Below are 56,710 nucleotides of genomic sequence, written 5' to 3'. Positions count from 1 at the left end.
GGGCAGCGCCGGCACGGTCCTCGGCGCCATTCTGGCGCGCCAGGACGTCCGGGTGCTGCTCATCGACGCCGCGGTGCATCCGAAGTTCGCCGTGGGGGAGTCCACGACCCTGTACACCCTGAAGGGGTACCGGCAGCTCGCCGAGCGCTACGGCATTCCGGAGCTGGAGTACCTGACGTCGTACGAAGGGGGCCTGCACAACATCGGCCCGACGTCCGGGGTCAAGAAGCACTTCGGCTTCATGCTGCACAAGGAAGGTGAGGAGCCCGACCCCCTGGAGGTCAACCAGTTCAGCCCGCCCTCCAAGGCGCTGCAGACCGGGCACCTGTTCCGGCAGGACACCGACGCCTTCCTCTTCCACACCGCGATCAAGTACGGCTGTGCCGTACGACAGGGCTTCCGGGTCGCCGACCTGGAGCTGGGCGAGGACCAGGTCGCCGTGGCCGACGCGGCGGGGGAGCGCTTCACCGCCCGCTACCTCGTGGACGGCAGCGGCTTCCGCTCGCCGGTGGCCGACAAGCTCGGGCTGCGGGAGGGACCGGACGCCCTCAAGCACCACTCGCGGTCCCTGTTCACGCACATGATCGGGGTGAAGCCGACCGACGACGTCCTGCGGATGGAGCCGGAGGACCTGCCGCCGATCCCCTGGGTGCAGGGCACCATGCACCACATGTTCGAGCGGGGCTGGATCTGGTCCATCCCGTTCAACAACGAGCCCAGGTCGAAGAACCCGCTGGTGAGCGTCGGCCTGACCTACGACGAGCGGCTTTATCCGAAGCAGGAGGGGGTGACCCCGGAGGACGAGTTCCGCACCTTCGTCAAGCGGTTCCCCGCGGTCGAGCGGATCTTCGCCGACGCGGTGACGGTCCGCCCCTGGGTCTCGACCGGCCGGCTGCAGTACACCTCGAAGGAAACCGTCGGCCACCGCTGGTGCCTCATGTCGCACGCCGCGGGCTTCCTCGACCCGCTCTACTCGCGCGGCCTGACCAACACCACGGAGATCATCAACTCCTTCGCCTGGCGTCTGCTGGACGCCCTGCGCGAGGACGACTTCGACGTGGAGCGGTTCCGCTATGTCGACACCCTGCAGAAGGGTCTCATCCGCTACAACGACCAGCTGGTCAACGCCTCGTTCATCGCGTTCTCCGACTACGAGCTGTGGAACGCGGTCTACCGCGTGTGGGCGGCCGCCGAGGTGCCGATCAACCTCCGCTTCGACCGGTTCATCGAGCGCTACCGCAAGACGCGGGACGACCGTGTCTTCCGGGAGATGGAGGACGTGCCCTATCCGGGCCTGCTGCTTCCCGACCAGCCCGAGTACAAGGCGGTCTTCGATCAGATGGTCACCCTGTGCGACGCGGTCGACCGGGGGGAACTCCCCGCCGCCGTCGCCGGCCGACGGCTCATGGCGGTCATCGAGAACTCGCCCGGCATCCTGCGTGGCATCGGCATCGAGGACAAGAACCGCCGGTTCATGTTCCCGGGTATTCCGGAGCTGAAGGCCATGTCCGCATGGCTGCTCGACGAGGCTCCCGAGGAGATGCGCTATCTCGCCCCCGCGGAGTCGACGGCCGGCGCGAGCGGCGGGTCCGCCCCGCGCGAAGTGATCATCCCGGAATAGGCGGGGAGCGGGCGCGTCATGCCGGACAGAGAGCGCGAAGCGGACGGGGAGAGCCCGTCCGGCGGTCCCGCCGAGGACAAAGGGGAGAGCCAGGGGTACTTCGCAGCCCTGTCCCGAGGAGTTGTCGTCTGCGGGACGTGGTTTCTGACCACCGTGTACGAGGGGCTCAAGGCCGCGGGTCTGATGTGGGTGCACCCGCCGCCGCCCGAAATCCCCGCCGCGCAGCCGGAGTCGCCGGCACCACTGCTCGACGCCCCGCCCGACGGGCATCCGGAGCGGCTGAGCAGCCATGTGCCGCTGTCCCCCGACGAGATCGACATCTGGGCGCGTTTCTACACCGACCCCTGATCAGCGCCCCGGCGGCCCGTGCCGCCGGGGCGACCACCCTTCCCTCGCCCCCTCACCCCTCGCAACGGAGCACACGATGGCCAAGCGGCTGTTCACCTCGGAGTCGGTGACCGAAGGTCACCCGGACAAGATCGCCGACCAGATCAGTGACGGGATCCTCGACGCGCTGCTCAGCCGGGACCCGACCGCGCGTGTCGCGGTGGAGACGCTGATCACTACGGGTCAGGTCCATGTCGCCGGTGAGGTCACCACCTCGGCGTACGCGGACATCGCCGCGCTGGTGCGGCAGACCGTGCTGGAGATCGGCTACGACTCGTCGGCCAAGGGGTTCGACGGCGCGTCCTGCGGGGTCTCGGTGTCGATCGGAGGCCAGTCGCCGGACATCGCGCAGGGGGTGGACACGGCCTACGAGGCACGCGTGCAGGACCCCGGCGCGGGCGACGACGAGGCATTCGACCGGCAGGGCGCCGGCGACCAGGGCCTGATGTTCGGCTACGCCAGCGACGAGACGCCGAGCCTGATGCCCGTGCCGATCGAGCTGGCGCACCGGCTGTCCCGCCGGCTGACCCAGGTGCGCAAGGACGGCACCGTCCCGTATCTCAGGCCCGACGGCAAGACGCAGGTCACCATCGAGTACGACGGCGACCGCGCCGTACGTCTGGACACCGTCGTCGTCTCCACGCAGCACGCCGCGGACATCGACCTGGACACGCTGCTGACGCCCGATGTCCGTCAGCATGTCGTCGAGCCGGTGCTGTCCCAACTGGCCGATCAGGGGATCAAGTTGGAGACCGATTCCTACCGTCTCCTGGTCAACCCGACCGGACGGTTCGAGATCGGCGGCCCGATGGGCGACGCCGGCCTGACCGGCAGGAAGATCATCATCGACACGTACGGCGGCATGGCCCGCCACGGCGGCGGCGCCTTCTCGGGCAAGGACCCGTCGAAGGTGGACCGCAGCGCGGCGTACGCGATGCGCTGGGTCGCCAAGAACGTGGTCGCCGCCGGACTCGCGCGACGCTGCGAGGTGCAGGTCGCGTACGCCATCGGCAAGGCCAGGCCCGTCGGTCTGTTCGTCGAGACCTTCGGTACCGAGACGGTCCCGGGGGAGCGCATCCAGCAGGCGGTCACGGAGGTCTTCGACCTGCGCCCGGCCGCCATCGTCCGGGACCTCGACCTGCTGCGTCCGATCTACGCGCAGACGGCCGCCTACGGTCACTTCGGCCGTGAGCTGCCCGACTTCACCTGGGAGCGGACCGACCGCGCCGCCGCCCTGCGCGAGGCGGCGACGAGGTAGCGAGGCCGGCCCGTTCGCAGCCGCACGATCTTCAGGAGGAGTGATGAACGAGGAGCAGGAGGAACAACTGCTGGACCGTGAAGAGGTGTGGGAAGAGCTGTTGATGCCCGTGCTCGGGCTCGCCGGCGTGGAGGAGGAGCCGATCGAGCCCCATATCGTCCGCGGCATCGACTGAGTCCAACCGGCCACATCTCGCCCCCACCATGCCCAGCGCAGTCCCGCGGCCCGGCCGCGCGACTGCGCTGGGCGCGTTGGCGGGATATGCGGTTTGCCCGGGATTGATGGGGACTTTGCCGCCTGCTGGGACCGTCGACGGGTCGACCCGAGACTTCAGTGAGGCGAAAATGACCAAGCCCGGCAACGAAGAACTGCAGCCACCGCCACTGCGGAACGTCCGTTCCCTCACCGGTCTGCGGTTTCTGATGTCGATGACCGTGTTCATCTCTCATCTGGCGGTGCTGATGCCCGTCCCGCACGTCAACGACGTGCTCGGGCTCGCAGGTTCCGGCGGCACCTTCTTCCTGGTGCTGTCCGGGTTCGCGCTGACCTGGAGCTTCCGGGGCAATGACCGGCTGGGGTGGTTCCTCGGCCGCCGTATGGCGCGGATCTGGCCCACGCTGGTCATCGCGCTCGCGCTGCCCCTCGGCTTCGCGCTCGCCGACCCCGCCACCGACGCCGCGCACATGATCGGCGCCGCCGTGGCCGCGCTGTTCTTCGTGCAGGCGTGGATACCGCCGGTCGTGCTCGAGTCGACCAACCCCGTGACGTGGATGCTGTCGTGCGTCGTGTTCTTCTACGCGATCTTCCTGTGGGTGGGCCGGTTCGCGCTGCGGCGCACCCCCCGGCAGCTGCTGTGGCTGGCCGGCCTGACGCTGGCCTACGGCTGGGTGATCAGGATCGCCCTGTGGGCCGCCTACCCGCCCGGCGAGCCGCTCGCGCTGGAGGACGCGAGCGGTCTGACCTTCGGCATCTACTCCCCGCTGGGCCGCATCCACGAGTTCCTGTGCGGTGTCTGGATGGCGGCGGCGATGCGGCGGGGCCTGAAGTTCCGCTTCTCGGTCGGCCAGGTGTACGCGGCCATGGCGGTCGTGCTCGGCGTGATGCTGGCGATGAGCGGCACCTCGGTGCGCAGCGAGGTGCCGCACGACCCGCTGGACCTCGTCATGGCACCGATGTACGCCCTACTGCTGGCCGCCTACACACAGCGCGAAGTGGACGGCCACGGCTCGCTGTTCAGCAGGCCCGCCCTGGTGGCGCTCGGCAGGACGTCCATGGGCGTCTACCTGTTCCACTTCACGGTGCTCTTCACGGTCGCGGCGATGGTCTACCCCGACAAGGAGATGGTGGACTTCTTCCTCGACCCCGTCACACCGGTCAACGCCCATTGGCTGTGGGGCGCCGTCAGCCTCGCGGTCTCGCTCCTGGTGGGCTGGCTCGTGCACCGCTTCTACGAGGATCCGATCGAGCGCAGGCTACGGGCCTGGCTCGGGACCCGCGCCGAGAAGCGCAGGTCCGCCGAGGTACCCGCGGAGAAGGGCGAGCTGGTGAGCTGAGCCGTCGACGCAGCACGCCTCCGGCCGCTGCCCCGGCACTCGCGGGCAGCGGCCGGAGGCGTGCTGCGCGGCCGGCGCGTGGAGCGGCGTCGTCAGTCCGCGCCCGGGGTGATCAGGCCGGACTCGTAGGCCACGATCACCAGTTGGGCCCGGTCACGCGCGCCGAGCTTGCCCATGATGCGACTGACCTGGGTCTTCGTGGTCAGCGGGCTCACGCCCAGGGCATCGGCGATCTCCTTGTTGTTGAGGCCGCGTGCCACCAGGGTCAGCACCTGGCGCTCCCGGGCGGTCAGCATCGTCAGACCGGCGACGGGGGCGGAGCGCGGTGCCGCGTCGGGGGCGCGCAGCACCTGGGCGATGAGACGGGCGGTCGGGCCCGGGGAGAGCAGGGCGTCTCCGGCGGCCACCGTCCGGATGGCCTCCAGCAGTTCGGCGGGCTTGGTGTCCTTGACGAGGAACCCGGAGGCGCCGGCGCGCAGTGCCTCGATGATGTGGTGGTCGGTGTCGAACGTCGTCAGCGTCAGCACCTTCACGCCGGCCAGGTCCTCGTCGGCGGCCAGCAGCCGGGTCGCCTCGATCCCGTCGAGGTCCGGCATGCGGATGTCCATGACGACGAGGTCGGCCCGGGTGGAGCGTGCCAGTTCCACGGCCTCGTGGCCGGTGCCGGCCTGCCCGACGACCTCCATGTCCGGGGCCGAGTCGACCAGCATGGCGAAGGCGGCCCGTACGAGCGTCTGGTCGTCGGCGAGCAGGACACGGATGGGAGCGGTCTCGGTCACTGGGCACCGCCACCGGACGGATCGAGGCGAAAGGGTCTGCCGAACGTGGCCGTCACGGACGGGCGTGCGGAGGCCGCCGCCGGGGCCTGAGCCGGGGCCGGCTCGGCGGACGCGGCGGACAGCGGAGAGGTGGTGAAGGGCAGCACGGCCCGCACCTCGAAACCGTCGTCCCGGCGCGGCTCGACCTCCAGCATGCCGCCCACGCTGCGGGCCTGTTCCCGCATGCCCACGAGGCCGAAGCCGGGCGGATGCACCGAGGGCACGGCGGGTGCGGTGCCGCGGTTGGTGACCGACACGTGCAGGGACCCGGCCTGTTCGCGCACGGTGAGGCGGATCGCAGGGTTCGGGCCGCCGTGCCGTACCGCGTTGGTCAGGGCCTCCTGCACGATGCGGTAGGCGGCCGCGCCGACGGCGGCCGGCGGTTGGGTCTCGGCGACGTCCAGGCGCACCGTGGCTCCCGCGGCGCGGGCCGTGGCGACCAGGTCCGACAGGGCGTCGAGGCCGGGCAGCGGGCCGCGCGTGTCGTCCGGTCCCGACCTGAGGACCTGCAGGGTGGCGCGGAGTTCGACCCGCGCGGCACGGCACGCCTCGGCGATGTCCTCGAGCGTCTTGGCGACGGCCGCACGGTCCAGGCGATCGGGATCCTGCTCCAGCACGTGCGCGGTGACGGAGGTGCGCACACCGACGAGCGTGATGCTGTGCGCCAGCAGATCGTGCAGGTCGCGGGCGATCCGCAGCCGCTCCTCGATGACCCGGCGGCGGACCTCCTCCTCGCGGCTGCGCTCGGCGCGTTCGGCCCGTTCGAGGACGGCGGCGACGTGTTGGCGGTGGTAGCGGATGCAGATGCCGAGGACGAGGAAGGCGATGATCCACCCGGAGACGCGCAGCGCGGCGGTGCCCTCGTTGAGGCCCTGCGCGAACTTCACCGTGAGCATCAGTCCGACCACCCCGGCTCCGGCGAGCGCGGAGCGCAGGACGGGCCCCGTGGAGGCGATGGTGTACAGGGCGGCCATCGAGGCGGCCATCAGCGCCCCGTGGTCGTAGTCGAGGGCGTGGTACGGCACCAGAAAGGCCGTCAGGGCAAGGAACGAGCGGATCGGCGCCGTACGCCGCCACACCATCGGGATGTGCGCCGCGAGCAGCAGCAGCCAGCCGAAGGCGTCGGGTGCACGGCCGCTGGTCCCGCCGACCTGCGTGACGACCACGGCGCTTGCGGCCATCGCCGCCGCGAGCAGGCTGTCGTCGACCATGACCCGGCGGTTGCCGGGCACAGCCCTGCCCAACCGCCGTAACGTGTCACTCACATTCACACCGCCATCCTCTGTCGAAGGGGCGTCCCTCTGAAAGAGGGACGCCCCGGTCGGCGAACCGTCACGCGGTGGGGGACAGTTCCCGCTCGACGGAACGCGCCGCCGGCCGCCGGGACAGCGGACCCGGCCACCAGACCTTCCGGCCGAGCGCGAGGCTCGCCGAGGTCACGAGATACGTACGCACCAGGAAGGTGTCCAGCAGCACACCGACCATGATCGTGAAACCGAGCTCGACGAGCTGCACCATCGGCATGTTGGTGAGCACCGCGAAGGTCGCCGCGAGCACCAGGCCCGCCGAGGCGATCACGGATCCGGTCGTCCGCAGCGCGGTCAGCGCGGCGACTGAGGGTTCGGCCCCGTCCAGGCACTCCTCGCGCATGCGGTGCATCAGGAAGATGCCGTAGTCCACCCCGAGGGCGACGAGGAACACGAAGGACAGCAGCCCCAGTCCGGGGTCGGTGCCCTCGAAGCCGAACAGCGGCTCGAAGACCAGACCCGCGATGCCCAGCGAGGCACCCCACACCGCGACGACCGCCGCGAGCAGGATCAGCGGTGCGACCAGGCTGCGCAGCAGGGCGATCAGGATGAGCAGTACGGCGGCCAGGACGATGGGCACGACGACGACACGGTCGTGGTTGTTGGTCTCCTTCAGGTCGAGCTGCTCGGCGCTGGGACCGCCCACGTAGGCGCCCTCGCCGTGCAGTTCGCTCCGCAGCTTCTTGATCGTCTCGGACTCGGCGGGGGTCTGCGGAACCGACTCGGTGATCACGGCGATCTCGGTCCAGCCGCCGCCGGACCGCCCGAGCTCCGCGTTCTCGACGCCCGACGTGCCCCGCACCGTGCCGAGGATCGCGTCCGCCTTGTCGGTCGGCGCGGTGACGACGACGGGTTCCGTGCCGCGTTCGGGGAACGCCTCGGCGAGCGTCTTCATGGCCACCACCGAGTCCGGCGTCTCGGTGAAGGAGTCCTCCTGCTTGAGACTGCCGGGGAGGTTCAGCGTGCCCAGGGTCAGCGCACCCAGCACGACGACACCGCCGAGCAGGACCGTCATCGGCCGGCGGCCCGCGGAGCTGCCCATGGAGGCGAACAGCGAACGGCGCTCCTTGGGCTGCGAACCGTAGGCCGGCACCACCGGCCAGAACACCCGGCGGCCCAGCAGCACGAGCAGGGCGGGCAGCAGCGTCATCATCGCGACCAGCGCACACAGCACGCCGACGGCACCGAGCGGCCCCATGCCACGGCTGCTGCCGAGGTCGGCCGCGAGCAGGCACAGCAGACCGGCGGCGACGGTGCCGGACGAGGCGAGGACGGCGGGGCCGCAGCCGCGCAGCGCGGCCCGCATCGCGTCGTACGGGTGCACGACGCGCCGCAGTTCCTCGCGGTAGCGGGCGACGATGAGCAACGCGTAGTCGGTGCCCGCGCCGAACGCCAGGATCGTCATCACGCTGGAGCTCTGGCTGCTGATGGTGGTTCCGAACAGCTCGTGGAGGCCGTACGCGACGCCCATCGACATGAAGTCGCCGATACCGGCGACGATGAGCGGCACCAGCCACAGGAACGGGCTGCGGTAGATGAGGACGAGCAGGATCGCGACGATGGCGGCGGTGGTGTAGAGCAGCGGACCGCCCAGGGAGCCGTACACCTCGCGCGCGTCGGTGGAGATGGCGTCGGGGCCGCCGACCTTCACGTCGAGTCCGTCACCGCCACGGGTGATGTCCCGCACACCGGCGACGAACTCGTCACGGGCCTCGTCGTCCTGGCCGGGCGCGGTGGTGCTGACGGGGTACATCACCGTGGTGCCGTCCTGGGACGTCACGGCCTGCGGCCCGGCGCTGAGGTCGAAGTCGCCCTCGACCTGCGCGATCTGGTCGGCCGCGGTGGTGCGGTCCGCTTCGGTGAGGCCGCCGTCGCGGTGGTAGACGACGACGATCGATGTGGCCTCACCGCCCGGCAGACTGTCCTGGATCCTGGCCACCTGCGTGGAATCCGCGCTGGTCGGCAGATAGTCGACCGCGCGGTTCACCTGTACGTCCGAGAGCTTGCCCGAGAACGGGGCGATCAGGACCAGTAACCCGACCCACAGGCCGAGCACCGCCCAGGGCAGCGCCCGTCGTCGTGTGCCGCTCCCGCTCTGCTGCGCCGCGCTACCCATGGGGCCGGCCTCCTTCTGGATGTCCGCTGTTCAATCAAAAGTTGTGAGCGCATCCAGGCTTCCGCAGCGAAAGGCACGCTGCGTCGCGCAGAAGGGGGAAAGGGGCGGTACTCCCCGGGGCGTTCCGGGGGTGGCAATACACCCACGGGAGTACGCCGACGAGAGTACCGGCGAAGAAATGCAACGCACAGAAATGGCAGGGAGATCCGAGTGGACGAGCCGAAGAATACCGATCGATTCGCATTCCCGGCACGGCACCGAATTTCATGGGTACGTCGACGGGCGGCCCGGCGGTAATACGTCGGAATCGTCGGTCAAGGTATCGGCGCCAGGACGCGTCGGGTTCGGCGGGCCGGCCGGCGCAGCAGGCCGACGGCGGCTCCCACGGCCAGTCCGGTTCCGGCGAGTGCGAGCGCCTTGGCGGTACGGCCCGGAGGGGCGGGGCGTGTGCCGTACCCTCCGTCCGGGGCGCCCGGCAGCGCGGAGGCCAACAGCTCCGCCAGGTGGACCGCCTCGTGGCCGCCGCTGTCGAACTCGTGGATCTGCGTACGGCAGCTGAAGCCGTCGGCCAGGACGGCCGTCTCCGCATCCGTCGCGCGCAGCCTCGGCAGCAGTACGCGTTCCGCGCACGCCCGGCTGACCTGCAGATGACCCCGCTCGAAGCCGAAGTTCCCGGCCAGCCCGCAGCACCCGGACTCCAGCCGCTCCACATCGGCCCCGGCGCGCCGCAGCAGCTCCCGGTCGGCGTCCCAGCCCAGCACCGCGTGCTGGTGACAGTGCACCTGCGCCAGCGCCCGCGAGCCCGGCACCGGAGGCGGCGCGTAGCCGGGGCTGTGCTCGGTGAGCAGCTCGGCCAGGGGCACCGTCTGGCTGCGCAGCGTCTCTGATCAGCTAAGTGATCCTGTGTGATCCGCAGGTTGTGGGATCGGTTGGATCGTTTTCCACCGTGGTGGGGTGGCGTGGGCGTGCAGGTGGAATCCTGCGCCCAGTGCCGCCCCTTGGGGCCTGTGCCGGCGGGTGGTGGGTGTGCTGATCGTCGTCACGCCCTGGTGCCGGTGGGCTGCGCGGGGCAGCCGCGTCCGGCCCGGTGGTGCGTGTCCCTCCGGACGCTTGCCTGCCGGGCCCGAGGGGCCGGTGGGGGAGGGTGCCCTGCGTCGCCTGGGCGCGGGGCGTGGGGTGCGGCGCCGGGTGGGCCCGGTCTTGGACCGGTCTCGGCGAGTGTGTGGGGTGGCCGGTTCGACCACCGCGGTGGCTTCGAGTGCGTCGACCACGCTGCGGATGGCCATGGCGCCGCTGGCGCGGTCGGTGGCGGTCTTGGTCTGGTGGGTCAGGCCGCGGGCGGCGATGCTCCCCCAGAGGGGGCACCCCCAGCCAGGCGCCCATGTCGCGGTCGCCCTGCCAGCCGCACTCGGGGTTCGGGCACAGGGCCCATTTCCAGCCGGGTGTGGTGGGCCGGTCGGGGGCTTTTCGGTGGCGCAGCGGGACGAGGCAGCGGGGGCAGCGCCGGGAAGTATTGCGGGGCGGGACGGTGACCACGGCGATGCCGCCTCGGCGGCCAGGTGCCGCATCCGGTCCACGATCTGCCCGCGGACCTGCTGGGACAGGCGGGTGTTGAGGCTGCGGCCCATGCCCCGGGCCTCCAGCGAGCGCAGGTCCTCGACGTAGATGACGCTCGCACCGGCGGTGATGGCCTGGTCGACCGTCCACCGTGCGGCGGACCAGGCCAGGGCGTCGTTGAGGTGGGAGCGCCGGTCCGACACGTGCCGGATCTCCTCGGCCAGCACGGCGTGCCTGCCGGTCAGGGAATGGCTGTCGGTGTCGTTGATGAGCCGCTGGTAGTGGGCGGCTTTGGCGTGCAGGTACTCGCACACGCGGCGCAGCCGGTGCTGCTTGGCCAGCACACCGGCCGGGCGGAACTGGGCACCGGCCCCGACAGCGGTGATCTTCCCGTCGTCGTGCAGCCGGACGGCGCCCGCGCTGAGCAGGGTGTTCAGGCCCCAGTCCACGCCGAGTGCGATGGTGTGCCCGGTGCGCCGGGCCTTCGGCACGGCGTGGGTGAAGGCGAGGTCGGCGTGGACCCGGCCGGAGCGGGTGCGCAGGGTGGGCAGGTGCAGTACCGCGCCGGGCGGGACGGTCGGCGGGAGTGTGATCGGGCAGGCCACCCACGTCCAGTCCCGGTAGGAGCGCGGGTCGGGGCGGGTGGGCAGCTGCAACCGCAGCAGCGCCCGGCCCGGATCGTCGGCGCGGACGATGGTCGCCTGCTGCCCGTCACAGGCCGACAGCAACAGCATCCGCGCCGCGTCGGGTGCGGCCTCCAGCTCGAACACGTCAGCCGGCATGCGGCCGCGCCTGTGCTGGAAGGCGGCGATCTGCCGGGTCCGGCACCTGATGATGCTGGAGGGCAGGTGCCGGCCGTCGGGGACGGCCTCACGGACGGCATCCCACTCGCCCGGGGTGCGCCTGCCTGGATCGGCGGGCCACGTCGCGAGGACTCCCGTGGTCAGGTCGGCCCGCCACTTCGCCGACCGCAGCAGGCGCCCGGCCTGCTCCTGGGCCATGCGCATCATCCGGTCATTGACACGGATGCCCTCCGGCGGGCTGATCGTCCAGCCCAGGCGCCGCAGTGCCATCCACGCGTTCGTCGGCAGCGCCCTGCCCCCGGCATCCACACCAGCGGCCAGCGCGTCCACGTCGGCGGCGTTCCAGCACGCGGCCAGCAGCCCGGCGGCCATGTGGGACACCAGATCGGCCGCCCACCCGACCCTCCCCCAGCTCTCGGCTTCGCTCGAGCCGGGGGGACCCCCATCGCCAGGGCCGCGGCCGACAGCACCTCGCCCGTCTTCTCCACCACGCCCGTCCGCAGCAGACCACGGGCACAGGCGGGGCGGACCGTCTCGCCCTCACCGAGCGGCAGCCTCCGGCTCACCGGCCCCCCTTCCCTTACCCGTGGTGCTGTCATCCGATCAACGACACGCCCACGGAAAGGTCACGCATTCGATCCACGCACTCACATACGACACCGGTATCAGTGCCTGCCCCATGACACACCACTACGGATCACCACGGATCCCAAAGGAAACACGGGAGCCTGCGCACGTCGTGGTCCCTGGGGAAGAGCTCTCCGGCGTCGGCCCGGAAGACGGCCGTGCAGCTCGGTTCCAGGCCGGCCATCAGCCCGGAGATGCCCGGCGAGGCGCCGCACTGTGCGGGCCAGGATGCGCTCGGCGGTGCCCAGTTGGCCTGTGGGGATCCAGGTCGGCTCGCAGCACAGCGGCTCGTCGGGGACGGCGACCTGCCGGCCCGCGTGCTCCAGCAGCCGTACCGCCCCGCTCACCTGTGCCGATGAGGTGCCGTTCCTTGAAGCCGGCCTGATCCGCCGGGCAGGCCCTACTCGCCCCTCGCCTCGCCAGTGAGCCCCGGCAGCAGGCCGGACAACGCCTCCTGTTCGGCCTGTCCGACGCAGGTGGCCAGGGCCTCGGTGACCGTCTCCGCCAGGGCCCCGGACGCCTCCTCCAGCAGACGCCGGGCCTGGTCCGTGACGGTGACCTCGATGCCCCGCCGGTCTCCGCAGGCCGACCGGCGGGTGACGAGACCGGCGCGCTGGAGGCAGGCGATCTGGTAGGTGAGCCGGGTCTTGGGACGGCCCAGCAGTTCCGCGATCCGTGTCATGCGCAGGCCGCCCTCGGGCTGCTCGGCGAGCAGGCACAGCACCAGGAACTCGTCGTGGGACACGTCGAGCCGTTCCTTCACCACCGACCGCAGTCGCTGCTCCACGGCCCCCATCGTGGCCCGCATCAGCATCCAGGCGCGCAGCTCCGGCGGCAGCAGGCCGCCGCCCTGTGCGGACGGGCATGCGGGCAGGTCAGCGGGGTGCTTGGCGGGGTCGGCCATGGTTTCGAGTGTACCTGTCGTCCAATTTTGGACGAGGAAGTTGTTCAGATTTGGACAGTCGGCTAGCGTGAGGTCATCCAAATTTGGAGTACTCATGCGGAGTACCCGGCCGACAGGAGAACGATCATGAGCGTCGCCGTGGAAACCGGCCTGTGGCAGCTCGACACCACCGCCTCCACCGTCGCCGTGCGGCACAAGACGTTCTGGGGCCTGGTCACCGTCAAGGGCGCCTTCGGGACCGTCAGCGGCCGGGGTGAGGTCCGCCCCGACGGCACCGCCACCGGCACCCTCACCCTGGATGTGGCCTCCCTCGACACCAAGAACGCCAAGCGCGACACGCACCTGCGGTCCGCCGACTTCTTCGACGCCGACAGCCACCCGGAGATCACCTTCGTCGCCCGCGAGGCCCAGCTGCGCGACGGTGACAAGGTGCACGTCAACGGTCAGCTCACCGTGCTCGGCGTCAGCAGGCCGCTGACCTTCGTCGGCCGCCTCCTCGGGGCCGACGCCGAACAGGTCACGCTGGATGCGGAGTTCACCGTGGACCGGGACGAGTTCGGCATGACCTGGAACCAGCTGCGCATGATGGGCGGCCTGACCACGGTCGCGACCACGCTCCGCTTCACCCGCGCCGCCGCCTGAAGGAACTAAGCCGCAACTCCGGAGGAAAGGGCCGCAAAATCGTCGCAGACCGTGTCGCTGTTCGGCCGAACGGGTGACTTGCCGTAAGAATTGCCTGGTGCAGGCGACGAGTGCGAGTCAGATCGGGGGGAGCCGGTGAACAGCCACGACGTCACCGATGAACAGTGGGAAGGACTCGCCCAGGTCGTTCCGTTGCGCGGCCGCGATGCCTGGCCGTCCGCCGTGGACCACCGGGCGCTGCCGGAGGCGGAGACCGAGACGCGCCGTCGTTTCGTCGTGCTCCGGGTCAATGTGTTCGGGGACGCCCGCGAGGTCGCCGAGACGCTGATGGCAGGCATCCCGGTGCTGCTGGACCTGACCGGCGCCGAGACGGAGGTCGCCAAGCGGGTCCTGGACTTCAGCACGGGCGTCGTCTTCGGCCGGGGCAGCGGAATGCACCGCGTGGACCGCAACGTGTTCCTGCTGACGCCGCCCGGTACCGAGGTGCAGGGTCTGATGGAGGGCGCGGGTGTGTCCGGCCCGTGAGGGTCGGCGCACACCGGGCGGGCACCCCCTGGGGGTGACATCGCTCCCGTACGGTCGCCCGATCGTAGGAAGGTCCCGGAGGCGGAACGGTTCGTCCGATCATGGAGTCCTACGGTCCGGATATGTCCGTGTCATCCATGACGTCCGCGTCCGGCATCTCCACCCCGCCCCGCCCCGGGTCGCCGGACCGGCCGCACGTCACCGAGCTGCGACTCTCCGCCTTCGCCGGACACCGCGGTGCCGTACTCCCGCTCGGCCCGCTCACCCTGCTCGCGGGGCTCAGCGGCTCCGGCAAGACGAGTGCGCTGCGGGCGTACGACGCACTGGCCCGGCTCGGTGGTGGCGCCGAACTCGGCGAGGCGTTCCCCGCCCCGGCCGCCTGCGTGCCCGAACGCGCCCGGCCCGACGCCCAGCGCCGCCGCGGGTTCCGCATCGGCTGCACGGCCGACGGCCCCGAGGGCCCGGTCCGGCTCGACGTCGCCGTCCAGGCCGAACCCGACCTGCGTGTCGTGGGGGAGCGGCTGTCGGCCGACGGCGTGGTCCTGCTGGAGACCGCCCTGCGCGACCCGGGCCGGCGCGCCGTACAGGCCGCCTGGCACACGGCCGGCTCGGCGCCGGTGACCCGCGCCCCGCTGCCCGACGACCGGCTCGGCACCGCGCTGCTGCCGCTACGGGTGGCCGGCAAGACCGACGGACAGCGGCGCGTCCTCGCCGCCGCCGAACAGATGGTCGTCGCCCTGCGCTCCGTCTTTTCCTGCGACCCGCGGCCGGAACGCATGCGCCTCCCCGTGCCGATGGGCTCCGGCCGGCTGCTCGGCGGCTGCGACAACCTGGCCGACGTCCTGTGGCGCACCCGCGCGGAGTGCGCCCGGCGGCATGCGCAGCTCGTCGCCGCGGTGCGCGCGGGATGCGCCGGAACCGTCGCGGAGGTCCTCGCCGAACCGCTCGGCGCCGGCACGGTCCGCGCGGTGCTGGACCGGGGCGACGGCATCCGGACCGCCCTCGAACGGCTCGGGGACGGTGAGCTGCGATACCTCGCCCTGACCTTGGTGCTGCTCACCGGCCCGGGCGTCCTGGAGGTCGACCCGGCCGGCGAGGTGCCGGCGGCCATGCAGACGCTCACCGTCCTCGCCGACGGCTTCGACCGCGCACTCGACCCACGGCAGTGCGGCGAACTGCTGCGGCTGGCGGCGCGGATGTGCGAGCGCGGGCACATCCGCCTGGTCGGCGCGGTGAGCGACGCGTCCTGGGCGCAGGGGACGGACGGAGTCACGGTGGTACACCTTGACGCGTGACTGAAGCCCTGGACGTGGCGAAGCTTCAGCGCAGGCTGGCCGAGTTCGCCGCCGCGCGCGACTGGCAGCGCTACCACACGCCCAAGAACCTCGTGGCCGCGCTCAGTGTGGAGGCCTCCGAACTGGTCGAGATCTTCCAGTGGCTGACGCCGGAGGAGTCGGCCCGCGTCATGTCCGACCCCGACACCGCGCACCGCGTCACGGACGAGGTGGCCGACGTCCTTGCGTATCTGCTCCAGCTGTGCGAGGTGCTCGGCATCGACCCGCTGGCCGCGCTCGACGCGAAGATCGACCGCAACGAGCGGCGGTTCCCGGCACCGGACGGCCCCTGACCCCGCTCCGGTTCCGGGCGGAAGATCTCAGGCTCCCGGCCCGGGCGAGGAGCCGAAGGCTCCACTTTCACTCTCCGCAGTTGAAATCTGAACAGCATTCGAATTGTTGTCCACAGATTTCCGTCTTCCTCTGGCTTTTCGTCTCACGCTCCCTCACTCTGGGTAGTGGACAAGGGAGTTCGGGCGACGTGCTGAGAGCGCGGCGGGACAGACGGGGGCAGCGCATGGATGCGGTGCGGCTCATCCTGACGAGCAGGCGTGCCCTGGCGGCAAGCGGCGATGTGGCTCAGATCATGACGGAGGTGTGGCAGGCGCAGGCCCTGGCCCAGGCGATCGGCAGCCGGCTCGCGGTCTCCGGACCGCCCGAACTGCGCGGTGAGGCACTGGGGTTGACCGAGCTGGCGGGCAGAGGCTGCGGCGTGCTCGACACGCCGGAGCTCGACACGGGTGAGCTGCGCGCGGCCCAGCTCACCGAGCTGGGTGACGCCCGGCAGGCTCTGCTGCACCTCGGCGGCCTGCTCGGCGAGGTCGGCATCGCCCTCGTCGGCATCGTCTGCTCCGCGCCCGACGAGGGCACGTACTGGCAGTGCATGGAGGCCATCGACGCGGCGGACGAGTCACGGGACCGGGTGCTGGAGATGCTGCGCAAGCTGGCAGACCGGCAGGAGGTGGTGCCGGAGCGGGAGGCGGGCTAGGGGCCTGTCCGGCGGATCAGGTCGCAGGAAAGCGACAGTGACTGATCGGCGCAGGTGAGCGGGGCGTGGTGCGTCCAGCTGCAAGGCGGGGGAGGGAGTCGACGCGATGGGGGTCCCCCCGCTCGAGCGAAGCCGAGAGTGGGGGAGGGCGTGCCGGACCCCGCGTCTGCGGCATGAGCCGCCGGACAGGCTCTAGGCAGGTCGGACATGGCGGCCTCCTCGGCGGTGGGTCCAATGACGCCGTGCGGAGGGCAAGGGGCAGGATGGAAATATGGATCTTCGAATCTTCACCGAGCCCCAGCAGGGGGCGAGCTACGACACCCTGCTCACCGTGGCGAAGGCCACCGAGGACCTTGGCTTCGATGCCTTCTTCCGTTCCGATCACTATATGAGGATGGGCTCCGGGGACGGCCTCCCCGGCCCCACGGACGCCTGGATCACCCTCGCCGGCCTCGCCCGCGAGACGAAGCGCATCCGGCTCGGCACGCTGATGACCGCCGGCACCTTCCGGCTGCCCGGCGTCCTTGCCATTCAGGTCGCCCAGGTCGACCAGATGTCCGGCGGCCGTGTCGAATTCGGCCTGGGTGCCGGCTGGTTCGCCGAGGAGCACGCCGCGTACGGCATCCCCTTCCCGAAGGAGAGGTTCGGCCGTCTCGAGGAGCAGCTGGAGATCGTCACCGGGCTGTGGGCGACGGAGGTCGGCCGGACCTTCGACTTCCACGGGAAGTACTACGAGCTCAAGGAGTCGCCGGCGCTGCCCAAGCCCGCCCAGCCGAAGATCCCCGTACTCGTCGGCGGCCACGGCGCCACCCGCACCCCGCGGCTGGCTGCGAAGTACGCCGACGAGTTCAACATGCCGTTCGCCTCCGTCGAGGACAGCGAGCGCCAGTTCGCCCGGGTCCGCGCCGCCGCGGAGGAGGCCGGCCGCAAGGGCGACGACCTTGTGTACTCCAACCTCCTGGTGGTCTGCGTCGGCAACAACGACCAGGAGGTGGCCCGCCGCGCCGCCGCGATCGGCCGCGAGGTCGAGGAGCTGAAGACCAACGGCCTGGCGGGCACACCGGCTGAGGTGGTCGACAAGATCGGCCGCTACACCGAGATCGGCGCCCGGCGGATCTACCTCCAGGTACTCGACCTGCACGACCTGGACCACCTGGAGCTGATCTCCGCTCAGGTCCAGTCGCAGCTGTCGTAACGTTCGTACGACCGATCGACAGACCGACGGATCGGCAACCCGGCGGATCGGGCCGTGCAGTGCGATCCGCCGGGCCGGCGGTCATGGCTTGCGTGCAACTCCTGCGTACAGCGGGATTTCTTCACCGCCGTGCCGGTCACCGAGCTCGGGATGCCACTGAGCCGCGAGCACGACACCGGGGTCCACCCATTCGAGTCCCGTGAAGAATCCGGAGAATTCACCGCGCGAGCGCACCTGCGCCGACGTGCCGCCCTTGCGGTACACCTCGACGACGCGCTCCCAGGTCTCCGGGTCGTAGTCCCCCGTCGCATGGGAAAGCGTCAAGTAGCTTCCGGGCGCGAGTGGTTCGAGCAACTCACGCACGATCCGGCCGGGCTCGTCCTCGTCCGCCACCAGATGCAGGAGAGCCACGAGGGACAGCGCGATCGGCTCCGCGAAGTCGAGGGTTTCCCGCGCCGCCGCGAGGATCTTTCCCGATTCCCGCACATCGCCCTGGACGTAGGCGGTCTTTCCCTCCGGTGTGCTGTGCAGCAGGGCTTCGGCGTGCCTGAGGACGATCGGATCGTTGTCCGCGTACACCACACGAGCGTCCGGGACGATGCCCTGCACGATCTGGTGGAGGTTCGGCTCGGTCGGTATTCCGGTTCCGATGTCGAGGAACTGGCGGACACCTCGCTCGGCCAGCAGCCGGGAGGCACGGTGCATGAACCAGCGGTTGGTCCGCGCCATGTCCCGGACGGCGGGGAAGAGGGATATGACCTGCTCGGCCGCTGCCGAGTCGACCGGATAGTTGTCCTTCCCGCCGAGGAAGTAGTCGTACATACGGGCAGAGTGGGGCTTGCTGGTGTCGATACGGTCCGCGCCTGGCCCGGCCTCTGTCACGTGAGCCCTCCGCTTCTGTGGGTGCGTGGGCGCCCATGCCGTCTGTCCCTCGAACGCCCGGTCGACCGGGAGGCTAGCGAAAATTCCCGAGTGCTGCCGATGCCCGCTCTGTACGGTGTGCGTATCCGCAGTTCAGACCACTACTCCGAGGCCAGTCCACCGTGTTCCTGACGATCAGCACCACCGGCACCCCGGAGCGCCCCGCCACCGACCTCGGCTTCCTGCTGCACAAGCACCCCGAGAAAGCGCAGGCGTTCTCCACCTCCTACGGCACCGCGCACGTCCTCTACCCCGAGGCGGACGCCGAGCGCTGCACGGCGGCGCTGCTGCTGGAGGTCGACGCGGTGGCGCTGGTCCGGCGCGGGAAGGGCAAGGGCCGGGGCGGGGCGCCCGACGCGGCGCTCGCGCAGTACGTCAACGACCGCCCCTACGCCGCCTCTTCGCTGCTGGCCGTGGCGCTGAGCGCCGTCTTCTCCAGCGCGATGCGAGGCGTGTGCAATGCCCGGCCCGAGCGGGCCGTACAGTCGCTGCCGCTGCGTATCGAGGTGCCGGCACTTCCGGCCCGGGGCGGCCCGGATCTCGTACGACGGCTCTTCGAGCCGCTCGGCTGGGCGGTGGACGTCGAGCCTGTGCCGCTGGACGTGCAGTTCCCGGAGTGGGGCGACTCGCGCTACGTACGGCTCCTGCTGGAGTCGGAGACGCTGACCCTCGCCGAGGCACTGCGCCACCTGTACGTCCTCCTCCCCGTCCTCGACGACGCCAAGCACTACTGGGTCTCCTCCGACGAGGTCGACAAGCTGCTGCGGGCCGGTGAGGGCTGGCTGCCCGACCACCCGGAGCAGAAGCTGATCACCAGCCGGTATCTGTCGCGCCGCTGGTCGCTGACCCGGCAGGCGATGGAGCGGCTGGAGCTGGTGCGGCTCGCGGAGGCCGACGACAGTGAGGTCGAGGAGATCGACAACGCCGTGGAGGCCGAGGGCGAGGCCGAGGAGAAGCCGACGCCGCTCGCCGTGCAGCGACGGGACGCGATCGTCGCGGCTCTGCACGCGTCCGGTGCCGCGCGGGTCCTCGACCTCGGCTGTGGTCAGGGCCAGCTGGTGCAGGCGCTGCTGAAGGACCCGCGGTTCACCGAGATCGTCGGCGTGGACGTGTCGATGCGGGCGCTCACCATCGCGTCCCGGCGGCTGAAGCTGGACCGGATGGGGGAGCGGCAGGCCTCGCGCGTGAAGCTCTTCCAGGGCTCCCTCGCCTACACCGACAACCGGCTCAAGGGATACGACGCCGCCGTGCTCAGCGAGGTGATCGAGCACCTCGACCTGCCCCGGCTGCCCGCGCTGGAGTACGCGGTGTTCGGCGCCGCCCGCCCTCGGACGGTCCTCGTGACCACGCCGAACGTCGAGTACAACGTCCGCTGGGAATCCCTCCCGGCCGGTCACGTCCGGCACGGCGACCACCGCTTCGAGTGGACACGGGACGAGTTCCGGCAGTGGGCCGGACAAGTCGCCGAACGGCACGGCTACGAGGTGGAGTTCGCGCCCGTCGGACCCGACGACCCCGAGGTGGGGCCGCCCACCCAGATGGCTGTGTTCACGATCAGGACCACGAAGGAGGAGAAGGCCGCATGACCGTCGACACCAAGGGGCGCACCCTGCCCGTCACCGACCTCTCCCTCGTGGTGCTGATCGGCGCCTCCGGCTCGGGCAAGTCCACCTTCGCCCGTCGGCACTTCAAGCCGACCGAGGTGATCTCGTCCGACTTCTGCCGGGGGCTCGTCTCCGACGACGAGAACGACCAGGGCGCCACCCGGGACGCCTTCGACGTCCTGCACTACATCGCGGGCAAGCGCCTGGCCGCCGGCCGCCGCACGGTCGTCGACGCCACCAGCGTGCAGCCGGACGCCCGACGGCAGCTGATCGAGCTGGCCAGGCAGTACGACGTGCTGCCCATCGCCATCGTGCTCGACGTGCCGGAGCAGGTGTGCGCCGAGCGCAACGCGGCCCGTGTCGACCGGGCCGACATGCCGCGCCGGGTCATCCAGCGGCACACCCGCGAACTCCGCCGTTCCCTGCGCCACCTGGAGCGCGAGGGCTTCCGCAAGGTGCACATCCTGCGCGGAGTGGAGGACGTCGAGAACGCCACGATCGTCACCGAGAAGCGCTTCAACGACCTCACCCACCTCACCGGCCCCTTCGACATCATCGGCGACATCCACGGCTGCTCCGCCGAACTGGAGTCGCTGCTGGGCAAGTTGGGGTACGTCGACGGAGTGCACCCCGACGGCCGTACCGCCGTCTTCGTCGGTGACCTCGTCGACCGCGGGCCGGACAGCCCCGGTGTGCTGCGCCGTGTGATGTCGATGGTGACGTCGGGCAACGCCCTGTGCGTGCCCGGAAATCACGAGAACAAGTACGGGCGGTACCTCAAGGGCCGCAAGGTCCAGCACACGCACGGGCTCGCCGAGACCATCGAGCAGATGGAGGGGGAGAGCGAGGAGTTCCGGCAGCAGGTACGGGAGTTCATCGACGGGCTCGTCAGCCACTACGTCCTCGACGGCGGCAGGCTGGTGGTCTGCCACGCCGGTCTGCCGGAGAAGTACCACGGCCGGACGTCCGGCCGGGTCCGCTCGCACGCGCTGTACGGCGACACCACGGGGGAGACCGACGAGTTCGGGCTGCCGGTGCGCTACCCGTGGGCGGAGGACTACCGGGGCCGGGCGGCGGTGGTCTACGGCCACACTCCCGTCCCGGAGGCCACCTGGCTGAACAACACCATCTGCCTGGACACCGGTGCCGTCTTCGGCGGCAAGCTCACTGCGCTGCGCTGGCCGGAGCGGGAACTGGTCGACGTACCGGCGGAGCGCGTCTGGTACGAGCCGGCCAAGCCGCTGCGCTCGGAGGCGCCGGGCGGGCAGGACGGGCGGCCGCTGGACCTGGCCGACGTACAGGGACGGCGGGTCGTGGAGACCCGGCACGCCGGGCGGATCTCCGTCCGCGAGGAGAACGCGGCGGCGGCCCTGGAGGTCATGAGCCGTTTCGCCGTCGACCCGCGGCTGCTGCCGTTCCTCCCGCCGACGATGGCGCCGACGGCCACCTCTCACGTGGAGGGCTATCTGGAGCACCCGGCCGAGGCCTTCGCGCAGTACAAGGACGACGGTGTCGCCCGAGTCGTGTGCGAGGAGAAGCACATGGGCTCGCGGGCGATGGCGCTGGTCTGCCGGGACGCGGAGGCGGCGCGGAAGCGGTTCGGGGATGGGGGCACCTCCCGCTCGAGCGGAGCCGAGAGTGGGGGAGGGCCGACCGGGTCCCTCTACACCCGGACCGGCCGTCCGTTCTTCGACGACGAGGCGGTCACGGAGGAGATCCTCGGCCGGCTGCGGACGGCCGTCGGCGAGGCGGGCCTCTGGGACGAGCTGGAGACCGACTGGCTGCTGCTGGATGCCGAGCTGATGCCGTGGTCGCTGAAGGCGTCCGGGTTGCTGCGCAGCCAGTACGCGGCGGTCGGCGCCGCCTCCGGGGCGGTGTTCCCGGGCGCGCTGACCGCGTTGGAAGGTGCGGCGGCCCGCGGCGTCGACGTGGCCGGCCTCCTGTCCCGCCAGCGTGAACGGGCAGCGGACGCCGCCGCGTTCACCGAGGCGTACCGCCGCTACTGCTGGACCACGGACGGCCTGAACGGCGTCCGCCTGGCCCCGTTCCAGATACTCGCGGTTCAGGGCCGCAGCCTCGCCGGACTGCCGCACGACGAACAGCTCGCCCTGCTCGACCGGCTCGTCGAGCACGACGGCAGCGGACTGCTCCAGACCACCCGGCGCCTGTACGTCGACACGGGTGACCCGGAGTCGATCCAGGCCGGCGTCGACTGGTGGCTGGAGATGACCGGCCGCGGCGGCGAGGGCATGGTCGTCAAGCCGCTCGGCGCGCTGGTCCGCAGTGACCAGGGCCGCCTGGTGCAGCCCGGCATCAAGTGCCGGGGCCGCGAGTACCTGCGGATCATCTACGGTCCCGAGTACACCCGACCGGAGAACCTCGCCCGCCTCCGCTCCCGCTTCCTCAACCACAAGCGCTCGCTCGCGATCCGCGAGTACGCGCTCGGCCTGGAGGCACTGGACCGGCTGGCGGAGGGCGAGCCGCTGTGGCGGGTGCACGAGGCGGTGTTCGGAGTGCTGGCGCTGGAGTCGGAGCCGGTGGATCCGCGGCTGTGAGGCGTTGGTGCGGTCGGCTCAGCGCGACGTATGTGCGCGGATGAGTCGGCTGCACTGGCGTGCGCGGTCTGCGCACGGATGGTCCAGGGCCGCGAGTTCGGCCAGATAGAGGAGCAGATCGGTGATGGCGTCCTGGTCGGGGGCGTCCGCCAGGAACGCCTCGGTGACCTCCGTGACGTCGGTCTCCGGTTCGAGGAGCAGGACGCGGAAGAGGGCGAAGAACCTGGTGGCGTCGGTCTTCGGCGGGTTCACCGGAGTGGCTAGTAACTCCGTCCAGGCGTGCGTGCATGCCTCGAGCCCCCGGGTCATCGTGTCCAGCATGAGCTGCTCGAACGCATAGCCGGCGTCGTCAGGTCTGGCCGTGACAGCGCCGACGAGGTCCTCCCGTGCCGACGCGAACTGCCCCGCGGCACGACGGGCCACGCCCCGTTGGCAGAGGGCCCACGTGCCGTCGGCGTTGAGGTCGAGGCAGGCGCTGAAGTCGGCCACGGCCTCCTCAATGCGGCCCGCCTGGCGGTGGGCTTCTCCGCGTTGGGAGAGTGCCCAGGGGTAGTCGGGTTCAAGGTCGAGTGCGGCGGTGAGGTCTGTGACGGCCTGGTCGTAGCGGCCGGCCATGCGGTGGGCGCATCCCCGGCGGGCGAGTGCCCAGGCGTAGTCGGGATCGAAGTCGAGTGCGGCGGTCAGGTCCGCGACTGCCTGGTCGTAACGGTTCGCTCCGTGGTGGGCTGCTCCACGTTGGGCGAGCGCCCAGGGGTAGTCGGGTTTGAGGTCGAGTGCGGCGGTGAGGTCGGCGACGGCCTGGTCGTAGCGCCCCGCCATGCGGTGCGTCTGACCGCGAGCACCGAGCGCCCAGGCCTGGTCGGGATTGAGGTCGAGGGAGGCGCTGAAGTCGGCCACGGCCTCGTCGTAACGGTCCGCTCCGTAGTGGGCTGCTCCGCGTTGGGCGAGCGACCAGGCATCGTCGGGGTCAAGGGCGAGTGCTGCGGTGAGGTCGGCGATGGCCTCCTCGTAGCGGTCGGCCATGCGGTGGGTCTGACCACGGGAACCCAGCACCCATGCGACGGTGGGGTCGATGTCGAGTGCCGCGGTGAAGTCCGTGACAGCCTCGTCGTAGCGACCCGCCTGGTAGTGGGTCTGACCGCGGGAGCCAAGTGCCCAGACATCATCGGGGTCGAGGTTCAGCGCGGCGGTCAGGTCTGCGACGGCCTGATCGAGGCGGCCGGCACTGCGGTGGGCGTCTCCCCGACGGGCAAGCGCCCAGGCGTAGTCCGGGTCGAGGTCGAGCGCGGCCGTCAGGTCGTTGATCGCCTGGTCGTCGTTGCCGCGCCAGCGGTGCACGTTGCCGCGGAAGGCCCAAGCGCGGGCGTTGCCGGAATCGACGGCGACGGCACGGTCCAGTTCGGCGATGGCTTCCTCATCGCGGTCGGCGAGAGACAGGCGCTGCCCCCGATAGGCGTGCGCCCATGCCCGAGCCGTGCTGCCCAGTTGGCCGTGCGCCAGCAGCGCCGTGAGGGCCGCCAGAGCGGGTTCGTCGTCGGCCACGGCGTTCTGCAGACGGTCCGCCCAGGACTGCAGAGTCGGCTCGGCGGTGTCGCGTGCCGCCTGCCCCAGGGTGTCGGTCCACTGCCGCAGGATCGCCGTCTCCTGGCCCGCGGCCTGGACGGCCTGCTCCAGTGCGGCCGCCAAGTGGGCCGCGGGGTTGGCACACAGCCGGTGGTACGTCTCGTCCAGGCGGTGCCGGCGCCACAGCGGATCCGCCCACCGTTTCGACTCGGCCAGCCCCTGCTCGGCGTCGGTGCGCCACGCGGCATGGGTGTCGGCGAGGCGGAGGTGCGCCGCGGTCCAGCGCTGCGGGGAGCGGGTGCGCTGCTGGCGGACCATGCTCGCCCGTACCACCGCGTGGTACTGCTTGAAGTCGCCGTGGCCGCTGACGAACGGCTGCCCGCACAGCCACCCCCACAGCCCGCGTGCGTCCTCCGGCGCGGCGGCGGCGAACACGTCCTCGTTGAGCTGCGGTGCCAGCGCGCACGCGAGGACCGTCTCCCGCTGCCCCGGGTCCGCGATCCACTGCACGAACCGCTCGACGGCCCGGTCCACCACGTCCCCGTCGGCGTCCACGTCCTCGGCGGCCCCTGGCCGGGCCAGCGCCAGCAGCTCCACCAGCAGCGGCAGTCCCATCGACAGATGCAGGACCGCCTCCACCACCCCCGGCTCCGTCACCCCCCGGGCCGCCAGCAGCTCTCGTGTCTCCGCCTCGGTGAACACCTCCAGCGGCACCTCCGTCACCTCCGCGCGCAGCTGCGCCCAGTCACGCTCCGCGAGGTCGTCCCGCCCGGCCAGAACGACCATCACGTTGACCGGCAGCGGCCCGAAGGCGTCGTCCACCAGATCGCGCAGCCAGCCGTCCAGATAGCGGCCGGTCTGCTCCCAGGTGTCGAGGAACAGCACCACCCATGGGTACGCACGGCACAACCGCCCCAGCTCGGCGACGAAGGCCCGGCTGACCTCGGTTGCATCGCCCCCGCGGCCCTGGCGTCCCCGGGCCCGGATCCCGGCCCGCAGCCGGTCCAGACCCTGGGCTGCGGTGTCCGGGTTCGCCATCGCGGTCACCACACCGGCCCCCGGCAGCAGCGCCGCCGCGCCCAGCGCCGCCTGCGCCACCACCCGGCTCGACACGGACGCCTCGCCCTCCGCGGCCCCGGCACCGTCCGCCGGTATCGGCTCGGCAGCCGCCTCCTGCTCCCGGCGGTACTGCTCGGCAGCCCGGTCGAACTCCTTGAGCGGACCGGCCTTCTCGGCGAGCTGCCGGGCCAGCTCGGCCAACGTCTCGGGGACGCCGTGGACGTCGTTCTCGTCCACCACCGCCGTCACCGCACCGGCCTGCCGGGCGGCCTCCCGCCACTGCCGCAGCAGCGTGGACTTGCCCACCCCGCCCACTCCGCGCACATGGAACAGGAAGTGCGCCGGGTCGTTCTCCGACTCCGGGTCCTTCGCCAAGTTCTGTACGAACAGGGCGCGTTGGGATCGCCGTCCGACGAACTGCGCCTGCGCGCGCTGCCGTATGAGCTCACCTCGCGACCGCCCCCGGCGCCTTGCCCCCGGCATGGCTTCACCCCCTGCCCGGCTGTCCCGTCGGCGTCGGCCCGCCCGTAGTATGCCCGTCAGCCCACCAGTCGGAGCCGCTCCCGGCACACTCCGACCCGCACCGACTGACCCCACGTCAGCTCCACGGCGTCGGACTCCATCCCGTCCCCGAAGGCGATCAGCCGCTCGGACTCGACGGTGAGACTCAGCCGCGAGGAAGCCGACAGTTCCCCGGCCACCAGTGACGTACCGGTGGCCGGGGAGGGCCATGCCTCTCGTACGAACCACAGCAGGCGGTCGTCGGTGGGGCGGGGGAGCCGAAGGCCGCTGGAGCGCTCCTGCCACACCGACCGGAGCCATCCGGTGGCCCCGGTCCCGGTGCCGATGAGCACACCGGAGGAGGCCTGGGCCTCGACGACACCGCCGTCGTCCTCGAGGCCCAGGCGGTATCGGGCCGTCTGGTGTCCGGCTGCTCCCAGATAGATCTCGTTGAGTGCGACAAGCCGTTGGGTGTCGTCGGCGACCGCTTCGACCATGGTGAGTTCGTCCGTGGCCGCCGTGGTCGCGGACGGCAGCAGCTTCGCCGCGTCTGCGGGGCGGTGCCGGACCAGGACACCCGGATTGCGGTCGGGGTCCGGATCGAACCCCAACACCGGCTGTCCCGCCAGGTACTTGGCGACGTTCGCCACCAGTCCGTCCTGACCGACCACGACCACCACGTCCTCCGGCGCGAACAGGAAACGGTCCAAGTCGGCCCGTTCGACCTGCGCCTGACGCCAGGTCAGAGGAATCGCGGACGTGACCTCGGCCAGCGTGCGGCGGGTGCGGTGGTGCCGGTCCGCGAGCTCCTCGATGTCCCGGCCGCGGGAGCGGAGGAAGAAGGCGGCCTGGCCGTGCGTACCGTGCCGGGCCACCAACTCCTCGTACTCCGTGGTGCGACGGACGAGGACGGCCCGCGGGGCGAGACTCACGCCCGCGTCCCGTCGCCGAGCCGGGCGAGCAGCCCCGTGACGACATCGGGCGAGATGGTGACGCTGTCGATGTGCGGCAGGTTCTCCGCCAGCCTGCTGCCGGTCAGAGCATGCAGTATCGATACATCGACACCCGCGTGCACCTGCAGCCACGCCGCCTGCGCCGTGGCCCGCGCCGCACCGACCTCACGGGCACCCTCGGCCTCCGCGCGGGCCAGCCGTACGGAACGGGCCGCCTCCGCCTCCGCCAGCTTTACCGTCCGTGCCGCTTCCGCCTCCGCCAGGGTCACCGTCCGCGCCGCCTCGGCCTCGGCCCGTACCGCGTCCGCCGCCGCATGCTCCTCGGCCTCACGGCGTGCGTTCGTGCCCCGCTGGTCGACCAACTGCTCCTCGCGGCGGGCGAGTTCGATCCGGCTGGCCAGCTCGTTCTCGGCGATGGCCCGCTCCCGCTCGACGGCCACGGCCCTCCGCTCGTACGTCGCCCGGTCGGCCTCCTGCTGGATCTGCTCCCGGGCGGGCGTGCGCAGGGCCCGCTCCACCTCCGGCTCCGGGCGCAGGGCGACGACGCGTACGGCGACCACCTCGAGGCCCGTGGCCGGCGGCCGGGGTTCCGCCGCCAGCCCCGCCGCTACGCGTTCGCGCACTGCCGTCACCCCGTCCACCAGCGCCGACGACAGCGACGTACGGGCGAGGACGTCCAGCGCATGCTGCTGGGCCGTCTCCGTCAGCAGCGTGCCCAGCTGCTCCAGGGGAGCGCCCCGCCAGACTCCGGTGTCCGGGTCGACGGAGAAGTCGAGGCGGGCGGCCGCGAGGGCCGGGTCGGCGATCCGGTAGGTGACCGTCGCCTGCACCGTGACGTCCTGGAAGTCGGACGTGCGAGCGTGGAAGGTCATCGCCAGTTCGCGGTCGTCGACCGGCACCTCGGAGAGTGCGGCGGTCAGGGAGCGGAACCAGAAGCTCAGTCCCGGGCCGTCGTGCACCAGCTTGCCGGAGCGATGGTGGCGGATGTGTGCCGTCGGAGCGCCGCGCAGATGGCGCCACCCAAGGCGCCGGGTGATGTCGGCCATGAGACCCCCTCGCTTTTCGTCAAATGGACGATAACTGCTCCGATTGATTGTCGTCAAGGGGACGAAAACGGAAACGGTCGAGCAGGGGGTGAAGGCGGTCCTCGATGGCCAGGATGGAGTCATGGGATTCCATGTCGACTCCGAGGCCGGGCGGCTGCGCCGCGTCATCCTGCACCGGCCCGATCTCGAGCTCAAAAGGCTCACGCCCAGCAACAAGGACGCCCTGCTCTTCGACGACGTCCTGTGGGTCCGCCGGGCGCGGGCCGAGCACGACGGGTTCGCCGACGTGCTGCGCGACCGGGGCGTCACCGTCCACCTGTTCGGCGATCTGCTCACCGAGGCCCTGGAGATCCCGGCGGCCAGGAAGCTCGTCCTGGACCGGGTCTTCGACGAGAAGGAGTACGGGGTGCTCGCCACCGACCACCTCCGTGCCGCCTTCGAGGGTCTGCCCTCGCGCGAGCTGGCCGAGGCCCTCGTCGGCGGCATGACCAAGCGGGAGTTCCTGGAGGCGCACCCCGAACCGACCTCCGTGCGCTTTCATGTCATGGAGCTCGACGACTTCCTCCTCGCCCCCCTGCCCAATCACCTCTTCACCCGTGACACCTCCGCCTGGATCTACGACGGGGTCTCCGTCAACGCCATGCGCTGGCCGGCCCGCCAGCGCGAGACGGTGCACTTCGAGGCGATCTACCGGCACCACCCGCTCTTCCGCGACACGGGCTTCCACGTCTGGTCCGAGGGGCAGGCCGACTACCCGTCCACCATCGAGGGCGGGGACGTCCTGGTGATCGGGAGCGGCGCCGTCCTCATAGGTATGAGCGAGCGGACGACGCCACAGGCCGTCGAGATGCTCGCGCACAAGCTGTTCGCCGCGGGCTCCGCGCAGACCATCGTGGCCCTCGACATGCCCAAGCGGCGCGCCCTGATGCACCTCGACACCGTGATGACGATGGTCGACGGTGATGTTTTCACCCAGTACGCGGGGCTCGGCATGCTCCGCTCGTACACCATCGAGCCGGGCGTCGGCGAGAAGGAGCTCAAGGTCACCGACCACCCTCCGGAGCACATGCACCGGGCGATCGCCGCCGCGCTGGGCCTGAGCGAGATCCGGGTCCTGACCGCGACCCAGGACGTGCACGCGGCCGAGCGCGAGCAGTGGGACGACGGCTGCAACGTCCTCGCCGTCGAGCCGGGCGTCGTCGTCGCCTACGAGCGGAACTCCACCACCAACACGCATCTGCGCAAGCAGGGCATCGAGGTGATCGAGATCCCGGGCAGCGAGCTGGGCCGGGGCAGGGGTGGGCCGCGGTGCATGAGCTGTCCGGTCGAACGGGATGCCGTACAGGAATCCTCGTAGGAATCCCCGTAGGAATCCTGGTGCATAGAAATGTCGACAGTCGTATAGACTTCCAGGAGTCCGTGTACCCGTCACTCTGGAGCGCCCGATGGCGACAGCCCCGACCTCACTCGCCGGCCGCCACTTCCTCAAGGAGCTGGACTTCACCGAGGACGAGTTCCGCGGCCTGATCGAGCTGGCCGCGGAGCTGAAGGCCGCCAAGAAGGCCGGGGCCGAGACCCAGTACCTGCGGGGAAAGAACATCGCGCTGATCTTCGAGAAGACCTCGACGCGCACCCGCTGTGCCTTCGAGGTCGCGGCCGCCGACCAGGGCGCCTCGACCACGTACCTCGATCCCTCAGGTTCGCAGATCGGGCACAAGGAGTCCGTGAAGGACACCGCCCGCGTCCTCGGCCGGATGTTCGACGCCATCGAGTACCGGGGGGACAGCCAGGCCAATGTCGAGGAGCTGGCGGCGTACGCGGGCGTGCCCGTCTACAACGGACTCACCGACGACTGGCACCCCACCCAGATGCTCGCCGACGTGCTCACCATGACCGAGCACAGCGCCCAACCGGTCAAGGAGATCGCCTTCGCCTACCTCGGCGACGCCCGCTTCAACATGGGCAACTCCTACCTGGTCACCGGCGCCCTGCTCGGCATGGACGTCCGTATCGTCGCCCCGAAGTCCTACTGGCCCGCCCAGGAGATCGTCGACCGGGCCCGCGCGCTCGCCGAGACCAGCGGCGCCCGCATCACGCTCACCGAGTCCCTGGAAGAGGGCGTCCGGGGCGCCGACTTCGTCGCCACGGACGTCTGGGTCTCCATGGGGGAGCCCAAGGAGGTCTGGGACGAGCGGATCGCCGCCCTCGGGCCGTACGCCGTGACCATGGACGTCCTGCGCGCCACCGGCAACCCGGACGTGAAGTTCCTGCACTGCCTGCCCGCCTTCCACGACCTGGGCACCAAGGTCGGCCGCGAGATCCACCAGCGGCATGGCCTCGAGTACCTGGAGGTCTCGGACGAGGTCTTCGAGTCCGCCCACTCGGTCGTCTTCGACGAGGCGGAGAACCGGCTGCACACCATCAAGGCCGTGCTGGTGGCCACGCTGGCCTGACCAGCGCCTTATGCTGTCCGGCGGCCCGGAGCCACCCCTTCCGCGGCCGCCGCGCGACCTGACCCGGTCGCACCCGCACCACCAGAAACGAGCACCACCCGTATGCCCCGCATCAAGTCCCCCGCCCTGCTGGTGGCCGATTCCGGCGCCGACCGCGAAGGTCACGGCCTGAAGCGCACCATGGGCCTGTTCCAGCTCATCTGCTTCGGCGTCGGCGCCATCGTCGGCACCGGCATCTTCGTCGGTCTGTCCGACTCGGTGGCCCAGGCCGGCCCCGCCGTCGTCATCTCCTTCGTGCTCGCCGCGATCACCTGTGTGTTCACCGCGTTCGCCTTCGCCGAGCTGGGCGGCGCGATCCCCGTCTCCGGCTCCTCGTACTCCTTCGCCTACGCGGGCTTCGGCGAGACCACGGCCTTCCTGGTCGGCTGGTGCCTGCTTCTGGAGTACGGCGTGTCGGTGTCCGCCGTCGCGGTCGGCTGGAGCCAGTACGTCAACGAACTCCTCGACAGCCTCATCGGCCTGCAGCTGCCCGCCGCGCTCTCCGCGAGCCCCGGCGACGGCGGAGTCGTCAACCTGCCCGCGGTCCTGGTCATCGCCATGGCCGCCGTCCTGCTGGTGCGCGGTGTGCGCGAGAGCGCCCGGGCGACCGCCGCCATGGCGGCGCTCAAGCTCGCCATCCTCGTCGCGTTCTGCGCGATCGGCTTCAGCGCCTTCCAGGACGGCAACCTCGTGCCGTTCGCCCCGGCCGGACTGGCCGGCATCGGCGCGGGCACCACGGCCGCCTTCTTCTCGTACATCGGCTTCGATGCGATCACCACCGCCGGTGAGGAGGCGAAGAACCCGCGCCGGGACATCCCGGTCGCGATCCTCGTCTGCATCGGCCTGGTCACCCTGCTGTACTGCGCGGTCGCCCTGGCCGCGATCGGCGCCGTCGGCGGCGACGAGGTCGGCGGCCGGCCCGCCGCGCTGTCGTACGTCGTCGACCAGGTCACCGGCTCCGGCGTCGGCGGCACAGTGATCGCCTTCGGCGCGGTCGTGGCCATCGCCTCGGTGGTGCTGGCGGTGATGTACGGCCAGAGCCGCATCCTGATGTCGATGTCCCGGGACGGGCTCGTCCCGCGCGTCTTCGAGAAGGTGTCGCCGAGGACCGCCACGCCGGTCGCCGGCACCCTGATCATCGCCGTGGTCTTCGCCGTCCCGGCGGCCTTCGCGTCGCTGGACTCCGTGGTCAACCTGTGCACCATCGGCACGCTCGCCGTCATGGCCGTGGTCAATGTCGCGGTGATCGCCCTGCGCCGCCGCGAGCCGGACCTGCCGCGCACCTTCCGGGTGCCGCTGTACCCCGTGCTGCCGCTGCTCGGCGTCGCCTTCTGCCTGTACCTGATGTACGAGACCGGCCGGGCGACCTGGATCCAGTTCGCGGTGTTCCTCGCGGCGGGGCTCCTGGTGTACGTCGGCTACGGGCGCCGCAACTCGCGGCTGACCGAGGTTACGCCGGACGAGGACGCCACTGACGAGGTACTGCAGGGAGTCTGAACCACACCGCCTTGCCGGACTCGGTGGGGCGGTGACCGCAGGAGGCGCTGAGGGTGCGGATCAGCAGCAGACCGCGCCCGTGCTCCTGCCACGGGTCGGGCGGGCCGTCGTCGGGCCGGGTGAGGTCGCCCGGCGGCGCCGGGTCCGGGTCGTGCACCTCCACCTGGCAGGCGGTCGGCAGCAGCTCCAGCACCAGCTCTATCGGCGCGTCCCCGGCGGTGTGCTCCACGGCGTTGGCGACCAGCTCCGCCGTGAGCAGCTCCGCGGTGTCACTGTCGGCGCCGTGCTCCAGCTCGGCCAGCGCGGAGCGGACCAGCGCGCGCGCCACGGGCACGGCCGCGGCGGAGTGCGGCAGTGCGACACGCCAGGAGGCGGAGGGGCGTTCGTGCAAGGCGAGTCCGTTCATGGAGCAGGCTCCTGGGGCCGACATTCAGGCTGTCCTGCTTTCAACTTCAGGAATGGTACGACGCCCTCGAAACGGTCTCACGACGGGCATCGCCCGGGACCTTCGGCCCCGTATGACCGGCTTACCCGGGTGAACGGGCGGTCTCGCACAGCTGCTCCCGCTGTTACCACGTTATTGACCTCCGGTGACGTATGTGACGGGAGCGCACCCTGGGATCAGACGCGCGACCAGCTCTTATCGCGCCATCGTGACGATAGTCACAGATTGGTGATAGCGTCTTGGGCAAGAGGTCTTGAGGCAGTGCCCGCCCGAGGAGGCCGCACCCCATGAGTCCCTTCACCGGCTCCGCCGCCACCACCTCACGCTGGCGCCATCTGCGCGTCGACCGCACCGACGGCATCGCCACCGTCACCCTCGCCCGGCCGGAGAAACTCAACGCCCTCACCTTCGGCGCCTACGCCGACCTGCGCGACCTGCTCGCCGAGCTGGCCCGGGAGCGGTCCGTGCGCGCCCTGGTGCTGGCCGGCGAGGGACGCGGCTTCTGCTCGGGCGGGGACGTCGACGAGATCATCGGCGCGACCCTCTCGATGGACACCGCCCAGCTCCTCGACTTCAACCGGATGACCGGCCAGGTGGTGCGGGCCCTGAGGGAGTGCCCGTTCCCGGTGATCGCCGCGGTGCACGGCGTGGCGGCCGGCGCGGGGGCCGTCCTCGCCCTGGCCGCGGACTTCCGGGTCGCCGACCCCACCGCCCGCTTCGCCTTCCTCTTCACCCGGGTCGGCCTGTCCGGCGGCGACATGGGCGCCGCGTACCTGCTGCCGCGGGTCGTCGGGCTGGGCCACGCCACCCGCCTCCTCATGCTCGGCGAGCCGGTGCGGGCACCGGAGGCCGAGCGGATCGGCCTGATCAGCGAGGTCACCGACGAGGGCAGCGCCGACGAGGCCGCGCAAGCGCTCGCGCGCCGCCTCGCCGAGGGCCCGGCCCTGGCGTACGCCCAGACGAAGGCGCTGCTGACAGCGGAACTGGACATGCCGCTGGCGGCGGCGGTCGAACTGGACGCCTCGACGCAGGCCCTGCTGATGAACGGCGAGGACTACGCAGAGTTCCATACGGCGTTCAAGGAAAAGCGACCTCCAAAGTGGAGGGGACGGTGAGTGTGCCACCCTCAGGGGCGCGGGGAACTGCGCGACCAGCCACGACGCAGCCGCACCCGCAACACGGGACCAGCCACCCCCTACGAGTCGCAATCATCGGCGGCGGCCCCGGCGGCCTCTACGCAGCCGCCCTGCTGAAGTGTCTCCACCCGTCCCGCGACATCACCGTCTGGGAACGCAACGCCCCCGACGACACCTTCGGCTTCGGAGTCGTCCTCTCCGACGAAACCCTGGGCGGCATCGAACACGCCGACCCGGTGGTCTACGAGGCCCTGCAGCAGCACTTCGTCCGGTGGGACGACATCGACATCGTGCACGGAGGCACCCAGCACACCTCCGGAGGACACGGCTTCGCCGCCCTCGGCCGCAAACGCCTCCTCGAGATCCTGCACGACCGCTGCCGCACCCTCGGCGTAGAGCTCCGCTTCCGCACCGAGGCCCCGCGCCCGACCAGCCTGGCGGACACACACGACCTGGTCATCGCCGCCGACGGCGTGCACAGCAGCACCCGCGAGGCCTACGCCCACATCTTCCGTCCCCAGGCGGCAGCCCACCGCTGCCGCTACATCTGGCTCGCCACCGACTTCCCCTTCGACGCCTTCCGCTTCGAGATCGCCGAGACCGAGCACGGCGTGATGCAGTTGCACGGCTATCCGTACGCCCGCCCGTCACCCGACCACCACCCCTCAACGAGGCCCTCCGGGCCGCCGAATCAATTCGGCGCCTCCACCGTGATCGTCGAGATGCGTGAGGAGGTGTGGCGGGCGGCCGGGTTCGACGAACTCGACGAACAGGAGTCGATCAACCGCTGCGCCAAGATCTTCGCGGACGCGCTCCGCGGCCGACCTCTGCGCTCCAACAACTCGACGTGGACCACCTTCCGCACGGTCGTCAACGAGCGCTGGTCGCACAACAACGTCGTCCTGCTCGGCGACGCCGCCCACACCGCCCACTTCTCCATCGGCTCCGGCACGAAGCTCGCCGTCGAGGACGCGCTGGCGCTCGCGGCCTGCCTGGAGGAACAGCCTTCGCTGCAGCGGGCGTTGGCGGCGTACGAGGAGGAACGCAAACCGGTCGTCGCCTCCACACAGCGCGCGGCCCGCGCCAGCCTGGAGTGGTTCGAGAACCTGGAGCTGTACCTCGGCCGGCCGTCCCGCCAGTTCGCCTTCAACCTGCTCACCCGCAGCCGCCGGGTCACCCACGACAACCTCCGGCTGCGCGATGCGCACTTCACCGAGGCCGTCGAGCGCGAGTTCGGCTGCCCGCCCGGCACACCCCCGATGTTCACCCCGTTCCGGATGCGCGGCCTGATCCTGCGCAACCGGGTCGTCGTCTCGCCCATGGACATGTACTCCGCCACCGACGGCGTCCCCGGCGACTTCCACCTCGTCCACCTCGGCGCCCGTGCGCTCGGCGGCGCCGGACTGGTGATGACCGAGATGGTGTGCATCAGCCCCGAGGGGCGGATCACGCCCGGCTGCACCGGCCTCTACACCGGCAAGCAGGCCGAGGCGTGGAAGCGGATCACCGAGTTCGTGCACACGCAGGCGCCGGGCACCGCGATCGGCGTGCAACTCGGCCACTGCGGGCGCAAGGGCTCGACCAGGCTGATGTGGGAGGGCATCGACGAACCGCTGCCCGACGGCAACTGGCCGCTCGTGGCCGCCTCACCCCTCCCGTACAAGCCGGGCAGCCAGACCCCGCGACAGCTCTCCCGCGCCCAGCTCACCGATCTGCGCGAGCAGTTCACCGCCGCGGCCTGGCGGGCCGCCCGCGCGGGCTTCGACCTGCTCGAACTGCACTGCGCCCACGGCTATCTGCTCTCCGGCTTCCTCTCCCCGCTGACCAACCAGCGCACCGACAGCTACGGCGGCTCCCTCGCGAAACGGCTCCGCTTCCCGCTGGAGGTCTTCGACGCCGTACGGGGCGTGTGGCCGGAGGAGAAGCCGATGACCGTCCGCATCTCCGCCACCGACTGGGCCGCGGGCGGAACCACGGCCGAGGAGGCCGTCGAGATCGCCCGGGCCTTCGCCGCCCACGGCGCCGACGCGATCGATGTGTCGACCGGGCAGGTGGTGGCCGACGAGCGGCCGGAGTTCGGGCGGTCGTACCAGACGCCGTACGCGGACCGCATCCGTCACGAGGCGGGCATCCCGGTGATCGCGGTCGGCGCGATCTCCTCCTGGGACGACGTCAACTCCCTGATCCTGGCCGGGCGCACGGACCTGTGCGCGCTCGGCCGCCCGCACCTCTACGACCCGCACTGGACCCTGCACGCCGCCGCCGAGCAGGGCTACGAGGGGCCGGGCGTCGCCTGGCCGGCGCCGTACCGGGCGGGCAGCCGCCGCCCCCGGACCGGACGCACGGACGCCCCCAAGCCCCGCCTCACGCTGGGGGGTTGAGCTCCGCCTGCCCGCGTCACACGCCGACGAAGGCCGCGCCGGCGTCCCTCAGGCGTTCGTGCAGGCCACGGAAGACCGCGGCCGAGCGGACGCCGGGCCAGTTCGCGGGTAGCAGACGCGCAGGCAGGCCGGGGTCCGCGTAGGGCAGATGGCGCCAGGAGTCCAGGGCGAGGAGGTAGTCACGGTAGGCCTCCTCGGGCGGGGTGTCCGTGCGCCGCTGCCAGTCCTGCAGCACGCGCGCGTGCCGGTCGAGGAACGCCTCGTGCTGCTTGGCGATCGCCGCCAGGTCCCACCAGCGGGCGACCGCCTCCACGGTCGGCGCGAAGCCGAGGTGCTCGCCGCGGAAGAGGTCGACGTACGCGTCGAGGCGCAGCCGCTGGAGGGTGTGCCGGGTCTCCTCGTACAGCCGGGCCGGGGCGATCCACACACCGGGCGCCGCCGTACCGAAGCCGAGGCCGGCCAGCCGGGAGCGCAGCACATGCCGCTTCTGCCGCTCCGACTCCGGAACCGAGAACACCGCGAGCACCCAGCCCTCGTCCTCGGGCGGCGCGGTCGCGTAGATGCGCCGGTCGCCGTCGTCGAGCAACTGGCGGGCGTCCGGGGAGAGTTCGTAGCCGGCCGCGCCCTGCTCCGTGCGGGCCGGCACGAGCAGACCGCGCCGTTTCAGCCGGGACACCGACGAACGCACCGAGGGCGCGTCCACCCCGACCGCGGCCAGCAGCCGGATCAGCTCGGCGACGGGCACCGGACCGGGCATGGAGCGGCCGTACGCGCCGTAGAGCGTGACGATGAGAGACCGGGGAGCGTGCTGGTCGGACACGTTGATCATCTTAGGTCGTGCGGATCACTGCTGGTCACCCTCGGTACGTAGGCGGAACCTCTGGAGTTTTCCGGTCGCCGTCCGTGGCAGGGCGTCCAGGAAGACGATCCCCCGCGGGCATTTGTACGGCGCCAGTTCCGACTTGACGAAGCCGCGCAGTGCCTCGGCGTCCCGCTCGGCACCCTCCTTGAGGACGACGAACGCCACCACGGCCATGCCGCGTGCCTCGTCGGGCCGCCCGACGACCGCCGCCTCCACCACGTCCGGATGACGCAGCAAGGCGTCCTCGACCTCCGGTCCGGCGATGTTGTACCCGGCGGAGATGATCATGTCGTCCGCGCGGGCGACGTAGCGGAAGTAGCCGTCGCTCTCGCGGACGTAGGTGTCGCCGGTGATGTTCCAGCCGCCCCGTACGTACTCGCGCTGCCGTGGATCGGCGAGATACCGGCAGCCGACCGGTCCGCGCACGGCCAGCAGCCCCGGCTCCCCGTCGGGCAGTTCGCGCCCGTCGCCGTCCACCACGCGCGCGTGCCAGCCGGGGACGGGCAGCCCCGTCGTGCCGGGCCGGATGTGCTCGTCGGCCGCCGAGATGAAGATGTGCAGCAGCTCGGTGGCGCCGATGCCGTTGATGATGCGCAGGCCGGTGCGTTCGTGCCAGGAGTGCCAGGTGGCCGCGGGCAGGTTCTCGCCCGCCGAGACACAGCGACGCAGACAGGTCACGTCGTGTCCGTCGAGTTCGCCGAGCATGGCGCGGTACGCCGTCGGCGCGGTGAACAGCACCGACACCCGGTGCTCGGTGACCGCGGGCAACAGCTGTTTTGGTCCCGCCTGTTCGAGCAGCAGCGCGGTGGCGCCGGCCCGCAGCGGGAAGACGACGAGACCGCCGAGACCGAAGGTGAAGCCGAGCGGGGGACTGCCCGCGAACACGTCGTCCGCGCGCGGGCGCAGTACGTGCCGGGAGAACGTGTCGGCGATCGCCAGGACGTCCCGGTGGAAGTGCATGCACCCCTTCGGGCGGCCGGTGGTGCCCGAGGTGAAGGCGATCAGCGCCACGTCGTCGGCCGCGGTGTCCACGGTGCGGTACGGGGTGTCCGGGGCGGGGCGGTGCAGCAGGTCGTCCGGGGCGTCACCGCCGTACGTCGTGATGTGCAGCCCCGGGATCTCGGCCTTGGCGAGGTCGTCGACGGCCCGGATGTCGCACAGGGCGTGCCGCACCCGCGCCATCTCGCAGATCGTGCTCAGTTCGTGCGGGCGCTGCTGGGCCAGCACGGTGACGGCGACCGCGCCCGCCTTCAGCACCGCCAGCCAACAGGCGGCCAGCCAGGGCGTGGTCGGGCCGCGCAGCAGGACCCGGTTGCCGGGGGCGATCCCGAGGCCGGTGGTGAGGAGGTGCGCGAGCCGGTCGACACGGGTGCGTAGCGCGCCGTACGTCCACGGCTCGCCGTTCTGGGTGCGGAACGCCGTGCGGTCGTCCGGGGGGCCGTGGAGGAGTTCGGCGGCGCAGTTCAGTCGTTCGGGGTAGCGCAGCTCCGGCAGGTCGAAGCGGAGCGCGGGCCACTGGTCGGGCGGCGGGAGATGGTCGCGCGCGAAGGTGTCGACGTGGGCGGAGCGGGTCAGTCCGGCCATGGCGGTTCGCCCCTTGCCTGGTGGGCGTCGGGTGGGCTCGCACAAGGAGCGTAGCGCGTTGGTGACGGCAGTCAATGTCACGCGATACCGTCTGGGTGTCACGCCCCGGAGGGAGGACCGGCAGTGCCCGCATTCTCGCTCGAACCGGACCAGAGCGCCTGGTGTGCCGAGCTGCGCACCCTCGCCGCCGAACGACTGCGCCCGCTCGCCGAGAAGGGGGAACCCGGGCACGTCAACCAGCCGCTCCTCGCCGAACTCGGCCGGCTCGGGCTGCTGGAGCGGCTGTTCACCGCGGGCGCGCTCGATCTCTGCCTGATGCGCGAATCCCTGGCGTACGCCTGCACGGAGGCCGAGACCGCGCTCGCCCTCCAGGGCCTGGGCGCCCACCCGGTGCACGCCCACGGCACCCCGGCCCAGCGTGACCGCCTGCTGCCGGGGGTGATCGAGGGCACCACGGTCGCGGCCTTCGCACTGAGCGAACCGGGGGCCGGGTCGGACGCGGCGGCGCTGTCCCTCGCCGCCGAGCCCGACGGCCCGTCCCGCTGGCGGCTCACCGGGGAGAAGTGCTGGATCTCCAACGCCCCCGAGGCCGACTTCTACACCGTCTTCGCGCGGACGACACCGGGCGCGGGCGCACGCGGGGTGACCGCCTTCCTCGTGCCGGGCGACCGGCCCGGCCTCACCGGCACCGGCCTCGACATGCTCTCGCCGCATCCCATCGGGGCCCTGGACTTCGACGCCGTGCCGGTGACGGCGGACGACGTGCTCGGCGAGGTCGACCGCGGCTTCCGCGTCGCCATGGGCACCCTCAACCTCTTCCGGCCCAGCGTCGGCGCCTTCGCGGTCGGGATGGCGCAGTCGGCGCTGGACGCGAGCCTTGCGCACACCGCCCGCCGGGAGGCCTTCGGCGGCCCGCTGAGGGACCTTCAGACCGTGGCCCACCGGGTCGCCGAGATGGCGGTACGGACGGAGGCGGCCCGCCTGATGGTGTACGCGGCGGCGACGGCGTACGACGAAGGCGCCGACGACGTCCCGCAACGCGCCGCCATGGCGAAACTGCTCGCCACGGAGACCGCCCAGTACGTCGTCGACGCGGCCGTCCAGCTGCACGGCGCACAGGCGCTGCGCCGCGGGCATCTGCTCGAACACCTCTATCGCGAGGTGCGCGCACCGCGCATCTACGAGGGAGCCAGCGAGGTCCAACGCGGCATCATCGCCAAGGAGTTGTACGCGAGCCTGGAGGCGACCCCGTGACCGCCGAGCGCATCGACCCGCCCGGCCTCTCCCCGGCCACCGGCTTCTCGCACGCCGTCGTCGTCACCGGCTCCCGACTGGTGTTCCTGGCGGGCCAGACCGCCCTCGACGCCGACGGCAAGGTCACCGGGACCACCCTTCCCGAGCAGTTCGGGAAGGCGCTGACGAACCTGCTGACCGCGCTGCGAGCGGCGGGCGGCACCCCGTCCGACCTCGCCCGTGTCACCGTCTACGCCACGGACGTCGCCGCCTACCGCGCCCACGCTGCCGAACTGGGCGGCATCTGGCGGCAGCTGGCGGGCCGGGACTACCCCGCGATGGCGGTCGTCGAGGTCGTACGGCTGTGGGACGAGGAGGCGATGGTGGAACTCGACGGATTCGCGGTGCTGCCGTAGGGCCTGCCCGGCAGTTGGGACGGCCGGCGGAACAATCGCCTCCGAAGAGGTGACGATCATGCTCGTGGGGATGCGCGGTCCCGATCCCTGTGGAAGTACCTCACGGCAACCCCCTGCCATCTGGAGGTCGTTCCATGTCCCTGCCCCTGCCCCTGCGCACCGGGCTCGGCGCCGCCGCCATCGCCGCGCTCGTCCTGCTCGCCACCGCCCCCGCCCAGACCGCGACGGCCGAACCGTTCGAGATGGTCACGGTCGACCGGACCGGCCGCGTTGCGGCCGACGGCACCGTCACCCTTTCCGGCACCTACCGCTGCGGCGGCGCCACCGGACCGGTGTACGTCAGCTCGGCGGTGGAGCAGACCTCGAACTCGTCGTCGGCCCGCCACAGCTTCGGCGGGACCCGTGCCGAGTGCGACGGCGAGACGCACCGCTGGGAGAACACGCAGCAGCTGTCACCGGGCGCGGTGGAGCCGGGCGAGGCCCGGGTGGAGGCCACGATCGTGGAACTGAACTCCGAGAGCGGCCTGCCGGTAGCCGTCTTCCACGCGTCGCAGCAGGAGGACGTCACGCTGGTCGCCGGCTGACCCCTCCGACGGACCGCGCCCGCCGCCACCTCACACGGTGGCGGGCGCGGCGGCCGAGGTCGGCCAGGCGAGCGGCGAGGATGCCGGCCTGCTCGCGGGTGACGGAGGTGAGGCTCAGGAGACCGGACGGGGTGCGCTGGTAAAAGGTGGCGCGGACCTTGCCCCCTCGCTCCAGTCGGCCGAGTACAAGGGCTTCGGCGCCGTGCGCGGCCGCCCGTTCGTTCGCAGTTTCTCGGTCACCGTCAGCGGCATGGTGTGCAGGGCGGGGCGCGAGCGCAGGAAGTCTCCGGGCCGAGCGCGATCCGTTCGTTCAGGGGGTGACCAGCAGGCCCCGGCTGCGCAGCACCCGCCGCTCCAGCGGGCTGAAGATCAGCAGATCGATGGCGATGCCGACGAGCAGGATCAGGAAGATGGCCAGGAACACCTGCGACATGCTGGCGTTGTTCCGCCCGTTCTCCAGCAACTGGCCGAGACCGACGCCCAGATCGGGCGAGGAGGCGATGATCTCGGCGGCCATCAGCGACCGCCAGGAGAACGCCCAGCCCTGCTTCAGCCCCGCCAGATAGCCGGGGAGCGCCCCCGGCATCATGATGTGCCAGGCGCCGCGCAGTCCGGTCGCGCCCAGTGTCCGCCCGGCGCGCAGGAACAGCGGCGGGATGTGGTCGATGCCCGCGACGAGGCCGTTGGCGATGGACGGGACGGCGCCGAGCAGGATCACGGCGTACATCATCGAGTTGTTCAGGCCCAGCCAGAGCACGGCGGGCGGCACCCAGGCCACCGATGGCAGCGACTGCAGACCGGACAGGATGGGGCCGATGGCCGCCCGGACGAATTTCACCCGGGCGACCAGCAGGCCGAGCGGCGTACCGATGGCGAGCGCCATCAGGAAGCCGAGCAGACCGCGCGAGACGCTGGTCCAGATGTAGTCGAGAAGGGTGCCCTGGAGCCAGGCGGCGGTCACCTCGTCCCACACCGCGGACGGCGCGGGCAGCTTGTAGTCGGGTGCGGCCCCGGCCCACACCAGCAGCTGCCAGACCACCAGCACCAGTGCGACGGCGGTGAGGGGCGGCAGCACCTTGCGGATCAGGGTCTCGCGCAGTGGTGTACGGCCGGCCTGCACCGTGTCCAGCGCGTCGAGCCCGGCCTCCAGTCCCGCCAGATCGTGCGGGTCCCGGCGCTCCCCGGCTGCCGGGGAGCCGTCCTTCTTGGTGTCGACGCCGGTGTCAGTGCTGGCCATGGCGGCGGATCTCCCTGCGCAGTTCTTCGGTGATCTCGGCGGACAGCTCGGCGACCGCGCTGTCCTCGATGCGGCGCGGCTGCGGGATGTCGACCGTCCATTCCCGGGCGATCCGGCCCGGCCGCGAGGACAGCAGCACCACCCGCTGCGCCAGCCGCACCGCCTCCCGCACGTTGTGCGTGACGAACAGCACCGACAGTCCCGTCTCGTGCCAGATGCGGGTCAGCTCGTCGTGCAGGACGTCGCGGGTGATGGCGTCCAGTGCGGCGAACGGTTCGTCCATCAGCAGCAGCCGACTGTCCTGGGCCAGCGCGCGGGCCAGTGCGACGCGCTGGCGCATACCACCCGACAGTTCGTGCACCCGCTTGCGGTGCGCGCCCTGCAGCCGTACGAGTTCCAGCAGCCGTTCGGCCTCCTGACGGCGCTCCGGCCCCGCGACCCCGCGCAGCTTCAGTGCGAGTTCGATGTTCTTGCCCGCGGTCAGCCACGGGAAGAGCGCGTGCTCCTGGAACATCAGGGCGGGCCGGCCTTCCGTGGCGATCGAGCCGGCGGAGGGCAGGTCCAGTGCCGCGACCAGGTTGAGCAGGGTGGACTTGCCGCAGCCGGACGCCCCCAGGAGGGTGACGAACTCGCCCGGTGCGACATCGAGCGTGATGTCGTCCAGCACGAGTTGCTGTCCGCCGGGTGTGCCCGGCGCGGGGAAGGACTTCGAGACATGCCCGAGACGGGCGGCGTGCTTCACCGCCGTGGCGCCTTCGGCAGCCTCGGCGACCGTGGTGGCCATGGTCGTCACCTCCTGGGAACTCGTCGGATCCGGTTGTCGTTACTCGGCGCCGAGACCGGCGTCGTCGACCTCGTCCTTGCCCTCGGCCTCGAGGACCTTGTTGAGCGGGGCGAGGTCGTAGATGCCCTTCAGATCGGGCTCCTCCAGCAGACCGGCCTTCACCGCGTGCTCCGCCTGGGTGTCGAGAGTGGCCGCCAGCGGGTCGTCGAGGAAAGTGACGGACTCCCAGGCCGGGTCGATGACCTCGGCGGGCAACTCCTTGCCCGACAGTTCCTTCAGCGCCGCGTTGGCGGACGCCTTGGCCTTGTCCGGGTTGGCGTTGATCCACTCGTTGGTCTTCACCGAGCCGCGCAGCACGGCCTCGACGACGTCAGGGTGTTCCTTGAGGAACTTCTGCGACACGATGATGTTCGTGATCACGAACTTCTTGTCGGGCCAGAGGTCGGCCTCGTCGAGCAGTACCTTCGCGCCCTCGGTGACCAGCTTGGACGCGGTCGGCTCCGGTACCCAGGCGCCGTCGATGGAGCCGGACTTGTAGGCGTCTGGGGTGATCTTGTTGTCCGTGCGGACGACGGAGACGTCGCCCTTGCCGCTCTCGGCGTCGACCTTCCAGCCCTTTTCCGCGATCCAGTTGAGGAAGGCGACGTCCTGGGTGTTGCCGAGCTGCGGCGTGGCGATCTTCTTGCCCCTGAGGTCGTCCAGGGACTTGATCTTGTCCGGGTTGACGACGAGCTTCACGCCGCCTGAGGCGGAACCGCTGATGATGCGCAGGTTCTTGCCGCCCGACTTGGTGTAGCCGTTGATGGCGGGGGAGGGGCCGATCCAGCCGATGTCGATGGAGCCGGCGTTCAGCGCCTCGATCTCGGAGGGGCCGGCGTTGAAGGTGGACGCCTTGATCTTGGTGCCGCCGAGCTCCTTCTGGAGCAGACCCTCCTGGTCGCCCACCAGAGCGGTGGCGTGCGTGAGGTTGGGGAAGTAGCCGATCTTCACCTCGTCGGCGGAGAGCTTCTTGGCGTCCGCAGCGACCTCGGTCTGCTTGTCGTCGTCAGTGGACTCGGATCCGTAGCCGCAGGCGGTGAGCAGGAGGGGGAGCGCTGCTATGACGGCGATGGTGCGCAGGGCGGTGAGCGGTCTTGCGGCAGACACGGAGGTGTCCTTTCAGGGAAAGAGCTGATCAGGGAGGCGTGGAAAGCGTGAGGCGCATGTCCATGGGCATGCGCCGGCACTCCGCTCGCAGGCCCTCGGCGGCGGGAACGCTGTCGCGGGTCCGGGAGCGGAGGTGTGCGGGGATGGGGAGGCGCGGATGGCGCTGCCGGCCGAAGGGTGTTCTGCGGACGGTCTCAGGCGGGCCGACAGATGGCGCTGGACGTACGGCCGAGGTCGATGTGGCGACGCGAGGTCAGCAGGGGGAGTGACCGGTCTGCGCGATTGAGCGTTCGCATGGCCACCCCCAGATCCCTAGTTTTCCTACCGGGCTGATAGGGATCGTGGCAGAAGGTGGTGTCCACCCCAAGAGGGCGTTCATATGGTGGACGTCGCTATCTCGCTTTTTGGGATACTCGGTTGATGGCCCAGCGCGTCAGGGATTTACCCAGGCTTTCGGGGCGTCGGTCAGTGCGGCTACGTCGCTGGGTAGTTGGGCCGATGCGACATCGGCGAGCGACACGCCCTCCAGGATCTCGCGCACGTTGGACCGCAGCGCGATCCACAGGGGGAGCAGTGACTCGGCGGGGCCGGTGTAGGACAGGTCCGGCGGGCGAACCCCGCGCACCGAGACCAGAGGTCCGTCCACGATGCGGATGACGTCGGCGATGCTGATGGACTCGGCGGGCCTGGCCAGCCGGTAGCCGCCGTTGCCGCCGCGCTGGCTGAGCACGAGACCGCCCCGGCGCATGTCATTCAGGATGCTTTCGAGGAATTTGTGCGGAATGTCCTGGGCGTCGGCGATGGCCTCGGCCTTCAGTGGCCCTTCGTCCCGTGACGCGGCAAGCTGCAGCGCGGCACGTACCGCGTAGTCCGCCCTGGCTGAGATCCGCATGTGCACATTATTCCGTATGGCTTCGGTATCGGCGTCCGCTGCGGATGGGCCGCCGGGCAGACGCGGGTGTGCCCCGCCCGGCGGCCGTGGGGCTCAGGCCGCGGTGGGCGTGTAGTGGGAGGCGTCGTCGCCCTCGACGACGTGGCTGAGGGTGCCGTCGATCCCGGCGGGGACGTCACCCGCGACGGTTACCCGGTGCAGCAGGCGCGGCAGGTCGCCGTAGTCGTCCGGGGCGTAGTGCTGGGTGATGCGGTTGTCGAACAGGACGAGGTCGCCCGGCGTCCAGGCCACGCGCACGATGTTCTCCGGGCGGGTGACGTACGACTGGAAGATGCGCAGCAGATCCCGGGAGTCGGAGGGGCCGAGGCCGACGATGCTCGTGGCGAAGCCGCCGATGAACAGCCCGCGCTCCCCGGTCTCGGGGTGGACGCGGACGACCGGGTGCGCGGTGCGGTACTTCCGGGAGACGAACCGCCTGCGGTGCTCGGCCGCCTTCTCGGTCTTCGGGGCGGCGTAGTCGTAGTCGTTGGTGTGCACCGCCCACAGCTTGTCGGCCAGCTCGCGCAGCGGCTCGGGCAGGTCCCGGTACGCGGCGGCCGAGTTGGCGATGAGGGTGTTGCCGCCGTAGGGAGGGATCACGATGCTGCGCAGCGTGGACGCCTTCGGAGGCGTACGGACGAAGGTGACGTCGGTGTGCCACTGGTTGGCGCGGATACCTTCGTCGCCGTCGACGGGCAGGATGTTGGGCCGGCCGTCGACGGAGGGGACGGTGGGGTGCGCCGTGGTGAGTTCGCCGAAGAGGGAGGCGAAGCGGAGCTGGCCGGCGTCGTCGAGGTTCTGGTTGCGGAAGACGAGTGCCTTGTGTTCCAGGAGCGCGGAGTTGATCTCGGTGATGACGGCGGGGTCGAGGTTGGTCGAGAGATCCACGCCGAGGATCTCGGCGCCGATACGGCCGCCGATCCTGCGGATGTCGAAGGCGGTGCTGGTGGTCATGCCGCGGGTGTCCTTTCGGGAGGTGACCGGTCATGGGTGATCGGTCGCGGGGTGGTCAGGAGGTGATGGGCAGGGAGGGTCCCTTGGCCCCTGGCGGTCCGAGGGGAGGGCCTGCGGCCCGCTGCGCGCCGGGTGTGCGGCCTCGCCCCCAGCCGATGTGCCGGCGGTAGCTGCCGAGCAGGCGGGTATCAGGAAGGCGTGGAGATGCAGCTGACGGGGGCTGGTCGCGGTCATGAGGTTCCTCGGATCGGGGCAGCGAGACGATCGGGGGACAGGTGAACGAGTCGGGGCCGGGTCAGCCGTCGGCGGGTACGCGCCAGGAGCTGAGCCGCCGCTCCACGGCCACCAGGAACTGGTTGAAGGCCACGCCGATCGCGGAGATCGTGATGATGCCCGCGTACATCTGCGGGATCGCGAAGTTGTACTGCGAGGCGTTGATCAGATAGCCGAGGCCCGCCTTGGCGCCGATCATCTCGGCGGCGACGAGCACCAGAATGGACACCGCTCCGGCCAGCCGGATGCCGGTGAACATCACCGGCACCGACGCCGGAAGGATGACCTTCTGGAACAGCCGGGGCGCGGACAGGTCCATCGACTTCGCCAGCTTCAGCAGGGCCGGGTCGACGTTGCGGACCGCGCTGATGGTGTTGAGCAGGATGGGCCAGGTGCACGCGTACACCACGATGGAGATCTTCGAAGTCTCGCCGATGCCCAGCAGCAGCACGAACACCGGCAGCAGGGCCAGAGCGGCGGTGTTGCGGAACACTTCCAGCAGCGGGCCGAGGAGGTCGGCGACCGGCCGGTACCAGCCGATCAGCAGGCCCAGCGGCACGGCGACGGCCACGGCGAGACCGAATCCGCTGAAGGAACGCACCAGGCTGGCACGTGCGTTGTCGGCGAACTGACCGTCCGCCGCCAGCTGCCACCAGGCGCGGGCGACCTCGCTGAAGGGCGGCAGGAAGGTCCGGTCGACCAGGCCGAGTCGTGGTGCGCTCTCCCAGAGCAGCAGCAGAGCGACGATGGCGGCGGACTTGGTCGCCGCGTTCAGCAGCAGGTACGGAAGTTGGCGGATCCGGGCTGGAAAGGATGGGGCTCGGCGCACGTCCGGCTTTGCTGCTCCACGTGTCGCGGACCCGGCGGATGGAGCAGGGGAGAGGGCCGGCACGGGCTCGGCGGCGCTCTTTGAGCCCGGCACCGTGCTCTTGTCGGTGGCCGTGCCGGTTGTGGGGCTCATACGGAAGCCTCCTCCTTCTCCAACTGCTGGGCCCTGGCCACCTCGTCGTGCAGCAGCGACCAGATCTGGTGCCGGTGTCGAGCGAACTCGGGACTGGAGCGGAGGTCGTCCGTCGTCGTACGGGAGTTGAAGGCGACCGGCACGATCTGCTTGATGCGGCCCGGCCTGGACGTCATGACGGCGACGCGCTGTCCGAGGTAGACGGCCTCGTCGATGCCGTGCGTGATGAAGACGACGGTCTTGCCGGTGCGCTGCCAGATGCGCAGCAGTTCGTCCTGCAGAGATTCCCGGGTCTGGGCGTCCAGCGCGGCGAACGGCTCGTCCATCAGGAGCACGTCGGGGTCGTAGGCGAGGCTGCGGGCGATTGCCACTCGCTGCCGCATCCCGCCCGACAGCTCATGCGGATGGCGGTCCTCGAACCCGGTCAGGCCGACCAGGTCGAGGAACTCACGGGCGCGTGCGGCCCGTTGACGTCGTGTGACGCCGGTGGCCTCCAGGCCGAACTCGACATTGCCCTGCGCCGTGCGCCACGGAAGCAGCGCGTACTGCTGGAACACGATGCCCCGGTCCAGGCCTGGGCCGGTGACGGGTTCGCCGTCCAGCAGGATCCGTCCGCCGGTGGGTCGGGCGAGGCCGCCGAGCAGATCCAGGAGCGTCGACTTTCCGCAGCCGCTGGGACCGACCAGGACGACGAACTCGCCGGCCGCTATCTCCAGATCGATGCCGTCGAGGGCGGTGAAACGGGTGGTCTGCCGAGTGTCCGTGCGGTCTTTGACGGTGAATTCCTTCCGTACGTCCTCGAAGAGGATCTTGGGTGTGGTGGATTCCGGCATGGGATCAGCCCCCGCTCGTCGAAGAGGAGGAGGTCGCTGAGGGAGTCGATGCGCCGCTTTCGCCCGCGGCGTTGAATTCATTGGTGTAGAGGTCCGACAGCGTGACCTGGCCCTTCTGGATGTCGCCGCGGTCGGCCAACCAGTCGATCCACAGCTGGAGTTCCTTGCCGGTGATCCGGCCTGCCGTCCCGGCGACGCCGTAGGACCGCCAGTACTTCAGCGGTGCGGCGTCCTCGTTGCGACCGCGCTTCTTCACGATGTCCGTCATCCGGGCGATGACTTCTTCATGCGGCGTGGAACGGGACCACTCGATGGCTCTTCCGACGGCGGTGACGAAGATCCGGGCCGTGTCGGGGTTCTGCTTCAGGAAGCGGTCCGTCATCACGTAGGTGCCGGCGCTGAATGAGCCCAGCAGTTGGTGATCCGTGAACAGCGGGCGGATGCCCCCGGCTGCCAGGGCTTTGTCACGCAGAACGCCGCCGAGCACGGCCACGTCGATCTGCTTCTGACGCAGCGTCTGCTCGGTGTTGACCGGAGGCACCACGAGGGGCTCGACCTTGTCGATGTCCGCCGGGGACAGACCGCCTCGCTGCAGATAGATGTCGAGCATGGCCTCGGAGTGGGCTCCGAGGGTGTTCATTCCGACCTTCTTGCCGATCAGGTCCCTGGCCGAGCGGATCGGGCTGTCCTCGAGGACGTAGAAGCCGTTGTAGGCGTACTTGTCGGCGCCGTAGTAGCTGATGACCGCCTTGATGGGGGCCTTGTTCGCGGCCAGTTTGACGACCGCGCCGTTGAACGCGCCGCCGAAGTCGATCTGGCCCGTGGCCGCGGACTGTATGTCCTGCGGGCCGCTGATCGTGTTGCCGACCCACCTCAGCTTCACGTCCTCCAGATAGCCGAGGTCCTCGGCCAGCTCCGGCAGGGTGACCTGGCCCGCCCAGCCCTGGTACCGGAGCGTCCTGGTCCGGCCCTTGCCGGACGTGGCTCCGGTCGCGGCCGTGCCGCAGCTCACGGCCACCGTCGAGAGACCGAGCAGAGTGAGGAACTGACGTCGGGTCGATGCCTTCGTGGCCATGGAAGGGTCCTGTTCAGGAAACTGGTCAAGGAAATGGCAGACGTCGAACGGCGGAAAAGAGACCTCAGCGAAAATGGCTACAAGGAGCTCGACGTCCGCGAAAACAGCGGCTTGACGCATAAGCCGACTGTGAAATGGAGCGAAGGGACGCGGTGCCTGTCAGCGGGTGCGGCGACCGACGGCACAGATGGCGCTGGCCTGCCGTCGCAGATCGACGTGCAGGCGCGCGGCGAGGGTCTCGGACTTGCTCACAGCCAAGAGAGTTGCAGCGAAATCCAGCCAGGTCAATGTCGCTTGCGTATGCGTCTCATATTCTCAACGGTCCGACATGCGAGTGAAGTGCGGCGTTCACAATTCTCTGGAGGGGCGGTGGCGTGGTGACTGCCGTTTGTGCCGGCCCCGGCCTCAGCGCAGTTCAGGTTTCTCGGCGTAGGCCGCGTGGTGAGTGTGCGGCAGGCGGGACAGGGCGCACCCGAGTGGAGCCAGACGTGAAGCCCCTGGTAGGGCAGGGTCAGGCGGGCAGGACGAACGGAGGGTGGGCGCCGTTGAGGAAGTAGTCCCCGACGTCGCGGAGCCGGTGGGCGGCGGGCTCGTACAGGGTGTGGGTTCGGGCATTGCGCCAGAAGCGGTCGAGGCCCAGCCGCGAGGAGGTGGAGCGGGCGCCGATGATGTCGAGGGCGCGGGTGGTGGACTCCTGCGCAGCTCTGGAGGCGGCGGCTTCGGCCATGGTCACGAGGGCGGAGATGTCCGCGTATTCGTCATAGGTGAGGTCCTCGCCGAGTGCCAGCGCGCCCTGCACGGATTCCATCGCTTGATCGGCGAGTGCGGACGCGGAGCGGGTGAGGACGGTGAGTTCTCCGTAGGCGGTCAGCACCTGTGGGTCGTGGGGAGTGCCGACCGGCCAGGCGGGGTGCCAGGGTGCGTGGCCCGTCCTGCTGTACTCGCGGGCTTCGGCGAGCACTCCCTCGGCCATGCCAAGAAGGAGCTGGACGGAGACGAGGTGCCCGACCGGCGACGCCAGGGCGGCCCGGGGCGACAGGAAGTCCTCGTCCGCGGACAGGGAGCCGAGTACGTCGTCGGCGGCGACCGGTACGTCGTCGAACTCCACGCTGCCGCCGGCGGCGAGCCGCTGGCCGAAGGTGTCGGCGTCGGCGTCGATCCGAACGCCGCGACGGGTGGGATCCACCACGACGGCGAGTGGTTCACCCGTGTCCCGCCGTACGGCGCGCACGGCGAGGCGATCGGCGACCAGGACCCCGGTGGTGTAGCTCTGCCGACCATCGAGCACCAGGCCACGGGAGGCCCTGGCCAGCATCAGAGGAGGCTCCTGACGGGCGAAACCGCCACCCCAACACCACTCCTCAGCCGCGGACTGCTCCTCTATCTGCGTGGCGAGAGCGGGCTCGGCGAAGAACCGGGCGCTCCACGACAGGAAGTAGTGACAGCCGAGCAGTTGCCCGATCGCGCCGTCGGCCGCGGCGATCTCCCGGACGACGGCGTAGGCCGTGGGCCAGTCCGCGCCGCCTCCTCCGGACTCGGCCGGCGGCAGGAGCGACAGCAGTCCCGCCTCGCGCAGCCGGGACACCTCGTCGATCGGGGCCTTGCCCGCCTGCTCCCTGGCCACCGCGTCCGTGGCCAGGTCGTCCGCCGCCTCGCGGGCCACGCGCAGCCAGTGCGCATCGCCGGGCCCGGTCCGGTCGGACGGCGAGGCGGGGCGGAACGGCGCGGAGGCAAGGCCCATGGAAGTGGTCTCCTCAAGGTCGGGCGCAGAGCGCGGCGTTGGGGCTCTCCTGCTGGTCGGACACGTACTTGTAGCCCACGCGCCGAACGGTGACGATCCGGTGCCGGTGGGCCTCACCCAGCTTGCGGCGCAGGCGGGCGATGTGGACATCCACGGTGCGGCCGTCGCCGATGTGGTCGTAGCCCCAGACGGCGGCCACCAGCCGATCGCGCGAATGTACTTGGTGGGGATGCAGAACGAGATGCGCCAGCAGCTCGAACTCCAGGTAGGTGAGGTCGAGTTCGTGTCCGTCCACCTCGGCGACATGCCGCGCGGGATCGATGCGGACGACGTCGTCGCCCGCTTGCCGGGCATGGGCCGATTCCGTGGAGACGACGGGTCGGATCTCAGGCCGCGGCCTGTCCTTGACGAAGAGTTCGGCGGGATCGGTGCCCTCGGGGACGAGCACGAGATAGCCGACGAGCGGCGCGGACGTGTGTCCCTCGGCACCGCTCTGCGCGGTATCGCCCACCAGGCGAAGACGGCGCAGGTCGGGGAGCGGCGGATCGTGCGGAGTGGCCTGGGCCGGAAGTGCGGTGGTCATGGGGATGTCCCTCAGAAGTGTGTCGGGCCATCAGGCGCAGTAGGTGAATTCGCCTGATCGCCTGGGAGAGAAGGGCGGGGCAGCACGGGCGAATAGGTGAGCCGCGTGCCCTACACGCGACAGCAGGCGGCACTGACGACGTGACCAAAGTCGACATGCCGACGACGAACGAGTCGTTGCTGCGTACGGGACATGTGCATCATCCTGCGCATCCTCGCTGAACACCGTCAAGACTTTCCTAGTAATTCGATAGGAAAAGTGGGGAAGGGCTCACGCCCTGAGGGGTTTGCCGTCCTCCGGAGGCGTCGCCGTCTCGGCACGGGCGGCGCTCAGGGCGCGCAGAAGCGTGTGGGCCACCGCGTCGTTCTGGCGGAAGGCGGGGGCGTTGGTGCGGGGCGGGCGAAGGCGACGGCGGCCCGGCTGCTGGTGGGGCGCCGAGGAGCGTGCCGCTCACCGGTCACAGTCGATCGCCGGGCGGGCGTCGGCGGCCGTCGCCGCGCTCAACCGGGTGCGCAGGACGCCCAGGCGACCGCGCAGCCGCTGCAGTGGAGTAGGCGGTAGCGCACGGGAGTTGCCCCTCGCGTAGTACCGCTCGATGTAGTACTGGCCCGCGCTGAGCACGCTGGTGACCGCGATGTACCAGAGGGTGGCGACCATCAGCAGGGGGATGACCTGGTAGGTCTGGTTGTAGATCAGCTGAACCGAGTACAGCAGGTCGTGCACGGCCAGCACGCTGACGATGCTCGTGCCCTTGAGGGTGCCGATCAGCATGTTCCCGGCGGTCGGCACGATGGAGCGCATCGCCTGGGGAATGACGATCCGGCGCAGGGTGCGGCGCCTGCTCAGCCCGAGCGCCTGGGCGGCCTCGGTCTGTCCGGAGTCCACCGAGAGGATGCCGCCGCGTACCACTTCGGCGGCGTAGGCGGTCTCGTGCAGGGTCAGGCCGATGACGGCGGTGAGGGTGGGGCCCAGCAGGTTGACCGTCTTGACGGTGACGAACTGCGGGCCGAACGGGATGCCGAGGCCGAGCGTCGGGTACAGGGCGCCGATGTTGAACCAGAACAGCAGCTGCACCAGCAGCGGCGTGGACCGGAAGATCCACACGTAACCCCAACTCAGCGTGCGCAGCACCGGGTTGGCGGACAGCCGCATCACCGCCAGTACGGTGCCGAGCAGGAACCCGAGCGCCATCACCACACCGGTCAGCCACAGGGTCAGCAGCAGTCCGTCGAGCACGGCGGCGGTGGTGAAGTACCGGCCCACCACGTTCCATTGGAAGGCGTTGTTGCGGACGACGGAGTTGAGCACCATCGCGAAGACGAGCAGCGCGGCGGCAGCGGTCGCCCAGCGGCCGATGTGCCGGCGTGGCACGATCCGCGGCAGGTCGGGGCCGGGGGCGCCCGCCCGCTCCGGGGGCTTCGTAGCAGGGGCAGATGTGGCATCGGGAGGCGTGACGTCGGAAGGCGTGACCATCGGGAGACTCTCCGGGGGAGGGAATCGCAGGCGTGGGTACCCACCCGGTGGCACTCGTAGGGGAGCGCAGCGGCTCAGGCGCTGCGCGGGTACGGTGCGGCCGGGGCTCGGAGTCGTCACATTCGCCGCGTCCCTCAACGCGGCCGGAGAGGCTGCCACGCAGGGCGGAGCCGATCCGCCATCGATCGTATGTGCCCGCAGCGCGGATGTGTCAACAACGAGCGGCAGAGGTTGGCCGAGGCGGTCCGGCATCCGGGCGCTGCTTGACGAACAGCAGGATGTACTGCTCAATTGACCGCATGAATGCCCAGCAGCGCTTGGTCTCGCGCGATCACATCGACTTCGGTCGGGTGTGGTCCGCCGCGTGTTGCGCCTGACTCGGCAGCGGGCCGTCTGACCGGCCCTTCCCTCCCTCGGTGACCCCGTTGCGGGCCGAGTCCTCTCTTCGCGCGCGCTGCCACAGCTCTGCTTCTCCCGACGCTCGACGTCGTCACGTCTGCATCGACCCGTCTTCCTGACGGGCTGTCACTCATGCCTCCACGCAAGGCCATTCCGCCATGCCTGCGTGCGGTCGCTCCCGAAAGGCCACTGCCATGCCCGTGGAATTCCTCGGCATCGCCGCTACCAACGACGGCTCCGAAACCACCCCGCGTTCCGGCGTCGCGTTCGACAAGGAGTACACGCTCCGGCTCGCCCGTGCGCACGAGGACCACGGCTGGGACCGGGTGCTGTTCGCCTACGGCTCGGGATCGCCGGATCCCGCACCGGCCGCCGCCTACATCGCGAGCAGGCTGGACCGCCTCCAGATCCTGCTCGCTCACCGGCCCAACGTCTCGTACCCCACCTTCGCCGCCAAGACCTTCGCCACCCTCGACCAGATCAGCGAGGGCCGGCTGACCGTGCACTTCATCACCGGCGGCAACGACCACGAACAGGGCCGCGAGGGCGACATCCTCACCAAGGGCGAGCGCTACGCCCGCACCCGCGAGTACATCCGGATCGTCAAGAAGATCTGGACCACCCACGAGCCCTTCGACCACGAGGGCGAGCACTACCGCTTCCACGACTTCGTCAGCGACGTCTTTCCTGTCCAGCAGCCGCGCCCCGGCGTCTCGTTCGGCGGTTCGTCGCCCGCCGCATACGCCGCGGGAGGCGCCGAGGCCGACATCTACTGCCTGTGGGGCGAGCCCCTCGCCAAGACCGCCGAGCAGATCGAGAACGTGAAGGCCGCCGCGAAGGCCGCGGGCCGCACCGACGTTCCCCGCATCCAGGTCGCCTTCCGCCCGATCATCGCCCCCACCGAGGAACTGGCCTGGGAGAAGGCCCACCGCACGGTCGGCGCGATCAAGGCCCGCAAGGAGAAGGGCGAGGTGATCACCAAGCGCCACAACGGGCACGCTCAGCCCCAGAACGCAGGCTCGCAGCGGCTGATCGCGATCGCCGAGGCGGGGGAGCGCTACGACCGCGCGCTGTGGACCCCGACCGCTGCCGCCACCGGGGGCGCGGGCAACTCCAACGCCCTGGTCGGCACCCCGGAGACGGTCGCCCAGGCGCTGCTCGACTACTACGACCTCGGCGTCGACATCCTCTCCGCACGCGGCTACGACCTGCTCGGCGACGCCATCGACTTCGGCCGGTACGTCATCCCGATCGTCCGCGAGGAGGTCGCCAAGCGCGACGCCGAGCGGACGGCACGCGGCACACAAACCCTCGCGGCGGTGAACGGATGACCTCCGCAACGGAGTTGACGGTCGTCCAGGTGCCCGTCTCCGACCCGCGCGTGAGACCCCTGCTGCGTGAACTCGGCCACGAGTACTCGACGCGCTACGGCAAGGACGCGCACGCCGAGATCTCCCGCTACCCCGACGAGGAGTTCACCGAACCGTACGGCGGCCTGCTTCTCCTGTTGCTGGAGCGTGGTGAGCCCGTCGCGGGCGGCGCCTTCCGCCGGTACGACGCGACCACGGCCGAACTGAAGCGGATCTGGACCCATTCCGCCCACCGCAGACGCGGCCTTGCCCGGCACGTCATCGCCGAGCTGGAACGCGAGGCGGGCGCACGCGGCTACCGGCGCATCTACCTGACCACCGGACCACGCCAGCCCGAGGCCCGCGGCCTGTACCTGGCCACCGGCTACACACCGCTGTTCGACACCGAGGCCGACCCGGAAACCATCGGCCCGCTGCCCTTCGAGAAGCACCTCAACGTCCAGTCGCACATATGAAAGGCCCCCGACCTGTGAACCTCCCCGGGATCAGAGCCCGCCTGCGCCTCGCCGCCGCCCTCACGCTGCTGCCGCTCCTGGCACTGACCGCCTGCGGCTCCGGCGACACCGACGGCACAGCAGTGGCGGGCGCTCAGGCCTCCCCCGCGCCGACCGACGACCCGGTCACCGCCGTACGCAAGGTCGACTCGGCCGCTGCCCTGCTGCCAGCCGCAGTGCGCAAGGCGGGCACGCTCCGCGTCGGCAGCTCGATCGGATTCCCGCCCGGGGCGTACTACCCGAACGGCACGGACAAGGCCCCCGCGGGTCAGGACATCGACCTCGCTGACGCCGTGGCCAAGGTGCTCGGCGTGAAGCTGGAGCGGCAGGACGCCTCCTTCGAGACGATCCTGCCCGCCCTGGGCAGCGGCAAGTACGACTTCGGCACCGGCAACTTCGGGGTCACGGGCGATCGCTTGAAGACCATCGACTTCGTCACCTACATCAATGACGGCCAGGGCTTCGCGGTGAAGAAGGGCAACACCGAGCTCACGTCGAAGGTCACCGACCTCACCCGGCTGTGCGGGCTGACCATCGGCACCGGCGCCGGCACCACCTTCGAGGCGACCCTCACCGCGCAGAAGGGCGTGTGCGCGAAGGCCGGCAAGAAGCCGTACGACGTGAAGGTCTACTCGGAGAACGCGGCGACCCTCGCCGCACTCCAGCAGGGCCGTATCGACGTGATCATGTCGACCATCAACGGCCTGCGCTATCAGGCGGCCCAGCCCGCCTCGCAGACCACCTTCCTCGGCGAGTTCCACCGCCTCGACGTCGGCTTCGCCTTCAAGAAGGGCTCCCCACTCACCAAGGCCTTCCAGGCCGCCGTCAACGAGCTGATCAAGGACGGCACGTACGGCCGGATCCTCAAGAAGTGGGGCACGTCCGCCTCCGCGATCGACACGTCGCGGATCAACCCGCCCGAGCACGCATAAGAGTTGAGCAGGAACACGACGATGGCATCCACCACCGACACTGCGCCGCCCGGTGCGGCCACTCCGGGCACCGGCCCCGAAGCCCCGCCCGCCCCGGGCGATCCGGCATCCCTCAAGGTCGTACCCGCCCGCCACTACGCCCGCTGGGCGGCGGCCGTCGCCGTGATCGTGCTGGTCGCCCAGTTCGCCCACGGCCTGGCCACCAATCCCGTCTGGGAGTGGGGCGTCTTCCGCGACTACGTCCTGTCCGAGACGATCGTGCAGGCGGTGTGGGTGACCCTTCAGCTGACCGCGTACGCCACCGTGCTGGGCTTCCTCCTGGGCACCGTCCTGGCCTTCATGCGACTGTCGCACAGCCCGGTGCTGCAGACGGTTGCCTGGACCTACATCTGGATCTTCCGGTCGATCCCGATGATCGTCCAGCTGGTGTTCTGGTTCAACCTGAGCGCGCTGTACGACAGGCTGGGCGTCGGCATCCCCTTCGGACCGGTGTTCTGGTCCGTCGACAGCAACAGCCTCATCGGCACCATCGGCGCGGCCATCATCGGCCTCACGCTCCACCAGGCCGCGTACGCCGCCGAGATCGTGCGCGGCGGCGTCATCTCCGTCGACCACGGACAACTGGAGGCCGCCGCGGCACTGGGCATTCCCCGGCTGCGGCAGATCCGCAGGATCGTGCTGCCGCAGGCCATGCGCGCCATCCTGCCCACCGCCGGAAACGAGATCATCGGCCTGCTCAAGGGCACCTCGGTGGTCTACGTGATGTCCATTGGCGAGCTCTTCTACCAGGTGCAGGTCATCTACGGCCGCAACGGCCGCGTCATCCCGCTGCTGCTGGTCGCCACCGCCTGGTACGTGGTCCTGACCTCCCTGCTGTCGATCGCCCAGTACTACGTGGAGCGCCGCTACGCCCGCGGCGCCAACCGCACCCCGCCGCCCACCCCCATCCAGCGCGCCCGCCGTTTTTTGCGCAACCTCAGGGTCGCGGCGGCTCAGCGGAACCAGCCCCTCGTACCCCTCAAGCCTCTGGGAGACAACCGATGAGTGAAGTGATGGT

General features: G+C 70.7%; 51 protein-coding genes and 3 pseudogenes (2 of these 54 only partly in view). 26 read left to right on the top strand and 28 right to left on the bottom strand.

The features are described from left to right. The 5 genes from StrepF001_RS34815 to StrepF001_RS34800 form a co-directional block, all read left to right on the top strand. On the top strand, positions 1-1,621 hold the 3' portion of the coding sequence (locus tag StrepF001_RS34815) for a tryptophan 7-halogenase (protein ID WP_129802168.1). The gene continues 53 nt to the left of window position 1, outside the view; the window shows 1,621 of its 1,674 coding nt (coding positions 54-1,674); its start codon lies off the left edge, out of view; the stop codon is at positions 1,619-1,621. An 18-nt stretch (positions 1,622-1,639) separates the two neighbouring features. Further along, positions 1,640-1,969: a DUF6059 family protein gene (locus tag StrepF001_RS34810; protein ID WP_129802167.1), complete on the top strand. Its 330-nt coding sequence runs from the start codon at positions 1,640-1,642 to the stop codon at positions 1,967-1,969. A gap of 76 nt (positions 1,970-2,045) precedes the next feature. Next, a complete protein-coding gene (metK, locus tag StrepF001_RS34805) occupies positions 2,046-3,266 on the top strand; it encodes a methionine adenosyltransferase (RefSeq protein ID WP_129802166.1) in 1,221 nt (406 codons plus the stop codon). Between the two features lie 43 nt (positions 3,267-3,309). Beyond that, positions 3,310-3,441, top strand: coding sequence for a hypothetical protein (locus StrepF001_RS49730; protein WP_276322865.1), 132 nt, complete (start codon positions 3,310-3,312; stop codon positions 3,439-3,441). 169 nt (positions 3,442-3,610) lie between these two features. Continuing rightward, a complete protein-coding gene (locus StrepF001_RS34800; RefSeq protein ID WP_165396456.1) occupies positions 3,611-4,819 on the top strand; it encodes an acyltransferase in 1,209 nt (402 codons plus the stop codon). Positions 4,820-4,911: 92 nt separating this feature from the next. On the opposite strand, the gene StrepF001_RS34795 is transcribed toward StrepF001_RS34800, so the two are convergent. The 7 genes and pseudogenes from StrepF001_RS34795 to StrepF001_RS34765 form a co-directional block, all read right to left on the bottom strand. Continuing rightward, a complete protein-coding gene (locus StrepF001_RS34795; protein ID WP_129802164.1) occupies positions 4,912-5,598 on the bottom strand; it encodes a response regulator transcription factor in 687 nt (228 codons plus the stop codon). Further along, the gene (locus tag StrepF001_RS34790; protein ID WP_240797808.1) at positions 5,595-6,881 is read right to left on the bottom strand and encodes a histidine kinase; all 1,287 of its coding nucleotides are present in this window, start codon (positions 6,879-6,881) and stop codon (positions 5,595-5,597) included. The genes StrepF001_RS34795 and StrepF001_RS34790 overlap by 4 nt, the downstream gene beginning before the upstream one ends. Positions 6,882-6,969: 88 nt before the next feature. Then, positions 6,970-9,060 carry an MMPL family transporter gene (locus StrepF001_RS34785; protein WP_129802163.1) on the bottom strand — a complete coding sequence of 697 codons (2,091 nt, stop codon included), beginning with the start codon at positions 9,058-9,060 and terminating at the stop codon, positions 6,970-6,972. A gap of 314 nt (positions 9,061-9,374) precedes the next feature. Further along, positions 9,375-9,938: pseudogene (locus StrepF001_RS34780) on the bottom strand (FAD-binding oxidoreductase); the annotation flags it as partial. 13 nt (positions 9,939-9,951) lie between these two features. After that, a complete protein-coding gene (locus StrepF001_RS48620) occupies positions 9,952-10,596 on the bottom strand; it encodes a transposase (protein WP_240797810.1) in 645 nt (214 codons plus the stop codon). Between the two features lie 1,548 nt (positions 10,597-12,144). Further along, positions 12,145-12,385 (bottom strand): annotated as a pseudogene (locus tag StrepF001_RS48615) ((Fe-S)-binding protein); the annotation flags it as partial. Between the two features lie 62 nt (positions 12,386-12,447). After that, positions 12,448-12,951: a MarR family transcriptional regulator gene (locus StrepF001_RS34765; protein ID WP_129802162.1), complete on the bottom strand. Its 504-nt coding sequence runs from the start codon at positions 12,949-12,951 to the stop codon at positions 12,448-12,450. A 126-nt stretch (positions 12,952-13,077) separates the two neighbouring features. On the opposite strand from StrepF001_RS34765, the gene StrepF001_RS34760 reads away from it, so the two are divergent. The 6 genes from StrepF001_RS34760 to StrepF001_RS34735 all read left to right on the top strand — a co-directional run bounded on the left by StrepF001_RS34760 (position 13,078) and on the right by StrepF001_RS34735 (position 17,635). Beyond that, positions 13,078-13,593 (top strand): YceI family protein, encoded by a 516-nt coding sequence (locus StrepF001_RS34760; RefSeq protein WP_129802161.1) that lies wholly within the window; start codon positions 13,078-13,080, stop codon positions 13,591-13,593. A gap of 135 nt (positions 13,594-13,728) precedes the next feature. Then, the gene (locus StrepF001_RS34755) at positions 13,729-14,118 is read left to right on the top strand and encodes a cell division protein SepF (protein WP_206307028.1); all 390 of its coding nucleotides are present in this window, start codon (positions 13,729-13,731) and stop codon (positions 14,116-14,118) included. 122 nt (positions 14,119-14,240) lie between these two features. After that, a complete protein-coding gene (locus StrepF001_RS34750; RefSeq protein WP_129802159.1) occupies positions 14,241-15,413 on the top strand; it encodes an ATP-binding protein in 1,173 nt (390 codons plus the stop codon). Next, positions 15,410-15,745, top strand: coding sequence for a nucleotide pyrophosphohydrolase (locus StrepF001_RS34745; RefSeq protein WP_129802158.1), 336 nt, complete (start codon positions 15,410-15,412; stop codon positions 15,743-15,745). The genes StrepF001_RS34750 and StrepF001_RS34745 overlap by 4 nt, the downstream gene beginning before the upstream one ends. A gap of 224 nt (positions 15,746-15,969) precedes the next feature. After that, complete coding sequence (locus StrepF001_RS34740; protein WP_129802157.1) at positions 15,970-16,440, top strand: DUF6099 family protein; 471 nt, start codon at positions 15,970-15,972, stop codon at positions 16,438-16,440. A 271-nt stretch (positions 16,441-16,711) separates the two neighbouring features. Beyond that, the gene (locus StrepF001_RS34735; protein ID WP_129802156.1) at positions 16,712-17,635 is read left to right on the top strand and encodes an LLM class F420-dependent oxidoreductase; all 924 of its coding nucleotides are present in this window, start codon (positions 16,712-16,714) and stop codon (positions 17,633-17,635) included. Positions 17,636-17,716: 81 nt separating this feature from the next. Here StrepF001_RS34735 and StrepF001_RS34730 read toward each other — a convergent pair whose 3' ends face one another. Further along, on the bottom strand, positions 17,717-18,517 hold the full coding sequence (locus StrepF001_RS34730; protein ID WP_129802155.1) for an SAM-dependent methyltransferase: 801 nt from the start codon (positions 18,515-18,517) through the stop codon (positions 17,717-17,719). Positions 18,518-18,678: 161 nt separating this feature from the next. Between StrepF001_RS34730 and StrepF001_RS34725 the strand changes: the two genes are divergently transcribed. Next, on the top strand, positions 18,679-20,142 hold the full coding sequence (locus tag StrepF001_RS34725; protein ID WP_129802154.1) for a 3' terminal RNA ribose 2'-O-methyltransferase Hen1: 1,464 nt from the start codon (positions 18,679-18,681) through the stop codon (positions 20,140-20,142). Beyond that, positions 20,139-22,715 carry a polynucleotide kinase-phosphatase gene (locus StrepF001_RS34720; RefSeq protein WP_129802153.1) on the top strand — a complete coding sequence of 859 codons (2,577 nt, stop codon included), beginning with the start codon at positions 20,139-20,141 and terminating at the stop codon, positions 22,713-22,715. The genes StrepF001_RS34725 and StrepF001_RS34720 overlap by 4 nt, the downstream gene beginning before the upstream one ends. A gap of 18 nt (positions 22,716-22,733) precedes the next feature. Here StrepF001_RS34720 and StrepF001_RS34715 read toward each other — a convergent pair whose 3' ends face one another. The 3 genes from StrepF001_RS34715 to StrepF001_RS34705 form a co-directional block, all read right to left on the bottom strand. Continuing rightward, positions 22,734-25,712, bottom strand: coding sequence for a tetratricopeptide repeat protein (locus tag StrepF001_RS34715; RefSeq protein WP_240797807.1), 2,979 nt, complete (start codon positions 25,710-25,712; stop codon positions 22,734-22,736). A 164-nt stretch (positions 25,713-25,876) separates the two neighbouring features. Beyond that, positions 25,877-26,770 carry an NAD(+)/NADH kinase gene (locus StrepF001_RS34710; RefSeq protein ID WP_129802151.1) on the bottom strand — a complete coding sequence of 298 codons (894 nt, stop codon included), beginning with the start codon at positions 26,768-26,770 and terminating at the stop codon, positions 25,877-25,879. Further along, positions 26,767-27,837, bottom strand: a complete 1,071-nt coding sequence (locus tag StrepF001_RS34705) for an SPFH domain-containing protein (protein WP_129802150.1) — start codon at positions 27,835-27,837, stop codon at positions 26,767-26,769. The genes StrepF001_RS34710 and StrepF001_RS34705 overlap by 4 nt, the downstream gene beginning before the upstream one ends. A gap of 121 nt (positions 27,838-27,958) precedes the next feature. Between StrepF001_RS34705 and StrepF001_RS34700 the strand changes: the two genes are divergently transcribed. From StrepF001_RS34700 to StrepF001_RS34690, 3 genes are all read left to right on the top strand, one after another. After that, positions 27,959-29,194, top strand: a complete 1,236-nt coding sequence (locus tag StrepF001_RS34700; RefSeq protein ID WP_129802149.1) for an arginine deiminase — start codon at positions 27,959-27,961, stop codon at positions 29,192-29,194. A gap of 88 nt (positions 29,195-29,282) precedes the next feature. After that, a complete protein-coding gene (gene argF, locus StrepF001_RS34695) occupies positions 29,283-30,290 on the top strand; it encodes an ornithine carbamoyltransferase (protein WP_129802148.1) in 1,008 nt (335 codons plus the stop codon). A gap of 102 nt (positions 30,291-30,392) precedes the next feature. Beyond that, a complete protein-coding gene (locus StrepF001_RS34690) occupies positions 30,393-31,826 on the top strand; it encodes an amino acid permease (RefSeq protein WP_129802147.1) in 1,434 nt (477 codons plus the stop codon). On the opposite strand, the gene StrepF001_RS34685 is transcribed toward StrepF001_RS34690, so the two are convergent. Continuing rightward, entirely contained in the window at positions 31,780-32,232 is a 453-nt protein-coding gene (locus StrepF001_RS34685; RefSeq protein WP_129802146.1) for an ATP-binding protein, read from the bottom strand. The two genes, StrepF001_RS34690 and StrepF001_RS34685, sit on opposite strands and share 47 nt — an antisense overlap. A 326-nt stretch (positions 32,233-32,558) precedes the next feature. On the opposite strand from StrepF001_RS34685, the gene StrepF001_RS34680 reads away from it, so the two are divergent. Both StrepF001_RS34680 and StrepF001_RS34675 read left to right on the top strand, forming a co-directional pair. Continuing rightward, positions 32,559-33,386, top strand: a complete 828-nt coding sequence (locus StrepF001_RS34680) for an enoyl-CoA hydratase family protein (protein WP_129802145.1) — start codon at positions 32,559-32,561, stop codon at positions 33,384-33,386. Then, positions 33,383-35,788, top strand: a complete 2,406-nt coding sequence (locus StrepF001_RS34675) for a bifunctional salicylyl-CoA 5-hydroxylase/oxidoreductase (protein WP_240797806.1) — start codon at positions 33,383-33,385, stop codon at positions 35,786-35,788. Before StrepF001_RS34680 ends, StrepF001_RS34675 begins: the two co-directional genes overlap by 4 nt. A 16-nt stretch (positions 35,789-35,804) precedes the next feature. Here the strand turns inward: StrepF001_RS34675 and StrepF001_RS34670 are convergent, their stop codons facing one another. Beyond that, positions 35,805-36,617 (bottom strand): PaaX family transcriptional regulator C-terminal domain-containing protein, encoded by an 813-nt coding sequence (locus tag StrepF001_RS34670; RefSeq protein WP_129802143.1) that lies wholly within the window; start codon positions 36,615-36,617, stop codon positions 35,805-35,807. Positions 36,618-36,632: 15 nt separating this feature from the next. Beyond that, complete coding sequence (locus StrepF001_RS34665) at positions 36,633-38,234, bottom strand: AMP-binding protein (protein ID WP_206307027.1); 1,602 nt, start codon at positions 38,232-38,234, stop codon at positions 36,633-36,635. Between the two features lie 123 nt (positions 38,235-38,357). On the opposite strand from StrepF001_RS34665, the gene StrepF001_RS34660 reads away from it, so the two are divergent. From StrepF001_RS34660 to StrepF001_RS34650, 3 genes are all read left to right on the top strand, one after another. Further along, positions 38,358-39,488 carry an acyl-CoA dehydrogenase gene (locus StrepF001_RS34660; RefSeq protein WP_129802142.1) on the top strand — a complete coding sequence of 377 codons (1,131 nt, stop codon included), beginning with the start codon at positions 38,358-38,360 and terminating at the stop codon, positions 39,486-39,488. Beyond that, positions 39,485-39,883 (top strand): RidA family protein, encoded by a 399-nt coding sequence (locus StrepF001_RS34655; RefSeq protein ID WP_129802141.1) that lies wholly within the window; start codon positions 39,485-39,487, stop codon positions 39,881-39,883. Before StrepF001_RS34660 ends, StrepF001_RS34655 begins: the two co-directional genes overlap by 4 nt. Positions 39,884-40,029: 146 nt before the next feature. Continuing rightward, on the top strand, positions 40,030-40,467 hold the full coding sequence (locus StrepF001_RS34650) for a DUF6299 family protein (RefSeq protein ID WP_129802187.1): 438 nt from the start codon (positions 40,030-40,032) through the stop codon (positions 40,465-40,467). 52 nt (positions 40,468-40,519) lie between these two features. On the opposite strand, the pseudogene StrepF001_RS48610 reads toward StrepF001_RS34650, so the two are convergent. The 14 genes and pseudogenes from StrepF001_RS48610 to StrepF001_RS34585 form a co-directional block, all read right to left on the bottom strand. Further along, positions 40,520-40,764, bottom strand: a pseudogene (locus tag StrepF001_RS48610) (GNAT family N-acetyltransferase); the annotation flags it as partial. 13 nt (positions 40,765-40,777) lie between these two features. Next, a complete protein-coding gene (locus StrepF001_RS34640; RefSeq protein WP_129802140.1) occupies positions 40,778-41,704 on the bottom strand; it encodes an ABC transporter permease in 927 nt (308 codons plus the stop codon). Next, on the bottom strand, positions 41,691-42,488 hold the full coding sequence (locus tag StrepF001_RS34635) for an ABC transporter ATP-binding protein (protein WP_129802139.1): 798 nt from the start codon (positions 42,486-42,488) through the stop codon (positions 41,691-41,693). The genes StrepF001_RS34640 and StrepF001_RS34635 overlap by 14 nt, the downstream gene beginning before the upstream one ends. 39 nt (positions 42,489-42,527) lie before the next feature. Next, the gene (locus StrepF001_RS34630) at positions 42,528-43,634 is read right to left on the bottom strand and encodes an aliphatic sulfonate ABC transporter substrate-binding protein (protein ID WP_129802138.1); all 1,107 of its coding nucleotides are present in this window, start codon (positions 43,632-43,634) and stop codon (positions 42,528-42,530) included. Between the two features lie 194 nt (positions 43,635-43,828). Next, positions 43,829-43,930 (bottom strand): putative leader peptide, encoded by a 102-nt coding sequence (locus tag StrepF001_RS50215; RefSeq protein WP_346656980.1) that lies wholly within the window; start codon positions 43,928-43,930, stop codon positions 43,829-43,831. 137 nt (positions 43,931-44,067) lie between these two features. Continuing rightward, positions 44,068-44,526 (bottom strand): Rrf2 family transcriptional regulator, encoded by a 459-nt coding sequence (locus StrepF001_RS34625; protein ID WP_129802137.1) that lies wholly within the window; start codon positions 44,524-44,526, stop codon positions 44,068-44,070. Positions 44,527-44,619: 93 nt separating this feature from the next. Beyond that, positions 44,620-45,519, bottom strand: a complete 900-nt coding sequence (locus StrepF001_RS34620) for a TauD/TfdA family dioxygenase (protein WP_129802136.1) — start codon at positions 45,517-45,519, stop codon at positions 44,620-44,622. Positions 45,520-45,814: 295 nt separating this feature from the next. Next, positions 45,815-46,753 (bottom strand): ABC transporter permease, encoded by a 939-nt coding sequence (locus StrepF001_RS34610; RefSeq protein ID WP_206307026.1) that lies wholly within the window; start codon positions 46,751-46,753, stop codon positions 45,815-45,817. Next, positions 46,750-47,586, bottom strand: coding sequence for an ABC transporter ATP-binding protein (locus StrepF001_RS34605; RefSeq protein WP_129802135.1), 837 nt, complete (start codon positions 47,584-47,586; stop codon positions 46,750-46,752). The genes StrepF001_RS34610 and StrepF001_RS34605 overlap by 4 nt, the downstream gene beginning before the upstream one ends. A 4-nt stretch (positions 47,587-47,590) precedes the next feature. Continuing rightward, positions 47,591-48,661 (bottom strand): ABC transporter substrate-binding protein, encoded by a 1,071-nt coding sequence (locus StrepF001_RS34600; protein WP_129802134.1) that lies wholly within the window; start codon positions 48,659-48,661, stop codon positions 47,591-47,593. A gap of 159 nt (positions 48,662-48,820) precedes the next feature. Beyond that, on the bottom strand, positions 48,821-48,913 hold the full coding sequence (locus tag StrepF001_RS50210) for a putative leader peptide (protein ID WP_165396452.1): 93 nt from the start codon (positions 48,911-48,913) through the stop codon (positions 48,821-48,823). Between the two features lie 259 nt (positions 48,914-49,172). Further along, on the bottom strand, positions 49,173-50,402 hold the full coding sequence (locus StrepF001_RS34595) for an acyl-CoA dehydrogenase family protein (RefSeq protein WP_129802133.1): 1,230 nt from the start codon (positions 50,400-50,402) through the stop codon (positions 49,173-49,175). Between the two features lie 13 nt (positions 50,403-50,415). After that, positions 50,416-50,985: a winged helix-turn-helix domain-containing protein gene (locus StrepF001_RS34590; RefSeq protein ID WP_129802132.1), complete on the bottom strand. Its 570-nt coding sequence runs from the start codon at positions 50,983-50,985 to the stop codon at positions 50,416-50,418. Positions 50,986-51,435: 450 nt separating this feature from the next. Next, a complete protein-coding gene (locus StrepF001_RS34585) occupies positions 51,436-52,458 on the bottom strand; it encodes an amino acid ABC transporter permease (RefSeq protein ID WP_129802131.1) in 1,023 nt (340 codons plus the stop codon). Positions 52,459-53,051: 593 nt separating this feature from the next. On the opposite strand from StrepF001_RS34585, the gene StrepF001_RS34580 reads away from it, so the two are divergent. The 5 genes in view from StrepF001_RS34580 to StrepF001_RS34560 are tightly spaced (at most 21 nt apart) and all read left to right on the top strand, a layout consistent with a single transcriptional unit that may run on beyond the window. Beyond that, positions 53,052-54,188: an LLM class flavin-dependent oxidoreductase gene (locus StrepF001_RS34580; RefSeq protein ID WP_129802130.1), complete on the top strand. Its 1,137-nt coding sequence runs from the start codon at positions 53,052-53,054 to the stop codon at positions 54,186-54,188. Continuing rightward, on the top strand, positions 54,185-54,682 hold the full coding sequence (locus StrepF001_RS34575) for a GNAT family N-acetyltransferase (protein ID WP_129802129.1): 498 nt from the start codon (positions 54,185-54,187) through the stop codon (positions 54,680-54,682). The genes StrepF001_RS34580 and StrepF001_RS34575 overlap by 4 nt, the downstream gene beginning before the upstream one ends. Then, the gene (locus StrepF001_RS34570; RefSeq protein WP_129802128.1) at positions 54,679-55,653 is read left to right on the top strand and encodes an ABC transporter substrate-binding protein; all 975 of its coding nucleotides are present in this window, start codon (positions 54,679-54,681) and stop codon (positions 55,651-55,653) included. Before StrepF001_RS34575 ends, StrepF001_RS34570 begins: the two co-directional genes overlap by 4 nt. A 21-nt stretch (positions 55,654-55,674) precedes the next feature. Then, positions 55,675-56,697, top strand: coding sequence for an amino acid ABC transporter permease (locus StrepF001_RS34565; protein WP_129802127.1), 1,023 nt, complete (start codon positions 55,675-55,677; stop codon positions 56,695-56,697). After that, positions 56,694-56,710 carry the 5' portion of an amino acid ABC transporter ATP-binding protein gene (locus StrepF001_RS34560; RefSeq protein ID WP_129802126.1) on the top strand. 748 nt of this gene lie beyond the right edge of the window, so the window shows 17 of its 765 coding nt (coding positions 1-17); the start codon lies at positions 56,694-56,696; its stop codon lies off the right edge, out of view. The genes StrepF001_RS34565 and StrepF001_RS34560 overlap by 4 nt, the downstream gene beginning before the upstream one ends.

Origin of the sequence: Streptomyces sp. F001 (assembly GCF_004187715.1) — a bacterium.
In the GTDB taxonomy this organism is placed as follows: Bacteria; Actinomycetota; Actinomycetes; order Streptomycetales; family Streptomycetaceae; genus Streptomyces; species Streptomyces flavusporus.
Note: the sequence above shows the minus strand (reverse complement) of the source record. Positions and strands in the feature narration are given on the sequence as shown.

Bases quoted from the DNA above. Each gene is read 5' to 3' on its own strand.
- StrepF001_RS34760 (WP_129802161.1), top strand. From the start codon at position 13,078: ATGAGCGTCGCCGTGGAAACCGGCCTGTGGCAGCTCGACACCACCGCC.
- StrepF001_RS34625 (WP_129802137.1), bottom strand. From the start codon at position 44,526: ATGCGGATCTCAGCCAGGGCGGACTACGCGGTACGTGCCGCGCTGCAG.
- StrepF001_RS34785 (WP_129802163.1), bottom strand. From the start codon at position 9,060: ATGGGTAGCGCGGCGCAGCAGAGCGGGAGCGGCACACGACGACGGGCG.
- StrepF001_RS34800 (WP_165396456.1), top strand. From the start codon at position 3,611: ATGACCAAGCCCGGCAACGAAGAACTGCAGCCACCGCCACTGCGGAAC.
- StrepF001_RS34565 (WP_129802127.1), top strand. From the start codon at position 55,675: ATGGCATCCACCACCGACACTGCGCCGCCCGGTGCGGCCACTCCGGGC.
- StrepF001_RS34570 (WP_129802128.1), top strand. From the start codon at position 54,679: ATGAAAGGCCCCCGACCTGTGAACCTCCCCGGGATCAGAGCCCGCCTG.
- StrepF001_RS34635 (WP_129802139.1), bottom strand. From the start codon at position 42,488: ATGGCCACCACGGTCGCCGAGGCTGCCGAAGGCGCCACGGCGGTGAAG.
- StrepF001_RS34640 (WP_129802140.1), bottom strand. From the start codon at position 41,704: ATGGCCAGCACTGACACCGGCGTCGACACCAAGAAGGACGGCTCCCCG.
- metK (WP_129802166.1), top strand. From the start codon at position 2,046: ATGGCCAAGCGGCTGTTCACCTCGGAGTCGGTGACCGAAGGTCACCCG.
- StrepF001_RS34665 (WP_206307027.1), bottom strand. From the start codon at position 38,234: ATGGCCGGACTGACCCGCTCCGCCCACGTCGACACCTTCGCGCGCGAC.
- StrepF001_RS34765 (WP_129802162.1), bottom strand. From the start codon at position 12,951: ATGGCCGACCCCGCCAAGCACCCCGCTGACCTGCCCGCATGCCCGTCC.
- StrepF001_RS34750 (WP_129802159.1), top strand. From the start codon at position 14,241: ATGTCCGTGTCATCCATGACGTCCGCGTCCGGCATCTCCACCCCGCCC.
- StrepF001_RS34575 (WP_129802129.1), top strand. From the start codon at position 54,185: ATGACCTCCGCAACGGAGTTGACGGTCGTCCAGGTGCCCGTCTCCGAC.
- StrepF001_RS49730 (WP_276322865.1), top strand. From the start codon at position 3,310: ATGAACGAGGAGCAGGAGGAACAACTGCTGGACCGTGAAGAGGTGTGG.
- StrepF001_RS34605 (WP_129802135.1), bottom strand. From the start codon at position 47,586: ATGCCGGAATCCACCACACCCAAGATCCTCTTCGAGGACGTACGGAAG.
- StrepF001_RS34590 (WP_129802132.1), bottom strand. From the start codon at position 50,985: ATGACCACCGCACTTCCGGCCCAGGCCACTCCGCACGATCCGCCGCTC.
- StrepF001_RS34680 (WP_129802145.1), top strand. From the start codon at position 32,559: ATGAGTCCCTTCACCGGCTCCGCCGCCACCACCTCACGCTGGCGCCAT.
- StrepF001_RS34810 (WP_129802167.1), top strand. From the start codon at position 1,640: ATGCCGGACAGAGAGCGCGAAGCGGACGGGGAGAGCCCGTCCGGCGGT.
- StrepF001_RS34620 (WP_129802136.1), bottom strand. From the start codon at position 45,519: ATGACCACCAGCACCGCCTTCGACATCCGCAGGATCGGCGGCCGTATC.
- StrepF001_RS34580 (WP_129802130.1), top strand. From the start codon at position 53,052: ATGCCCGTGGAATTCCTCGGCATCGCCGCTACCAACGACGGCTCCGAA.
- StrepF001_RS34700 (WP_129802149.1), top strand. From the start codon at position 27,959: ATGGGATTCCATGTCGACTCCGAGGCCGGGCGGCTGCGCCGCGTCATC.
- StrepF001_RS34735 (WP_129802156.1), top strand. From the start codon at position 16,712: ATGGATCTTCGAATCTTCACCGAGCCCCAGCAGGGGGCGAGCTACGAC.
- StrepF001_RS34585 (WP_129802131.1), bottom strand. From the start codon at position 52,458: ATGGTCACGCCTTCCGACGTCACGCCTCCCGATGCCACATCTGCCCCT.
- StrepF001_RS34595 (WP_129802133.1), bottom strand. From the start codon at position 50,402: ATGGGCCTTGCCTCCGCGCCGTTCCGCCCCGCCTCGCCGTCCGACCGG.
- StrepF001_RS34600 (WP_129802134.1), bottom strand. From the start codon at position 48,661: ATGGCCACGAAGGCATCGACCCGACGTCAGTTCCTCACTCTGCTCGGT.
- argF (WP_129802148.1), top strand. From the start codon at position 29,283: ATGGCGACAGCCCCGACCTCACTCGCCGGCCGCCACTTCCTCAAGGAG.
- StrepF001_RS34740 (WP_129802157.1), top strand. From the start codon at position 15,970: ATGGATGCGGTGCGGCTCATCCTGACGAGCAGGCGTGCCCTGGCGGCA.
- StrepF001_RS34705 (WP_129802150.1), bottom strand. From the start codon at position 27,837: ATGGCCGACATCACCCGGCGCCTTGGGTGGCGCCATCTGCGCGGCGCT.
- StrepF001_RS34670 (WP_129802143.1), bottom strand. From the start codon at position 36,617: ATGATCAACGTGTCCGACCAGCACGCTCCCCGGTCTCTCATCGTCACG.
- StrepF001_RS50215 (WP_346656980.1), bottom strand. From the start codon at position 43,930: ATGCGAACGCTCAATCGCGCAGACCGGTCACTCCCCCTGCTGACCTCG.
- StrepF001_RS34720 (WP_129802153.1), top strand. From the start codon at position 20,139: ATGACCGTCGACACCAAGGGGCGCACCCTGCCCGTCACCGACCTCTCC.
- StrepF001_RS34610 (WP_206307026.1), bottom strand. From the start codon at position 46,753: ATGAGCCCCACAACCGGCACGGCCACCGACAAGAGCACGGTGCCGGGC.
- StrepF001_RS34690 (WP_129802147.1), top strand. From the start codon at position 30,393: ATGCCCCGCATCAAGTCCCCCGCCCTGCTGGTGGCCGATTCCGGCGCC.
- StrepF001_RS34685 (WP_129802146.1), bottom strand. From the start codon at position 32,232: ATGAACGGACTCGCCTTGCACGAACGCCCCTCCGCCTCCTGGCGTGTC.